The sequence below is a fragment of the Citrobacter sp. Cpo069 genome (assembly GCF_030332785.1).
GTDB lineage: Bacteria > Pseudomonadota > Gammaproteobacteria > Enterobacterales > Enterobacteriaceae > Citrobacter > Citrobacter portucalensis.
The window spans coordinates 55,486-105,634 of record NZ_JAOWHD010000058.1 but is presented as its reverse complement, the minus strand read 5'-3'; the positions used below and the strand labels follow the sequence as shown (position 1 = coordinate 105,634).

General features: G+C 43.9%; 48 protein-coding genes (1 of these 48 cut by a window edge). 30 read left to right on the top strand and 18 right to left on the bottom strand.

The window, feature by feature from the left end:
* Positions 1-1,212: 1,212 nt before the first annotated feature.
* From OGY08_RS15930 to OGY08_RS15880, 11 genes are all read right to left on the bottom strand, one after another.
* Positions 1,213-3,894 carry a TraC family protein gene (locus tag OGY08_RS15930; RefSeq protein ID WP_000387412.1) on the bottom strand — a complete coding sequence of 894 codons (2,682 nt, stop codon included), beginning with the start codon at positions 3,892-3,894 and terminating at the stop codon, positions 1,213-1,215.
* 8 nt (positions 3,895-3,902) lie between these two features.
* Positions 3,903-4,853 carry an IncHI-type conjugal transfer lipoprotein TrhV gene (gene trhV, locus OGY08_RS15925; RefSeq protein WP_001022588.1) on the bottom strand — a complete coding sequence of 317 codons (951 nt, stop codon included), beginning with the start codon at positions 4,851-4,853 and terminating at the stop codon, positions 3,903-3,905.
* Between the two features lie 9 nt (positions 4,854-4,862).
* Complete coding sequence (htdT, locus tag OGY08_RS15920; protein ID WP_182911723.1) at positions 4,863-5,615, bottom strand: protein-disulfide isomerase HtdT; 753 nt, start codon at positions 5,613-5,615, stop codon at positions 4,863-4,865.
* 118 nt (positions 5,616-5,733) lie between these two features.
* Positions 5,734-6,216, bottom strand: a complete 483-nt coding sequence (locus OGY08_RS15915; protein WP_000377632.1) for a hypothetical protein — start codon at positions 6,214-6,216, stop codon at positions 5,734-5,736.
* A 7-nt stretch (positions 6,217-6,223) separates the two neighbouring features.
* A complete protein-coding gene (gene trhB, locus OGY08_RS15910) occupies positions 6,224-7,579 on the bottom strand; it encodes an IncHI-type conjugal transfer protein TrhB (RefSeq protein WP_000351841.1) in 1,356 nt (451 codons plus the stop codon).
* Positions 7,569-8,030 carry a plasmid transfer protein HtdO gene (gene htdO / locus OGY08_RS15905; RefSeq protein ID WP_000521242.1) on the bottom strand — a complete coding sequence of 154 codons (462 nt, stop codon included), beginning with the start codon at positions 8,028-8,030 and terminating at the stop codon, positions 7,569-7,571. Before htdO ends, trhB begins: the two co-directional genes overlap by 11 nt.
* A gap of 1 nt (position 8,031) precedes the next feature.
* Entirely contained in the window at positions 8,032-9,303 is a 1,272-nt protein-coding gene (locus OGY08_RS15900) for a TraK domain-containing protein (protein WP_000592092.1), read from the bottom strand.
* On the bottom strand, positions 9,303-10,091 hold the full coding sequence (locus OGY08_RS15895) for a TraE/TraK family type IV conjugative transfer system protein (protein WP_000783153.1): 789 nt from the start codon (positions 10,089-10,091) through the stop codon (positions 9,303-9,305). Before OGY08_RS15895 ends, OGY08_RS15900 begins: the two co-directional genes overlap by 1 nt.
* A gap of 11 nt (positions 10,092-10,102) precedes the next feature.
* Complete coding sequence (locus OGY08_RS15890) at positions 10,103-10,453, bottom strand: type IV conjugative transfer system protein TraL (RefSeq protein ID WP_001447770.1); 351 nt, start codon at positions 10,451-10,453, stop codon at positions 10,103-10,105.
* A gap of 17 nt (positions 10,454-10,470) precedes the next feature.
* Positions 10,471-10,824 carry a hypothetical protein gene (locus tag OGY08_RS15885; protein WP_000423602.1) on the bottom strand — a complete coding sequence of 118 codons (354 nt, stop codon included), beginning with the start codon at positions 10,822-10,824 and terminating at the stop codon, positions 10,471-10,473.
* 1,148 nt (positions 10,825-11,972) lie between these two features.
* Positions 11,973-12,848 carry a RepB family plasmid replication initiator protein gene (locus tag OGY08_RS15880; RefSeq protein ID WP_000594611.1) on the bottom strand — a complete coding sequence of 292 codons (876 nt, stop codon included), beginning with the start codon at positions 12,846-12,848 and terminating at the stop codon, positions 11,973-11,975.
* Between the two features lie 476 nt (positions 12,849-13,324).
* Here OGY08_RS15880 and OGY08_RS15875 point away from each other — a divergent pair, with 476 nt between their 5' ends.
* The 4 genes from OGY08_RS15875 to OGY08_RS15860 all read left to right on the top strand — a co-directional run bounded on the left by OGY08_RS15875 (position 13,325) and on the right by OGY08_RS15860 (position 16,399).
* Positions 13,325-14,377 carry a ParB-like helix-turn-helix domain-containing protein gene (locus OGY08_RS15875; protein ID WP_001065778.1) on the top strand — a complete coding sequence of 351 codons (1,053 nt, stop codon included), beginning with the start codon at positions 13,325-13,327 and terminating at the stop codon, positions 14,375-14,377.
* 19 nt (positions 14,378-14,396) lie between these two features.
* The gene (locus OGY08_RS15870) at positions 14,397-14,597 is read left to right on the top strand and encodes a hypothetical protein (RefSeq protein ID WP_000594930.1); all 201 of its coding nucleotides are present in this window, start codon (positions 14,397-14,399) and stop codon (positions 14,595-14,597) included.
* Entirely contained in the window at positions 14,594-15,310 is a 717-nt protein-coding gene (locus OGY08_RS15865; protein ID WP_000838219.1) for a DnaJ-like cysteine-rich domain-containing protein, read from the top strand. Before OGY08_RS15870 ends, OGY08_RS15865 begins: the two co-directional genes overlap by 4 nt.
* A gap of 255 nt (positions 15,311-15,565) precedes the next feature.
* Positions 15,566-16,399, top strand: a complete 834-nt coding sequence (locus OGY08_RS15860; protein WP_001805246.1) for a hypothetical protein — start codon at positions 15,566-15,568, stop codon at positions 16,397-16,399.
* Between the two features lie 8 nt (positions 16,400-16,407).
* Here the strand turns inward: OGY08_RS15860 and OGY08_RS15855 are convergent, their stop codons facing one another.
* Complete coding sequence (locus OGY08_RS15855; RefSeq protein WP_001121574.1) at positions 16,408-17,220, bottom strand: DNA adenine methylase; 813 nt, start codon at positions 17,218-17,220, stop codon at positions 16,408-16,410.
* Positions 17,221-17,589: 369 nt separating this feature from the next.
* Here OGY08_RS15855 and OGY08_RS15850 point away from each other — a divergent pair, with 369 nt between their 5' ends.
* The 5 genes from OGY08_RS15850 (at position 17,590) to OGY08_RS15830 (ending at position 21,637) form a co-directional block, all read left to right on the top strand.
* Entirely contained in the window at positions 17,590-18,753 is a 1,164-nt protein-coding gene (locus OGY08_RS15850) for a ParB-like helix-turn-helix domain-containing protein (RefSeq protein ID WP_000114860.1), read from the top strand.
* A gap of 247 nt (positions 18,754-19,000) precedes the next feature.
* A complete protein-coding gene (locus OGY08_RS15845; protein WP_000096325.1) occupies positions 19,001-20,692 on the top strand; it encodes a DUF4942 domain-containing protein in 1,692 nt (563 codons plus the stop codon).
* Positions 20,689-20,865: a hypothetical protein gene (locus OGY08_RS15840; protein WP_000070862.1), complete on the top strand. Its 177-nt coding sequence runs from the start codon at positions 20,689-20,691 to the stop codon at positions 20,863-20,865. Before OGY08_RS15845 ends, OGY08_RS15840 begins: the two co-directional genes overlap by 4 nt.
* 48 nt (positions 20,866-20,913) lie before the next feature.
* Positions 20,914-21,369 carry a hypothetical protein gene (locus OGY08_RS15835; RefSeq protein WP_000502495.1) on the top strand — a complete coding sequence of 152 codons (456 nt, stop codon included), beginning with the start codon at positions 20,914-20,916 and terminating at the stop codon, positions 21,367-21,369.
* On the top strand, positions 21,356-21,637 hold the full coding sequence (locus OGY08_RS15830; RefSeq protein WP_000535423.1) for a hypothetical protein: 282 nt from the start codon (positions 21,356-21,358) through the stop codon (positions 21,635-21,637). Before OGY08_RS15835 ends, OGY08_RS15830 begins: the two co-directional genes overlap by 14 nt.
* A gap of 57 nt (positions 21,638-21,694) precedes the next feature.
* Here OGY08_RS15830 and OGY08_RS15825 read toward each other — a convergent pair whose 3' ends face one another.
* A complete protein-coding gene (locus OGY08_RS15825) occupies positions 21,695-22,321 on the bottom strand; it encodes a hypothetical protein (protein ID WP_000966518.1) in 627 nt (208 codons plus the stop codon).
* A 372-nt stretch (positions 22,322-22,693) separates the two neighbouring features.
* Here OGY08_RS15825 and OGY08_RS15820 point away from each other — a divergent pair, with 372 nt between their 5' ends.
* On the top strand, positions 22,694-25,150 hold the full coding sequence (locus tag OGY08_RS15820; protein WP_001232713.1) for an Ig-like domain-containing protein: 2,457 nt from the start codon (positions 22,694-22,696) through the stop codon (positions 25,148-25,150).
* A 1,107-nt stretch (positions 25,151-26,257) separates the two neighbouring features.
* Positions 26,258-27,346 (top strand): IncHI-type plasmid replication initiator protein RepHI2, encoded by a 1,089-nt coding sequence (gene repHI2, locus OGY08_RS15815; RefSeq protein WP_000159528.1) that lies wholly within the window; start codon positions 26,258-26,260, stop codon positions 27,344-27,346.
* 2,077 nt (positions 27,347-29,423) lie between these two features.
* Here repHI2 and OGY08_RS15810 read toward each other — a convergent pair.
* The 5 genes from OGY08_RS15810 to OGY08_RS15790 all read right to left on the bottom strand — a co-directional run bounded on the left by OGY08_RS15810 (position 29,424) and on the right by OGY08_RS15790 (position 34,903).
* Positions 29,424-31,844 (bottom strand): Ig-like domain-containing protein, encoded by a 2,421-nt coding sequence (locus tag OGY08_RS15810; RefSeq protein WP_000681217.1) that lies wholly within the window; start codon positions 31,842-31,844, stop codon positions 29,424-29,426.
* Between the two features lie 464 nt (positions 31,845-32,308).
* Positions 32,309-32,896 (bottom strand): hypothetical protein, encoded by a 588-nt coding sequence (locus OGY08_RS15805; protein ID WP_000491820.1) that lies wholly within the window; start codon positions 32,894-32,896, stop codon positions 32,309-32,311.
* Between the two features lie 43 nt (positions 32,897-32,939).
* A complete protein-coding gene (locus OGY08_RS15800) occupies positions 32,940-33,203 on the bottom strand; it encodes a hypothetical protein (protein ID WP_000149862.1) in 264 nt (87 codons plus the stop codon).
* Positions 33,204-33,296: 93 nt separating this feature from the next.
* Entirely contained in the window at positions 33,297-34,058 is a 762-nt protein-coding gene (locus tag OGY08_RS15795; protein ID WP_001167418.1) for a methyltransferase, read from the bottom strand.
* Between the two features lie 80 nt (positions 34,059-34,138).
* Positions 34,139-34,903, bottom strand: coding sequence for a hypothetical protein (locus OGY08_RS15790; protein ID WP_000277498.1), 765 nt, complete (start codon positions 34,901-34,903; stop codon positions 34,139-34,141).
* 331 nt (positions 34,904-35,234) lie between these two features.
* Between OGY08_RS15790 and OGY08_RS15785 the strand changes: the two genes are divergently transcribed.
* The 19 genes from OGY08_RS15785 to OGY08_RS15695 all read left to right on the top strand — a co-directional run.
* Complete coding sequence (locus tag OGY08_RS15785; protein ID WP_012695482.1) at positions 35,235-35,750, top strand: hypothetical protein; 516 nt, start codon at positions 35,235-35,237, stop codon at positions 35,748-35,750.
* A gap of 103 nt (positions 35,751-35,853) precedes the next feature.
* On the top strand, positions 35,854-36,285 hold the full coding sequence (locus OGY08_RS15780) for a hypothetical protein (RefSeq protein ID WP_001251242.1): 432 nt from the start codon (positions 35,854-35,856) through the stop codon (positions 36,283-36,285).
* Positions 36,286-36,521: 236 nt separating this feature from the next.
* Entirely contained in the window at positions 36,522-36,710 is a 189-nt protein-coding gene (locus tag OGY08_RS15775) for a hypothetical protein (RefSeq protein WP_001107529.1), read from the top strand.
* 32 nt (positions 36,711-36,742) lie between these two features.
* On the top strand, positions 36,743-36,994 hold the full coding sequence (locus OGY08_RS15770) for a hypothetical protein (RefSeq protein ID WP_000115760.1): 252 nt from the start codon (positions 36,743-36,745) through the stop codon (positions 36,992-36,994).
* A 402-nt stretch (positions 36,995-37,396) separates the two neighbouring features.
* A complete protein-coding gene (locus OGY08_RS15765; RefSeq protein ID WP_202816226.1) occupies positions 37,397-39,787 on the top strand; it encodes an Ig-like domain-containing protein in 2,391 nt (796 codons plus the stop codon).
* Between the two features lie 433 nt (positions 39,788-40,220).
* Positions 40,221-40,691, top strand: coding sequence for a hypothetical protein (locus tag OGY08_RS15760; RefSeq protein WP_000170639.1), 471 nt, complete (start codon positions 40,221-40,223; stop codon positions 40,689-40,691).
* A 49-nt stretch (positions 40,692-40,740) separates the two neighbouring features.
* Entirely contained in the window at positions 40,741-41,037 is a 297-nt protein-coding gene (locus tag OGY08_RS15755) for a type II toxin-antitoxin system RelE/ParE family toxin (protein ID WP_000581857.1), read from the top strand.
* Between the two features lie 44 nt (positions 41,038-41,081).
* A complete protein-coding gene (locus OGY08_RS15750; RefSeq protein WP_000339750.1) occupies positions 41,082-42,227 on the top strand; it encodes a hypothetical protein in 1,146 nt (381 codons plus the stop codon).
* A 405-nt stretch (positions 42,228-42,632) separates the two neighbouring features.
* Positions 42,633-43,010 (top strand): hypothetical protein, encoded by a 378-nt coding sequence (locus OGY08_RS15745; RefSeq protein ID WP_000645320.1) that lies wholly within the window; start codon positions 42,633-42,635, stop codon positions 43,008-43,010.
* A 91-nt stretch (positions 43,011-43,101) separates the two neighbouring features.
* Entirely contained in the window at positions 43,102-43,530 is a 429-nt protein-coding gene (locus OGY08_RS15740) for a hypothetical protein (RefSeq protein WP_000069824.1), read from the top strand.
* 64 nt (positions 43,531-43,594) lie between these two features.
* Positions 43,595-43,852 carry a hypothetical protein gene (locus tag OGY08_RS15735; RefSeq protein WP_001290639.1) on the top strand — a complete coding sequence of 86 codons (258 nt, stop codon included), beginning with the start codon at positions 43,595-43,597 and terminating at the stop codon, positions 43,850-43,852.
* Between the two features lie 155 nt (positions 43,853-44,007).
* On the top strand, positions 44,008-44,616 hold the full coding sequence (locus tag OGY08_RS15730; protein ID WP_000833775.1) for a polyamine aminopropyltransferase: 609 nt from the start codon (positions 44,008-44,010) through the stop codon (positions 44,614-44,616).
* 170 nt (positions 44,617-44,786) lie between these two features.
* Entirely contained in the window at positions 44,787-46,037 is a 1,251-nt protein-coding gene (locus tag OGY08_RS15725; RefSeq protein ID WP_000104393.1) for a site-specific DNA-methyltransferase, read from the top strand.
* Between the two features lie 294 nt (positions 46,038-46,331).
* A complete protein-coding gene (locus OGY08_RS15720; RefSeq protein WP_000834113.1) occupies positions 46,332-46,652 on the top strand; it encodes a hypothetical protein in 321 nt (106 codons plus the stop codon).
* A gap of 242 nt (positions 46,653-46,894) precedes the next feature.
* A complete protein-coding gene (locus tag OGY08_RS15715; protein WP_000556022.1) occupies positions 46,895-47,221 on the top strand; it encodes a hypothetical protein in 327 nt (108 codons plus the stop codon).
* A gap of 65 nt (positions 47,222-47,286) precedes the next feature.
* Positions 47,287-47,544 (top strand): hypothetical protein, encoded by a 258-nt coding sequence (locus OGY08_RS15710; RefSeq protein WP_001052325.1) that lies wholly within the window; start codon positions 47,287-47,289, stop codon positions 47,542-47,544.
* Between the two features lie 229 nt (positions 47,545-47,773).
* A complete protein-coding gene (locus OGY08_RS15705) occupies positions 47,774-48,565 on the top strand; it encodes a hypothetical protein (protein ID WP_000774871.1) in 792 nt (263 codons plus the stop codon).
* Between the two features lie 50 nt (positions 48,566-48,615).
* On the top strand, positions 48,616-49,065 hold the full coding sequence (locus OGY08_RS15700) for a hypothetical protein (protein ID WP_000182312.1): 450 nt from the start codon (positions 48,616-48,618) through the stop codon (positions 49,063-49,065).
* A gap of 165 nt (positions 49,066-49,230) precedes the next feature.
* A protein-coding gene (locus OGY08_RS15695) for a phosphoadenosine phosphosulfate reductase domain-containing protein (RefSeq protein WP_000469469.1) crosses the window boundary here: on the top strand, positions 49,231-50,149 show its beginning. The gene runs 1,466 nt beyond the window's last position; 919 of the gene's 2,385 nt are visible here — the first part of the coding sequence; the start codon lies at positions 49,231-49,233; its stop codon lies beyond the right edge, outside the window.

Here is a 50,149-nt window from a genome sequence, read left to right as displayed (position 1 = left end):
AGTGTTAGCAACCCTGCCCAGGACGGAAGGACACTATCAGGACTGAACGCCAGTTTGGCGATTAAGGGGGTTAAATCTGCAAGCGGATGACAGTGCCCCAGCTGCTGCTCAGTCACACCACGTCCTGATAAAATCTCCTGCCCGGTAATGTGATGACCGAAAAAAGCCCGTGCACTGGTGTCGGCAGACCGGCACGCAGGAATATGACGTTAATCTGTATCAGCAGGTACATCTCGCATTAGGGAGCAAGTGATAGCAACCCCGCCCAGAACTGAAGGCCAGCATGAGGACAGAACCCCAGTTTGGCGATTAAGGGGGTTAAATCCGGCAGCGTGAGTAAGTGCCCGTGCTGTGTTAAAGAAATATTCCCTAAGGACAATCTTCCGCTCGGCCTTTTGTATAAAGTTGTCACCCCGGGAGCGGGGATCACTTTACCTGCTTAGCCTAAATCTTACGTCAATCGCTATCCGGAATTTTAGCTTAATGGTCCTGAGCAAGTTAAAAGGGCTACCCATAATGACGTCCCCAGATGGTGATAAAGGAGTTAATTCCGCCTTCGGCTTACAGTGCCGCAGCTGCTGCTCAGCAACACCACGCCCTGATTAAATCTCCCGCCTGTCCTTGTGATGACCAAAAATAGTCCGTGCACTGGCGTCGTAAGACCGGCATACAGGAATGAGGCGTTAATCTTTATTAGGTGGCAGGATTCGCATCATGGGAGCAAGGGCCCTAGAACTGTAGACTAACATTAGAAAATCACAGTTTGGCGATAAAGGGGGTTAAATAAGTTAAAAGTCTTCGGTGAGCAAATTGGATAAATTTTCAGAAACCAAACCGTTAATAATAAACTTTTAGAAGAATGATTAAAGGATATTAAGTTTTGTATGCAAAATGACACCAGTGATCTGTTTTCACTAATAATGCCGCGCTACTTTGATTACCTTTGGTAAACAAAAATGTAATTTACGTGATTTTCATCTTATAATGTCAGTATTGAAGTTATAAATTTTGTTTACTTAATGCGTACACAACCTAACTGCGATTTGTATTTATGTCACTGTTTTTACACCACATTAATTATAAAACCAAAATTTGCAGCACAGTGATGAACTCATTAAGTCACAACCTCATTTGTTTACTTAAGGCATACAATAAAAAACCAGATTCTTATGAGACATCTGGTTTAATTATTTTTGCTTGAAGATATTTACTCTACGCGGCCAAACCCGCTGCTACTTCTTGAGCATAGAGAATTTCTATTGCCTCGCCATAGCTACAATTCTCGCGGCTTTGAATTTCCCATAATTTACTCCTGTCAGCACTATCCGTAGTAAAACAAAGCTCCATTTTCCGGTCTACGTATAACCGACAGATCTCTTGGAAGTTTTCGAACCTGACTAACATCTCTGAAAACACCTTTTTGACTGTACGAATATTTTTCATACGTTCATATTCTGCATCTGAAGTAGAAAAATATTTATTAGCCTTCATTGCTTCAATGCTTTCTTTTTCTTGTTTCATGATTATCTTCCAAGGCGAGTTAGCAGTCAGGGCCCGGCCAACAGAAGAAGTAAAATAATCTTCAAACGACTGTGTGATACAGATGCCAGCGCAGTTTGTTTTCCTGAACCTACGCCATGCCGCTTCGAGGAAGGAAGAGAAGAATTGGTTTGATTGATTTCCGGCACCTGATGAATTATCAGGACGAATGTACTCCCATGCTTCATCAAGGATGAACAAGCGACGACGCCCATCTTTTTTGATGAACATTGCATGCTGAGCAGCCTGAATGATAGACATTAATACAACTGTCTGAAGGTGGGGGGTGCCTTTTAGCTCCTCCAGTTCCAAAACAATAAATCTGCTGTCGAAGTTGATTGGAGGCAACGTATCGGTAAACCGGTGCCCATAAATTCCACCTTCGCACCATGCTCCGAGTTGCTCCCCAATATCCTTTATACGTTTGTCTTCATGCTTCTTGCAACGCAGAGCAAAGCCGGTTATTGAACCGGTCCGACCTGATTTTCTGGATTCTTGGTACTCTTCTGCAATAAGCTGAAGCATCACTGATTGTTGATAATCATCGATAAGGCCTTTCTCTGAAGCCATAATTTTTAGCTGATTCAAAACCATTATGGTCTGAGCAACTTTGTCTTTTTCTGCATCGTTTGAAGTTGATTCACCGGTAAATTCAGGTGCTTCGTTAAATACATCGTCGTTAACAGTGATGTCAGTTAGGAAGGCAAAGGGATTTAGGGTGAAGTCAGGGGTTTTACCGAAATCAATAAATTGACTGTTTGTATATTGTTCCGCAATCCCCTGGTAAGAACGGCCCACGTCCACAACAAATACTTGAGCACCGTCAGGATCATCATCTGGGTATTCGTTTTCTAAAAAATGCTTAAATGTTGAGCGATAATGAACGAGGTTATTAGATCGCGGTCCAGCTCCAAGATAGTTATTGATTAGATATGCTGTCCAGAATGACTTCCCTGCACCTGACGTTGCACCAATAACCATGTTATAGCTTGCAGAAGTCTTGAAAATATCAAGTCCCATGAGTTGACCTTCACGAGAAACTAAACTCAGTACTGGTCTATCTGTATTACCTTTCCAGGGCCCAAAGATCGGTGTCATATGAGCCGCTCCGGTGTTGCTCACTACTTCGGAACGGTCAAGGTCGAAAATTGTCTTTGGGTCATTGCACATTGGCAGACATGACATAAATGACGGGAAAACGATAAAGGAATCATCTGCTACTTTGACCCGGCTTTCGAGGTAAAAGGATTTGAGATCGTTAGCTGCTGTCTGCACAGAATTGGCATTACTACCCATAACAGTGAAAGTAAGATACCCTCTTAAAAGCTTTGCGCCATCCTCAAGCTCGCGAGTTACGGCCATGTAGTCATTATCCATATCCCGCAGGCGAGGGCAGAATGTGACAACTGAAGGTATACTTGCCTGTTTATTAGTGATTGCTTTGTAGCGGACGTTTTCTTTTGACAACTTGAGCGGATCGGCAAACTGAACAGTCTGAGTGATCATAAATGGGCTGAAAATTGTCTTACGTCCATGCATCCAGTTAACTACTAACTCATACATACAACCGAAATTGACGTATTCAGGAAACTTTACAACGGAAAGTTGTTTGAAGTAACGATGCTCAGATTCGTCGTCACTTTGTGTGACTGATGAGAAATGATTTTCTGTGACTGTATACTTACGGCCGGGAACGTTAACTTGTTCATTAAGCCTTTTCATAGTGTTAACGTCTATGAAACCTTCAGCCCACCGGGAGTTCTTTCCGGGGTTTACGACCTTATCTATACAATAGAGCCAGTTTTCTGCATCGACCTTAAACGGATGCAATCCAATCGTAATTAACTTACTTACAAGTTCAGAGTAAAGTGAATCGATACGCGAATGTTCCAGCTCGGTAGGAAGGGCAGACTGTAAAGGAATCGATAGCGAGATCCATACCTGAAAATCCCTCAACATAAGGTTATCATGATCAGGTTTTAAAGGCTTATGCATACTTCTGTCGTAGTAGTCCAACTGATAACCATTAAGCAGATCTGCTTTAAGCTTATCGTTCCCAGTCATACGCCCACCTCGCACAGCTGACCAAGCACTAAGCTGTAAAGTCAGGTCTGGCAATGCAGTCAGAGATATTTGACAGACAGTATCTGTAGGGAAATCCATTTTGAACATTTCAGCAAGAACATCTTGCTGATTATCAAAAACTCCAGGGGATGGATTACAGATAAACATAAACCCTAATCTGTTGCCATCAATCAAAAAATAGTGAGTCCCTGCTAATTGATCGTAAACAGGGATAAACCCACCTAATTGATGGCGATTTAAACCGCTATTGTAATTATTGATAGCTTCCATATTTGACCTTACAGTTGTCTAACAATGCCGTTCGAAGAGACAGCTTTAGTTGCTTTTTGTTGCTGCTGCATATTTTCCCGGGCCGCATCCTGTACTTCTAAAGGAACTATGCGAGCTGGGTTTGAGGTCGAATTCTTGCCAGCAATCCATGTTTGCGGTTTTACGTTGACATAAACGTAGCCGGGAAGATTAAGCGCATCGTTATCATCGGTATAAGGTGCAAAAGTAATTCTCATTACTTTCCCCTGTTGCAGAACAGCAAGTGGTTCAGGAGCCACTACAGCTTGTTTATAACCTTGCGAACGGTATTGCTGGATCTGCCCAGGGTTGAGAGTCGGGTTAACGGGCTGGCCATTGTAAAGAGAGTACATATCCTTACCAGGGCTGATATCAGAATTAGGTGCAACGTAGCGTGGGGCATTTCCAGCAGAAACCGGATAGCTTGTTTGTTTAACGACTTCCGCAGCCGGATGAACGAAAGGGTTACCAGTTGAAGAGGCAGTGCTATAACTGCTAGTCATCCTTACGTTTGAATTAACCGGTACACCAGAAATAGGCCGTGGTCCAATGGATGAAGTAGGGGCACCCATTTTTAAAGTTTTATCGTACATGACAGGTAACTGACCAACTGGCTTAATTTCGGTTTTTGAATAAGCCACAGGCTGATTTTTAAGGGTAGTAGACTGTGGATATTTGACTTCCCCTGGAGGGCTAATTTCAGTTGGATAACGGCTGTCATTGACAGCCGATTTCTCCTTTCCCGATTCCGACTCTTCCCCCGCCAGTGCAGACAGATCATCTCGATTATTAGTTAACTCCATAACTTCGCGAGGACCTTTACAGATAACGCCCTTTTCAATGCCTGGACATTCGGATTCGGAACTACCGATGGAGCACCCCGTAAGATATGAGGATGTACCTACAACCAGAGCACTGAGTACCAATCTTTTGATGTTCATAAACTAGCCTTAATTTGTCTCAAATGGATTTTTTAAGAGAGGTTCAACGCTTTGGTTCAACCAGTAGTCGAAATCTTTTGGAATGCCATTACCAGCCAAACCATCCTGTCTGACAACTGAAGGTACACCCTGCAATTTATAAATTCCTGCGAGCATCAATGACGCTACCAAAGGTTCCGCCGGACATTCTTCTGCTTCTTTTTGAGAGAGCAATCTTTTTTCAATGTCGGATTTGCTTCCCATTAGCCAACGAAGAATATCGAGGTTGTTTATTTTTCCTTTTTCTTTACTACACCAGAGCCTTCTAAGCTCTTCTTTTGGCTCACCGGGTGAGGGAACTAAAACAATATCTATCCGATACTTGTCCCGATCTGCATAGAATTTCTTAACAAGTTCCATGCAACCGTCACAATCAAGTGTTATGAAAATGGCTGCTTGTCTTTTAAGCTTTGAATTTCCCAGAGGAATGGACGCTACAGTTTCCAGAGGGAAGGGGGCCTCATCAAGACTAATAAAATAGGAATTCCTGATTTCTTCTACAGTCAGAACAGGTTTACGTTTAATTACATCAACAAGGCTTCCCCCAGTAAGGGAGTATCGGCCATCGGTCGTTACTGCCATTAGCTGCGAACGTTCGTCCTGAAAGAGGTATAGCCCACCAGAAGGAATGTATATGGCATCCTTAGGTTTATATCCTTTCATTTTTGATAACACACCCGAGATCTGACTGGGTGAAACGCCACCTTCCTTTGCCTTTGCCATTAACGCAGCAGCATCACTATTAGTTAGGACCTGCTCTGAAGCATAAGTGACCGTATTCGCCATAATGGCGAAAGCCGCCATTAAAGGGAAAAGTAACTTTTTCACTATTGGGTGCCCTCTACTTCTTTGCATTATAAGAACTTGATTGTACCGCTTCAGAGCTATCTTCAAGTTCCATATAAGTGACGATTTCAACACTATCCGGTACAGTAACGGCAAGCGTTGCATCAATAATTAAATAGCCACGGTCACGGTAGATCTTCATTAATGTTCTGAAATATTCTTCGAATTGAGATCTATCATTGTCAGCAGTACGGCCTCCGTGATGCTTGAAAAATTCCTTACGTAATTCAGGCATGTCAAGCACTGCAATCTTGTACGAAGGCTGGGATTGTTTATTGAAGTAATCGTAAACATTCATAAAGCCTTTATAACCATAAATAATGACCAATACGGCAAAGGCGAAGAAAAATAAATACTTCAATATTTTTTCAATATCAATTTCGAAGGTAATTTTTTTTGTTGTCCTTTCTCGCACCATTTTTTTAGTGATTTCAGGTCCAGCTGATTCAGGCGATTCTTTTTTTTCTAAACTATCCATTTAAACCTCAGCGACTGGTCAGATTCGTTGGAATTGTAGTTCCGGTCTGAACGACAAATGTAATAGCTCGGCCAGGGCTAATTTCTACGATTGGCCACTGTTGTTCTGCAATTGCGGTGTAGTAATCGACGAGTCGATTAAGACCACCTTGAGCTGCACCAGCCCCGGCTAATGCCCCAAGTGCACCAAAATTAGGGGACTGATACTGAGCCTGTGAATTAGGGTCGATGTTAAGTGAAGATACCTTACTGGGACTTAAGCTACCGGCAAGTGAAGAAAGTCCACCGGCAAATGCAGCTCCTGCAATTGCGTTACCATTTCGGCTGATAAGCGTGCCTCGGATCCCATTTTTTCCGTCATTTTCACTTACAGCATATGCTTCCAGTTTTACGTCAAAAGCTTTCCCTTTTGAATTAACACAAGAGATAGAAGTGGCACGTATGTAAGCACGCTGTGACGCCAGATCACCAACAGCTGAACCCAGAAGGTTACAGTCACGCAAATCCATGGTGAAATTATTGGGCATGATGACATCTTTTTTAATACGCATCGTTACTGGCATTGGTTCTGATTTGGAAGAAAGGCTTGTAGGCGCTTCAAGCCCGGTAATCAGAACACCAGTGATAATAGATGTTGCCGGAAGAAACATTTCATCTTTTCGGGCAGCATGCCGCGCTTTGCTATCAACTGGCGCAGTACCATCACCTCGTACAGTCCGAGTTGGCGCTTTATCTCCTGCAATGACCTCTCTGCCTTCCTTGATTCTGTTTTCAGACACGGGCATAACCTGAATGACACCATCGGTACCATTAGTCTTAATGGAACTTTGTGTGATTGTTCTCATTGGGCTATTACGCGTAGGTGTGATAGAAGCGTAATTAGGGTTTACGCCATTAATCGGCGCATTAGCATTAAGCTGATAAGGAGCTGCCGGTGCCTGCTCATTAATCGTTTTACGCGAACTACCAGCATCCAAGTTACGATTGCCGTTTCGATTTGTCTGCATATCATTAATTTGCTGAGACAGCTGCTGAAGTTGAGAAGTTAAACTTGCAACTTGGGCTTTAGTTTCCTGTTGGGCTTTTTCTGCTTTTTCGCGGTCCTCTTTCGCCGCATTTTGGTCAAGTCGGTTTTGCTTAACCATTTCTTTATATACTTTCTGGCTTTCTTCATTACTCAATTTGTTCATTTGCGAATCATCTAACAACAAATTGGTCTGCATGTCTTTTTTCTGTGTTTTCTTTTCTTTCTTAACTGGTGTGGAAAAAATAGACTGGCTAATAATATAAACAATCACTACCAGCAGAGCGCCAATAACAGAAAGTCTGACGGTCTTATTTTCCCAGGCCTTTTTAATGTCCATGATTAGCTCCACTTGTAGGTTTCTGGAATCGTTTAATTTTTAGATTTCGTTCGCTGTCAGACATCTGAGGAACGATATAGGGTTCACCTGCTCTGGCCCAGTTTTCACGAACAGATGGATGATTCATTTCAGCTTTATCTATCTGGCTCGTTCTAGATATTTCATGTTTGTAATTAGGTTCCAAAACGTTACTTTTGTGATAGTCAAAAGCATTCTCCTCATTAATATTGCCCTCTCCTACAAATTTATCAATAAGAGTTGGATCGTTCATTATTACTGTCTGAACGGGAAAAGCGTTACTGCCATCTTCGATACTAATGGGTGCGTCCGGAACGATTAATACACTCCTTTTTGGTATATATTCTGACCTGTAGTAAAAGCTGGTTAAAGCAAATACGACAAAACCAATCACGGTGGCCCCAAGCAGAGCAGGCAAAGTAACTTTTCCCATATTATTTTCTGATTAGACTTGGTCTGGTTGTAACCCGGGCCTCGCGTTCCTTGAACAATTTATCCCGGACTATGTAAAGCTCTGTTTCTTCTCCCGGTTGCAGGTATGCTTTATCAAATAAAGCACTTGCAATAACGCCTTCTGCCATACACTGCTGATCAGCAACGATTTGACCGTATGGTTTATCGTTTTTCACAAGAATTACATCAATAAGTTCACGTGAGCCAACCAGTCTCTGACCGAGCTTTGCATACATATTAAAGTTACATGGTGACTGCTCTGGCGCAGGAATACGAGAAAGTCGGTCCTGTTGTAAACTGAATCCTGAAGGGACCTCACCAAGAGCCACAGGAGTCAATAAATCAATGATTCTTTGTTTATGATCGTCTTGTTTTGGATCCGTTGGAGCCAGTTCTTCTGACTGGGAGCGGGCCAACATTTCCTCATAGTTTTGCTTATCCAATGAGGTTTCACGTTTGGCTTGCATAGATGGGCTTAAAGATGTAGTAACTGAAATCATCGCACCGGGAACATCAAGCGGTACCAGGGTCAGGTTATAGGTCGATTCAGGTACCTGATCTTCAGACAACATAATCCCGATTGGTTTATCGGTATTAGTTGAAATAAAGACATCGCCACCATTAACAAATATGCTTGCCTCTTCAGCAGGGGTAGAAGTACTGACAGAAGCATTCTTGAAGCTGGTCGATATTCTGTTTTGAAGTCCTCGTGAAACTGGCAGTACCACATTCCCACCAGGCGGCACATTTACACGCTGAACTTCTTTATATCGGTTACGAGCTTCGACATAAAGTTCATCGGCTTTTGACGTGGCGGTCGCATTGGTTGCATTCTGCTGGGAAGAGGTACCTGTTGGTCTCCCATAGCTATCAATTGCACCAGATCGGGTCTGTGCGTCAAATCCGGGGAGACTAGGATTATTTGATAATGCTCCAGTAATAGCGCTTACCGCAGGCGAAGCATTGCTGGCTGGGGAAAGTTGCACGGTAGGGAGATCAGTTGTAGGTTTTTGTCCCTGCGCATTACCGGCTTCACTAAGGTTTGTTTGTGCACCTGACTGTTCAGAACCAGCTTGACCCGGAATAATGGCTTTTGCAGCTCCATTCTGAAATCCGTCAGCACCAACTGGCATTACAACCGGGTTATTAATTGTTGCTGGCAATTGGTATTCTTCAGCGATTACGCAGTTCGAAGTCGTGAGCATGATCAATGCTGTAATTGCGTTGAAGCCTAAGCCCTTTTTTTTAATCATCACTTGTTACCTGTAGACGGTGGCGGATTATCCAGCGTTGCCAGTTGCTCTTTGCCGTTTATCGTAATTTTTTTAATATTCGGTGTTCCGGAATATTGATTTACATATGCAATTCTTGGGCGACCATTTTTCATCCCGAGAACCCATTCATAAGTCCATTTCGATGATTCAGTTTTGTCCGGAACATTTACAAGTCGAGTCGTTTTGGTACCCCAGACATAGACCATGTCATTTTTTGGATCAAAGTAAATATCATTAGGCTTAAAGGTCTGCTCAACACCACGAGCCTGCATGATATTTATCTGCTCCTGTAAAGACTCACTCGTTTTAGCCTGTAGTTCAGGTGAAAGGGCATCGAGGACATAGGCCGTCACAAAGGAAATATTAGTTGGATTAATATTCCCTAAAAGGGTACTAAAAAAGAGAGCCCATTGTGTTTTATAAGATTCCGATGCTTTGTTACCAACAACCGTGATCTCTTCATTCATGTTTGGAGGGGTAACAATCGTCACTGGGTCAGTGAAAAAAAGAATCTTTGCAACCAATAACCCAATGACGGCTATTGAAACAGTATTAATGCGGATAAGTTTTGTATCACGATTAATCAGGGCGCTGTATGTAATTCCAGCACCTGACGCTTCAGCTTGTGGGCTAAATCGTTTTTTAATGTCCAAAAAACGTCCCTTAGCACTTTCATCTTTCTTTACGTATGACTGTTCAAGATCACCGTTTTCATCCTTTTTAGATTTTTTGAAAAAAGGGATGTTAATGCCACTTAGCATTTTCATTCATAGCTCCATCAAGAATACAAATCTCTGATAAATGGATCGTTGAAATAACGGCTACTAAAAACTGCTTTACCTGGCAAAAAACCGAGCCACCAGAGTTTGTGTTTTAGCAATCCTCTTATTCCTGACTCAGCTGCTTTGTTATACGCAATCCAATACACAACCGCTGCTACAACAGAAAACCCGAAGCATTCGAAGATATTCCCAAATGCAACCAGAATGAATGCAAGCCCTAATTTTTTGGCATCCCAAAACAAAATCAGTAGAGGCATGTTGATCCTGAAAGGGAATCTATAGGTATGCTGAGGAACGTCGTTCTGCTTACTCATTAAAAATCCAGAGAGGGGGATGAACCCCCTCATGCATGATTAACAATAAATTACAGCGGTACGCCAGCATCCATAAAGGTGCTGATAATTTTCTCGCCGTTGGCCATTACCAGCATCATGAATAATGAAACCAGTGCCAGGCCCGGGTTAGGCTTAAGGACAGAGAAATATACGCTTGAGATCAACATCGCGGCTGCCAGAATTTTGCCCGGAGCTCCAGTCATACTTTCACTCATGTATGACCAAATATCTCCCAGTGCCCCATCATCTGAACCCGCATATGCCAGACCGCAAAAAAGCACGGTCAGCAGAACAAACAAAATCACTTTTGCGCTTTTTGTTTTAAAAAGTGCAGCCGTGTTAGATTTCTTTTCACTAAGGCCAATATTTAAAGAAAGTTCCATAATTACTCCGTGTAGATTTGAGTTCACGTAAACGCGAATGAATAATACTTTTTTATTCCGATCCTTCCGTTCGCATAAACCCCCTTTTTTTAACGTTTAGCGATTGGTGAATTTTTAAGCAAAGGGCCTAAAGCATAATCTTTGAAAGGTACCAGTGAACGCTTAGTAAAAGTTTGAAAGAGGGGAGGGGGTAAGATTACGTTAAGCTCAATCCTGAAGCTGATGAGACTCCTCAAGCATAAAAGTCACTTTTGATGGTTTGAAAAGCTCTAACTAGATATCGGGCAGGTAACTAAGCTTCATATCTAATCTTTTTTGTTCCCTTATTATCTATCTCTTGATTCTGAGAAGGCCGCATATCACTGTGCTCCCTGGTTCGGCAACTATCAGTTGGAGAAACTACATACAATCCTCGGGCCGGTGCGTCATTCATCTAAATGCCTTTTACACCTCTGGGCGTGAGTGGGACTTTGTCTTGTCCATACGAACATCATTCATTCGAATGCTTTTGGCCAATGCTATTTAAGCAAATGCTTTCTGGCTGAGTCCTTTTGCGAATGAGTCTTTGATATAACTGCATGAATTTTGGGTTGTTTGGTGTACTAACAAAACAAAGGCATTTCTTTGAATGCCATTGGAGTTGTGATGCTTCTGATATTTTTTTGATCTCATATCAAGCACATAGTCCTTCTGATGCCCAATGTCATAGATGTCTTGGACCATTCTCGCTCTTAACAAAGCTGAACTGTGTGTCATTCGACCTAATGCCATTCACCAAAATGCCTTTTTATACCACTGCATAGCTATGCTCGGGATACAGTGGCAAACAAAAGCATTTCAATGAATGAATTTTTGGGATACCGACATCAAAAGCATTTGTATGAATGTAAGAGGCGTAATCCACAAAAGGCATTCACGTGAATAGAGTGCGCACGAAACCATCTTGCTCAACGGCATTTAATGAATGGGCTAGCATGTACGCTTGAGTCAGAAAGGCATACAGATGAATAGTCAGGAGTTCGTTTGAAAAGTTACTTTTTTGCACATTAAGCCGAGATGTAAGACCAGTAGTAAAAGAAGCACTAAGCATAGCACTGATAAATAACTTATTTTTCAGCAGGTTATAACCAGTGCATACCAGATAGCTTTCAACCTTGTTTGGCAAGGGCCAGCTTAGGGCTTCTTTTGAAGATCTGAAATTGTATGTCGCGACCTTTCTTAACTTCTTGATAATCGAGATATCCGATAGATTCAAGTTCCCGCATTGCTTTACGAATTATCTGGTTTTGCGTACGAATAGGGGTTGTAAGAAGCAACCTTTCCCTCAACCGTTTCATATTAACGAACAACGTACCAGCTGGCATTGCTTCAAAATAAATATAGAGAGATTGCGCAGCTTCTTTTTTAGCCAAAATGTATAGAACCTGAAGGCTTAACAATGTCTTATGGTCGTAACGATACAGTTCCCACATAGAAGGATCCCCAACCAGCTCAACAGTATCGCTTTTTGGATCAATCATAGCCTTCTGCACCAGATGCGTTACTGTGAACCGACCACTACGAGAGTCTGAGAAGGCAAGCACTACCGATGCAAGGTTCATTAATGACTCTTTAAAGCGCGCACGAGTTCGTTTGTTGATGTTTGTTGAACTGATACCACACATCTTCGCAAACTCGTTAAAAGTCAGGCTAATCTTCTCGGAAGTAAAACCATATTTACTGAAAGCCATGATGATCCCGAGCCAGCACTTAAAGTCGGTAGACATAGATAGTTTGACACCAGTTATCTTGATGTCGTCATAACCCTCCGATCTTGCAATTTCCATACACGAAAGCTCATCAGAGGCATCAACTTCAAAGTTTCGGTCGCGGTTTTCTTTTGTGCCGACAGGGGTAAATACACTCAATCTCAGCAGGGCCACGGGCTGAACCGACTTGGACGAGTTAGGCGTCAGTTGATAAGTCTTACCTGATTCATTACTGGTTACGTCAAAAGGATGGATTAACTCGTTGTTTTTAATCATTAACTTAACTCGTCGGTGATAAGATTTTCATTTGGCAAACTGTTTATAACATATTCTTGCAAATGCTTTTTACGCATTTACCTAAATGCCATAAGCATTCCAGTAAATGCCTTCCTTATTCATTCAAATGCTTTTCGCATGCATCCGAATGCCGGATCCTTTCATAAAGTTACTATAATCAATGAGTTAAAGATGCCGTGATCTTTACTTGAACTCTATTGATCTTTAGTGATCTAAAGAATTGATCTAACCTGTTGAAAACAATGATAAGTCCATATAAAACAAGGAATAGCGCTCCTTTATCAATATCTACAGATCGCAAACGGAAATGAAAGTGGGTTTACTATCATTGTTTTATTCAAGACAGTTTTTATTTTAATTTTATTAAGCAAATTTTTTGAGTTTACCTTTTAGATGTATCAGCCCTATTTGGCAAATTTGAGGTTCATGTATCATGTAGTAAACAGGAGGAAGATATGAACAACAGCAAACATACAGTCATTGAAGTGGATACTAATCTAGTTGAAATTGAAAAGGGATTTAATCCCCGAGAGGCGGTAATCGGAGATTTGTGTTACGAACAAGAACCTGTCAAATCGATGATTGTGTCAATCAAACAAGCCTTTAAGGAAGGAAGGCAGGTTGATATGATCAAGGTCGTAAAAAGAAAAGGTAAATATTTAGTTCGTCAAGGTCATACTCGTTTTCATGGCTTAAAATTAGCAATTTCTGAAGGTGCTAATATTCCAAAATTATCTGTTATCTTAATCGATTATAAAAACGAAATTGAAGAATACCTTGAGAACCTCGATGGTAACAGAAGCAATGGGCTAAATCCGGTTGGGCAAGCTCATGCATTAGCTCATGCTGTTAGTCTCGGGTATTCGGTTGAAGAACTAGCAATGCGATATCAACGATCAACTACCGCAATTCGTAATATGCTAAAAATCCTTGATATGCCATTAGAGCTTCAACGTTTGATTAGCCTAAATCTAATCAAAAAAACGCTCGCCATTGAAATAATGTTAAAATATTCCAACGATCACAAAATGGTTTTAAAACATATAGAAGGTTTCTTACCTGGCGTTAAGAATATTGAGACTACAACGAGCAAAATTGTAGGCATACCTGAACACAATGCAGCTGGAGCAGGACCAGACACCTTAAATAAAGGCGGACCAGAAAAGAAAAATTCGGCAGTCACACGTAAGACTTTGGGTATTAAGCGCCTCTCGCATAAGAAAACAGAACGGCTAAAATCTGAATTTCTTGAGCTTGTGGAAAGTACACATACGGAATCTATAACGAATACTCAAACAGAACTAAAATTTGGTAGAGATAGTGCACACTTGTTCAAAAATGTTGATAGTAAAAATGTAATATTTTCTGATGATGGTGTTCAAATAATCTTGAATGATGAAAAGCTAAATATTTTATTGTCTTTACTTAACGACGAAAATACAGCAATCATTCTTTCTAAACCAAAATTAGAAGAGCTTCTGGAAATTCGAGATCTCCTTAAGGAATAAAAACCCGAGGATTAGTTGAGTGATTAAACCTATAAAGCTGACTCTTATCGATAATTATAATGATTTGCTTCTAACTCATGAAGTCCTTAAACGCAACATGGAAGAGTTAGAACACGGTAAACGTTTTGACCAATTTCCTGAAGGGCATGACCACTATGAAAAAACTGTGAAAGAAGCTGTAGCAATCGTAGAGGCACGTTTGGAGGTGTTTCGAAAATGAAATCTCTTTTCTTTACTCTTGATGGTCATATGGTACCAGCCTCAGTGAATGTATCCCTTAACGGAGATGGAAATTATTATGCACCTATCGAAAGAGAATGTAACGAATGTGCGGGCACAGGCCACAAAGGGGCTGATGTATGTGAAAAGTGTCATGGGGTGCAAACAGTTGGACCCATTATTGAAAAATTAGTGGTACTAGAGCCAATTACCTTTCTCGATAACATTCCGGAACTGCGTGTTAACCCAACACTCGAAGCATGGAAATCCAGAAACCACGTACTTATTGAGAAAGCAAAAAAGGCTAACACTAAGTTTTCTAATAGTATATTGGCGCAACTAGACAATAACCGTTTTTTGACAGAACGCCAGCTGGATTGTTTCTTTACAACCTTTGATGTGATGTTGTCTGAAACTCCGGAAAATGAACAAGAAATTTTAAAACATAGCTACAATATCGGCCAGGTCATAAGCATTGAACTAACATTTACTGAAGTCAGGGCCGCGTACGCAAAAAGTAAAGGGAGTTATTTTTTTACATTTACTGGTAAAGTTAGAAATGACGGGATCGCTTTAACGGCCGATAAACAGGATCACATTTTATTGGGTGAACGTTATCATTTGACTGGAAAAGTCAGAAAATTCTATGATTTTGATTCGAAAAATTATGCTGCAATAACAGTTTTTAAGTTAAGTAAACTCCAAGACAGTTAAATGTTTTACTGCTTAAATATAGAGCCAAGACTTAAACTGTCGTTAGGACTCACTCACGTAATATTGTTGCTTACGCAATGGGTTTTATCCCTCATAAAGATCTGCGAGTATAAATCTTTTACATTTAAATTCCCCTCTATCACAACCTTTTCAATAGTAAAAAAATGATAATCTTATTAATTATAATTTTTAATTTTTTGTATACCAATACCATACAGTTAAGGCTAAAAGGTGATGATGGAGATGGACTTTAAAATGCACAATGATCTGGGTCTCGGTTTCATTTGTAAAAATGCAAGAACATCGTCAAAGCCAACGTTAAGAAAAGTTACTTTTCCGGTAAGCGCATATGAAACGTCTAAGCTTTCTTTAACCGGTTTTCAATGCCCCACAGCCTGCCGATTTCCTTTTTTTGTGCTATGCATGATAATCCATAACCATCTTTCGTCTGCATGCCCTATCAACCAAAATGAATGTTCAAATCATATATCGCAATTTTCTATCGACATTAAAGTACAAGATTGGCTTAGCCGTTCAAGAGTAGCGTTTATTGATTTCCATAATCTAAGAAATACAGATAAAACCACATTAATAACAGTGGAACATCTTGAAGCTTTACTTACTGTTATGTCAACTACTCTTGTCGCTTACGCTCCATATTCAAAAAAGAGACTTAACTTTAGCTTTCTAAATTCATTTACTTTGTCTAAAACTTCTCAAAGTTACACATTAACTTTCCCGGTAGTTCTCAGTCCGCTTTTAGATGCTCTTGGCGGTTTCATTCAGGAATGCATAACCGAAAAATTGTTAAAACGACGAAATTCGAATTTCATGGTTTACGAGTATCTTAAACGTTCAGGCCAGAGCTCTCATAAAGTGGAGGACATTAATAACGACTTACAGCTTAAAACTCTAAATATAAGACTTATGAGCGTCCTTACTGGGCTTTCTCAGCAAGGACTCATTTCATTTATTTGCGAAGGAAAGAGGGGCGACCGGAGAATAGAAGAGCTTCAGTTTATACCTTATGTTCAACGAACTCACCCTGAGGTATTAACTTTTCAGGAATGGATTAGCCCCGTTGATTAGAATTAACTCTATTTCAGCACGGCCAGTATTTCTGTTTCCGTTTTCCGTGTATTTGGCTTACTTCCTACGGATCGGTAAGCGCTGAGTCTGTGTATGACGAATCCACGCTCTTCATAGAGGCCCAAAGTGAATGGTGTCAGGCTATTTGATATCGCAACAGCAGCGCCTTTTCTGTGAGCGTCAACGAGCATATTTGCTAACAGCACGTGGTCGCTTTGGCTGAACGGTTTACCATCGTAACTGACAAAACTAGTTTTGCTTGTTTTGTCATATGGCGGATCACAATAAATCTGATCTCCTTCGCCGGTTGCGGCCAGAGTCTCCTCAAAACCAGCGGTGATCAGTTCAATACCTGAAAGACGAAATGAAAGGTAGTCTATTTTATTGAAGTCAAGCTTCAGTTCTGTATGTTTCCCCCAGGGCACTGAATAGATTCTTTCTGAGTTATAGCGGCACATACCGTTATAGCCCAGGCGATTCAGGGAGTAAAACAAAGCCGCTCTTTGAAGCGGTTGACCAGAAATACAGGTTTTGTTGAAACGGTCCCTCATCTCATAGTAGTCCTTTTCGACAAAGGTTTTATCCGCTAGGTTTTGGACCTGATTTATAAAGTTAGTTTTCTGTCTTTGAATAGTCCTGTATAGGTTGATCAAGTCTGGATTGCTATCTGCAAGCAATGCATTTTGTGCAAACATGTTCAGAAAAACGGCACCACCGCCTATAAAGGGTTCTACCCACCGGCAACTATGATCGTGTGGGTAGTGATGGCTGATGAAAGGCATCAGTTTCGTTTTTCCACCAGCCCATTTGATTATCGGCATGTGTCTGAGATGTCGAGTCAAAGTGTCTATACCTGAGAGAGAAATTTAGGTGCTGGTATCGTACCTAACCACGGGCTTTAACTAATAACTTAGGGAGCAAAAAAAAGTTGTTTAAGACGCACAGTTTTGACTTTCAGCATTGCGGATTTATAAGATTTTTCCTCACTGATACCTGAACTTTATGTTTTGGATTTATGTCTTTGTTTATGAAGCGATTTTGATGCCATCACAAGAAATGGGGAGCCCTCTTTTTTTGTGAAAAATCAGAATAGGCTCAAAAAGTACCTTTTTTGCGAAAAATTATGGATTTTTTTTTCGGTAGTATCCCCGCTACGCAGAAAGTAAGCAGAAAAATGTAACGGAGCCCCTATGAGTGTTTTACTGACAGAACCTACACAGCAAGCTAATGACAAGGTCTTTAAAACGGCCCATGTTGCCTTTTCAGTAGTTACTGGCACAGGTCGTTACGTCACTGGGCTTAAACAGTTCCGTGATGCAAACCCTGAACTTTGTACTGAAGTAAGTGACCAGAAAGCATGGGCTATCCACCCTTCAGTAATTCAGGTCACGCCAGGCTTCAACTCCCGCGAAATGGGAATGGGTGACGATTACTATAAGCTCCCTGAGGTTGAAGAACACATCTACAACATCAAGAATGCCTACATTCGAGGTGACTATGTAGACCCTATCCGAGTACGTGTCATTGATGGGGTACCTTTTGTTCGCCAGGGGCACTGCCGTTTAAAAGCCGCAATGATGGCATGTGATGAAGATCATGACATCACAATCCTTTGCGTTGAGATTAAAGAAGATGAAATTGGCTGTGAGCTCGCGACCATTGATGGTAACCGTGGTCTTGCGCTTTCTCCTGTTGCGCTTGGCGAGTCCTATCGTCGCCTACATTCTCTTGCTGGCTGGTCACTCGAACGAATTGCTCAACGTGAAAATAAAAGCCCGACGACCATCAGTTCTCTTATCCGCCTGACAACCTGTTCTGTTGTTATCAAGAAATGGATTCATGCTGACGCTATTTCGTATGTTAACGTGCTTTCACTGATCGATGAGCTCGGTGAAACAGAAGCAATTTCACGTATCAAGAAGATGATCGCGGAACTTGAGCAGGCCGATGCGAATGGCATCACGGTGAAAAAAACCCAACATGGTCAGGTACGAGTCAGACCTTCAGACTTCAAGCCAGCACGGATTCCGCCGGTTATTGCCACAAAAGCCGTAGAAGGCGTCAAACTCATCACCACCAGCTTATTACAGAAACTGGGGGATATTGAATTGCCGGAGATGACAGATTCAAGTGCTGACGAAGAAATCAACATTACGTTGAACCGCAGTACTCTGGAGATGCTGAGAAATCTTTCAAAAGAGATCACAGAATCAGAGAACAAGCAGCTTCGCCGTGCGGAGAATCGTCAGGCAAAACTTAATGGTGAGAAGCCAAAATACCCACGTAAAAAAAATGCTAAGAAGGCAGGGGAAGAGACCGATCAGGATACTGACCCACAGCCGGACGCAGAATAATTTACTTTTGGCAAAGTGTTGGTTTTGTCAGAGTCATTAAGGATTCAGGCTTTTTGCCCGCCTTTTTTAAACCTCCATGTATCGTTCTTGCCCCGTTTATGCGGGGCTTTTTTTTTGCTTCTTTCTATGAGTTGACATCTTTAAGTTTTATTCAGAGACATAAAAAACTTTTTCGTGTCACTGAACCTATTAGGTTACAGAGCGACGTTGCTATCCTGGTAAAAGTTTTTTCTAAAGGACCGGTAAAATGTCATCTCTTGATTCTGAAGCTAAACCCGATAATGCAGGTCACAGCGTACTGGCTTTAACAACCTCTCATAGCCTGGTGGTTAGCTCTTCTGAAACATTTCTTCCAGATATGCGCAAAGAACTCGGCATTATCGCGGATCTTGTTGAGTCCTATAATGATGAACTCTGCTTGTTGAAACACATGGCTGTCCAGTTCAAAACCCACAATCACCAGAAACTTTATTCTTATCTCTCAGGCTACAACCACAGTATCTCTGAAGCGGATGCCTTGTTCGCGGAAAACGCTCTGAGATCTGAATACTGGAAACGCGTTATGGCACTCACTGATGTTTTGCCTATCATGTCGGATGCCAAACGTAACGAATGGGATAAGCAGTTTACGGCCGACCGCTATATTATGCCGCCTCAGGTGATCCCTGATTTCACAGCTGACGCTGTAGTAGGCACAGTCGTTGCTTTGCTTAATGACCGCAATCAATTTATTAAAGAAAGGGTTTACGACGTCTTCCAGTCTCTGAGCCGCAGTCATAAGACAAACAAAGCTTTTGGGTTCTCCACCCGCATGATCACTACCGGAGTTTGCGAGCCGTCTAAATACCCCTGGCAGAAATTAAGGGTGGATTTTAAAGAGTCTGGCATTTCACCACTGAGCGAGCTCCGCGTTATATGCGCATTCTTCCGTGGCGAACAGGTGAAGGCGATCCATAACACCAAATCATTGGTTGAGGCGTTGGTCGAACATGAGGGGTTCAGAAAATGGATCTGCATCGATGGCAACAGTATTCGTTTCAGGGTTTACAAAAATGGATCAATGCATATTGACGTCCACCCTGATATCGCCGAGCGGCTTAACAATATTTTATCAGCTATCGTACCGCTGGCATTACCTGCCGACCGCATGGCTCATAGCAAGAAATCTTTGGAGGCATTCCCTGTACTTAAGCAGTGCATCGACTTTGATACCCGGATGCAGCTTTCTGAACTAATGTTTAAAAATGACGGGGACAATAAATGGAGTTGCTGGACATCTTTAGGGTCTCTCGCCGAACGCAAATCTTCGAGTGTTGCCGCTGACACCCTTCGGTTCTTAGGGGCAACAGTAACAAAATACGATGTGACATTTTCCTATGATCCGTGTGAGGTTATTCGTTACATCGGCCAGATAGGGGAGATGCCTGATATTGTATCGCATCAGTTTTACCCTTCATCTTGCCGAATCAGCGAATATGTATATTCCCTGCTCGGTGCAGGGGAAGGGGATACCCTCCTGGAGCCTAATATTGGCCATGCGGATTTGCTTAAATCATTCCCTGCCGGTGTGATCGTTACTGGCATCGAGCTTGATACTTTGAATTGCCTTATCTCCCGGGCTAAGGGATACGATACGACAGAAGCTGACTTCCTCACATGGTCTAAGTCTAATCAACAGAAGAAGTTTGATTATGTCGTGATGAACCCACCTTTTGCCGATAACCGGGCCAGGCTGCATCTCCAGGCAGCTGCATCTCATCTCGCAGCCGGGGGATCTCTAGCAGCCGTTCTTCCATTATCTCTTCAGGGGCTCGATAACCTTCTGGGGGAAGAATTCCGGACGGAATGGATGGACGTTTTTGAGAACGAGTTTGAAAACACGACCGTTTCGGTTCGCATCCTGTACGCCGAACGTATTCAACAAGAGGAAGTCCTATGAGCAACCAACCCACCAGCCTGCCAGAAGAAGATATTGAGTTTGTTATGGATACCTTTCAGAGGAGCATGGGTAAATCCAAACCTGTCAGGGATACTCAAATAGAGGGCGAGAAACCGCAAAGTAAAGAGTCCGCAAACTCAACTGAAAACCCCGGTTATGAAGAATTCTTTTAATTACGCTCATGATATCCTGGTGCAGTTATTTAGAATGATATTTGAGGGATGGGGGACATTGTGATTAAAAGGCGTAACATTCGACGATCAGTTTATGGATTGCTTATTGTTCTTATCGCCGGAAATGTGTGGTTAGGCCTTAGAGCTGATAAAATTCATAAAGTGCGTTATCAGGATTTCTGGTCACCGGCAACTGTGATTAAAGTAACTGTAATGCCTTCAACGAATGAAATCCAGCTCAGTGGTAAAATCCCTAAATCGGTAAGAGTTTCAAACAATTATGTTGAGTACTCGTTACCGGGCACACTCTCGGACAAGACCATTTACCGAAGCGTGTTAGAAGATGAGATGCTCACTTTGCTTAATGCTGGAGGTCAACTTGAAGTTAAATACACTCTGGACAAGCAGACAAATCGAACTAAGGTATGCACTAAGTGCTTACGGGTGATTAAAGATATTAACCATCAATATTCAGCCACTGAGGTAAAGCATGGGCAGTCCTAAATTTGAAATTGCTGAGCAAATTAAAATGTGGATCGTTGTTTATCTAGTTTGCTTTTTAGCACTTTACTGTGTGTTAAGCGCTCTACATGCGCTTTATGATCCGCTAAATTTACCTGCCCTGACGTGGCCTATCAGCTGGTTCGTGGTGCCTGAAATGACAAGTTTTGGCAGTGCATTATTAGCTTTTGTCCTAACGCCAGGCCTTTGCTCTATAATTGCTGTTTTATTCGGTAAGTCTACCTTTAAAAAAGCTAAAACAAAAATATAGAGTTAATTAGATTGGTGGCTCAGGTTTATAAAACCTCTCACTAGAGAGGTTTATTTATTATTTTTGACTGAGATTAACAGCGTTTTCCATAAATGTATCAATAACAACCGTAAGAGACTGGCTGGTACCATGGCTATACTCAGGCCAAGGTAAAAAAGGATATGAAGAATACGCCATCAACATGATACTGGTTGGGCAACGCCAGTCCGTTGGAACACCTTTACTGTAATGGACAATCATAGCCGGGCGACTACAATCAATATCTCCAGCGTTTTTATCGAGTACGAAAGTAGCCAGAACGCCGGTGTCCTTCTGGGATACGAAAACAAGGCTGTCAGTAAAAATAAAGGCCATTAAGGAAGAGGCCAGGAAAGCGCCAGTAAATAAGGACTTCTTCTCTTTCCAAACGCGTCGAGCATATAACCCCATTAGCGCTACCGCTGAAACCATTCCGGACCACTGAGCACCCAAAGAAAAATCTGTTACTGTTTTAGATGTCATACTTTCATTAATAGTAATCATTGCGACAATGAATGGTGATGCAATTCCAAGTGTTGCTAGGACTATCAGCGATATTTCAGACCGGTTTTCTTTAGCGGATCCTTTACTTATTGCAGACATTGCTCTGAACATAACGAATGTACTGTTGAGCATCAGAAAACAGCATAAGAGCATGTATAACATTGGGTTTCCTCAACCTAGAAGTGATGGTTACCCTGTTATTTTACATAAATTTGACTCAACAGATGCTTTTAAAATCTCGCTTCCTTGAATTTAAAAACATATCAGCACAATTGGCAAACATAAAGGAGCAGCGTCTATCAAAAGTTACTTTTATGATTGGTTGAATACTCATTTTGAAGGCTAAAATCCAAAAAAGTGGGTACAAAAAGTTACTTTTGCGTCATCCAGATGCACTGCCGCCATTTTGCATTCTGTACGTTGGTTGCTTTCTCACTTGATGTCTCTTTTAACAGGCAAATTATCACTTTATCCGACCGGACCTTGTAGGCTGAATCCGTAGAATAAGGCTATAACCTATTCCCGGAGCATCATATGCGTAAAACTCTAATTGGCTGCATGGTTGCAACTGCCCTTGCTACTGTATCTTCGGCACATGCTCAGGTATTTAGCTACTCATTTACAGATACCAATAAGGCTGTTCGGAATATTAAGCCTGCAACACAAACATATCTTAATCCCGCTGGTGTTTTGACTCTGAACTTGATATCGGGTCTTGATCGGTACGAGCGAGTGACGGTCACACGAGACAGCGATAAAAAGGTTATGTATTCCTCCGTCTCGACCAAAACGAGCGTTGCAGATCGTATCGTTGCTGCCGATGGAACAGAATACTATGGAAAGGATATGGTTCTACCGGCGCTCGGAGAAGGGACCTTTACTGTAGTCAATGAAACTCTGGATATTCGCCAGACTGTAGTGAGCACATCTACTTATCATTTCATCGTTGATACAACTCCTCCACGCTATAAGAGTATTTATCCGAGTCAAAACGCAGGTTACGACATGGTACTTTCTGGGCCACTTTGGGAGTTGGGCCGAGGCGGTAGTGGCCAGTTTTCTATATTTGCAGACGGTATTGAGGATGCTAGTGGAATTGCCAAGATCCGTCTTGTCATTAAACGAAGTAATGGTTCTGTGGTCTCCGACAATAACCTGAGTTATGACACAGCCAATAAACGTGCGTTCTATCCGTGGATTAAAGATATGAACACCCAGGCTGGCATGCCCTCAAGTGATCTTGATGAAGAATTCACCTTCAATTTCATCGTTACGGACCTGGCAGGAAATACGCTTAACATTCCTCCCCAGCGGTTTTTATATGACGATCAAATGGGAGAATTTACGCCATTTGCAGTTCATGACTCACGTGTAAGCACCAGTGTTGTACCCGGCATTTCTTCGGGATACGTCCCGTTTAAACGAGGCCTTACAGTGCTGGAAAACCCCTACAAGTTGGTTATACGTATCCCAAGAACTAACTGGAAGCCATATCGAAATGGTGGCATGAGCATTACCAATAACTATGGCGGAGTACAGGTCCTTTCCGAAGATGCCACCTATGTCTACGTGGAAGTTAAGCTGCCACAGGGTGCCTTAGATGGAAACTACTATAGACCTGTGAATACATATCAATGGTCTGGAGGAGATCTTGGTCAGTATGCCAGCTGGCTCAACTGGGATCCTGCCTCTGTAAAGAGTCCGGCTTGGGGAAGTTCACCCATAGAACGACAAAAGGCTGATGGAACATGGTTCAACAGCGTAAACTGGAACCTGTTCAAGGCATCTGATATGCCTATAAAACTTACTAATATCCGGTTCAATGTACAGGCTAGGCCATATGATCAAAAAATCACTGGCGGAGCAACATGCAGTATTCCAGCTGGCTCAACAACCTGTACCGTCTCTTTGCCCCAGGATATTATAAATGGCACTACCGGCTATCTTCATAGTGGCTATGAAGTAAGGTCAACCACCGAAGCAACCTTCTTTGCCCCTATATGGGAGAATATAGCCTGGCATACACTGGGTCCCTCCGTCACTGGATTTGATTACATTGAAACCACCAACATTCTCCAGGTTTACGTGAATCAACCTGGAGATGGTTCATATTTCGACCATGTTTATGTAAATCGAGTTTGGTTGTCAGATAAAAACCGTAACAACGCAGAAATAAGCGTAACCGGCAAACAAACAGGTAGAAATATGGCGTCTGGGAACTACACGTATGAGTTCAACATGAAAGAGGTACCAGAAGGCAGTTATAACGTGGTAATTAATGCCCAAGATACATTCAACAATACCGGTAACCTCCCTTATCAAACTGTTGTCGTTGATAATACAGCACCATCTGTAAGTATTAGCTACGAAGGAAAACCGATCAGCAAAAACGTAACAGTATATGGGCTGGAGAACGTCCGTATACAGCTCACCGATGCTCTAACTAAACCATCCTTAAGCCGTATGACTCTTCGCGGTGGCCCTGTTTCTGATGCGGTGGAATTGTCTTGGGTGAATCTGGGAAACAACCTGTATGCACCTAATTATCCCAAGATCTTTCCGTCTCTTAATGAAGGCGAAACATACACTCTCACAGTTCAGGCCAAAGATGAGATGAACAACGTTAAAGAAAGCTCAGTCGAATTTAACTACCTTCCAAACAATCTCGTCAGGCTAGAGAATCTGAAAACCTTAGCTGTCAATGCTTCTCTCAAAACATCTGACAATACTCCTCTGGCTGTTCTGTATGCCAGCCAGCTGCGTAAAAAGGATGGTTCAATCGCTACAGGGCTTCAGGACGCAGTGCTTACTGTCCGTAAGGACGCTGCATTCGGCGTGACTGTAAATGGTGTTTCTGCGATGCCAGGTGAAAGCAAAGAGCTTCAACTGGATTTGGGGCTCGGGGACAGCCGTAGCTTTCCTATTTTCCCTGCTGTATCCGGCCTTACAGGCAGATCTGAGTTCATGATTAACATTGAAGAATTAAAATAAAGCAGGGCTGTTTTGCTGAAGCACAACGGCCGTCTTCTGATGCGCCGTAGCCCATGTTGTTGCAAATCAGTCCGACGTTCATTGCGTAAGTAACGCTTACTGCGGACCATGGTAGTGATTAGACTCACTACCATGGTCATTTCACCACATATCTTCTCTGCATTGCTCTTGTTGGGCAGACTAGTAACTCGTCACTAAATTGCAGCTTTTGTCTTGCTAAGTCGCTGGTATAACTGCACTACGAAATCGTCAAAAGATTTTATCCCTCATGTAGATCCAATAAATGATCCCAAAGGTGCCAGAGAGTACAAAGAAGATCCCGGTACGCTGTAGGCCGCATGGTTACTGGGCTGGAGCATTGTCACTGACAACAGTAGCGACATAAGTGACAACGGGAGTGACTTAAAAGACAATGGTAGAGACTATTTCGACGTTGGTAATGATTTTAAGTGACAATGGTAGTGAGGTTAGACTTAAACTTCCACTGTAAGGTAAGGTGACTCGCATTATTTAAATAAATTATTACTTTCAATTACTTGCGACACGAGTCTGCATGTATGCTTCTATTTCTCAAAAATTTATCCACCGAAAATGCCTGTGGCTGTGATTTAGCTTTGACGACAGTTTTTATCAGGGAGGCAAGTTGAGACCTGTATAAGAACTAAGCATTTATTTATCCCCATTTTCCACAAGGTAGTTCCAATAATTAGTACCTTAGTGTTCCTGATAGATCAAAAGAGATCCCCGCTGCCTCCAGGCCAGACGGCACAAGGCCTGAGACGTGATCAGTGACAACAGTAGTGATTATTTTGACATTGGTAGTGATTATTATAACGTTGGTAATGAGTTTTTTGACATCAGTAGTGATCAGAGCGACAATAGTAGTGACTTTTCATTAGATCTTTTTAACTTGATCTGATCCGTTGTTGATAAGAGTTGCAGGTCATTGTATGCAAAGAGTTTTTGCCAAGTTTTAATGAGTGGAGTCGTTTTTTTAGGTAGAACTTATGCACAGATATGGATCATCACAATGATCCATCCAGTGACATAGAGTTCGCTGGGGCTTACTATTCACCAATCTGTTTACACATTCAGTGATAACTTATTATGACTAAAGAGAAAGATACTGAGCAGCAGGACCTGGTCACCAGGGCTTTCTCTGTTAGAGAGAAAGAATCAGGTAAAGACATCATTTTGCGTCCTAACAGCAACCGTACGGTGCAGTCTATTGCTTTGATGCGGCTCGGGCTGTTCGTCCCATCACCAAAGAGTGTGGGGCGTCAAAATCGGGAATATAAAACGGTTGGCTTTGACGCAACGAAAGAGTTACAGACGCTCTCTTTAATGGAGAGCGAGGGGTTCACCAATATTTCAATTGTCGGTGAGCGTCTTGATATGTCAGTAGATTTTAAGACGTGGATGGGCATCATTCGAACCTATGCCAATCATCCGATTAACAATGACACGATAAGCTTAAAATTCACTGAATTCCTCAAGCTATGTACGCCTGAAAATTATCGCTCATCTACAGCGTCCAGAAAACGTATAGACGCCTCCTTACGCAGGTTAGCATCCGTTACCTTGTCGTTCACCAGTAATAACTCGTCCAAAGTCTATACAACGCATCTGGTACAGTCTGCCCTGTTAGACCCGGAATCAGATCAGGTTGTCCTTCAGGTTGATCCTAAGATTTTCGAGCTCTATCAATACGATCATAAGGTTTTGATGCAGCTGAAGGCAATTAAGGAGTTGGCCAAGAAGGAAAGCGCCCAGGCTCTCTATACGTTCATAGAGTCATTACCGCCAAATCCTATACCGATATCCCTTACTCGGCTGAAAAATCGTCTGAACCTCAAAACACGAGCAAATAGTCAGAATGCTACCGTGAGAAAGGCTCTTGAAGAGTTGGCATCGATAGGATACCTCCAGTACACCGAAATTAAGAAAGACGGAAAAGTATACTTCCAGATTCATAAGCGGGATCCCGATCTGAATTTGAACAATACTCAGCCTCCTTTAGAAGTGGTTGAAGATGAAGAAGAGAACTCAGGGTCTTCTGTTTTAGAAGGTGAGTTATGCCCACCAGCTGACCCGATAGACGGCGATGATGTTCTTACCGTCCATGATTTAACCGCTGAAGAACTGCGCTATATTCGTAGTCTTCGAAGCCAGAAAAAGAACAGCAACGCCAGCTAAAGTTAACCCGGCGGTTCAGGCTCCGGGTGCTAAATTACTTCTTCGATTTTCGTTAGTCCCAGCCCGCTCTTTCACGTCAACGGTAATGAGTCAAAAGTCATTACCGTTGTCATTGTTCTCTACCACCCTATGTAGATCGAGATTGCGAATTCAACGCTTTCTCCTGAGTCACCTGTTAACACCCGGTTTCTACGCTTTACTTCATTGGCCAGTACATCCAACGGAAAATATCGTAACGGGGTGACAATGGCAGTGAGTTGACCCACTCACTACCATCGACATTCAAATCCCGGCTTCTCTGGTAGCTATAGTGACAATGGTAATGATGTGTACCTTACTGGCATTGTCATTGTCCTCCGAGTGTGCGTTCAGCTTTGGGAGGACACCGGAACTTAATGCGGCGAGTCACGGCCATTGTGAATCTCGATTGGATTGGCGAATACGGCTTCCGGTTGGGCCAGATGTCAATGGTTATGCTTCATCCAGCTCATTACTGTAGTCATTGCCGTTCAGCTGAGCTGATGCTCCTCTCATTCTATGTGGCGACAACGGTAGTGAGCCCAGAAAGTGACTACCGTTGTCATGGCCGTCCAGTAGAGCGGGTCAACCTCTTAAATCACAGGGTGACAACGGTATTGAGCCCAGAAAGTCACTACCGTTGTCATGGACGTCTGGTTAAGCGGATCTACCTCTCAATTCACAGGGTGACAATGGTAGTGAGCCCAGCAAGTCACTACCGTTGTCATAGTCGTCCCGTTGAGCAGATCAACCTCTTAACTTACAGGATGACAACGGTAGTGAGCCTATTAAGTCATTACCGTTGTCATTGCCATCCAGAAGAGCGGATGATCCTCTCAATTCATACGGCGACAATGGCACTGAGCCCAGCAAGTCACTTCCGTTGTCATAGCCTTCCAGAAGAGCAGATGAGCCTCTTAATTAACAGGGTGACAACGGTAGTGAGCTCATTAAGTCATTACTATTGTCATGGCCGTACAGCTGAGCTGATCATCCTCTCAATTCACACGCCGACAATGGTAGTGAGCTATTAAAGTCACTACCATTGTCATAGACGTCCAGTTAAGTGGACCATCCTCTCAATACACACGGTGACAACGGTAGTGAGCCATTAGAATCACTACCGTTGTCATTGCTTTTCAGGTGCACTGATAAGGCTCTCAATAGACACGACGACAATGGCAGTGAGCAATTAGAGTCACTTCCGTTGTCATTGCTTTCAGCTGAGCTGATAAGGTACGTCATTTACACGATGACAATGGCAGTGAGCCAATCGAGTCACTACCGTTGTTAATGCCGACCAACCGAGGGAAGGGTCCGCTCAAAGAACTGAGTGACAACAGTAGTGAGATCATCCAATCACTACCATTGTCAGCTTAAACCTGTAGGACGAAGAGGCTTGTCCGATAAAATGACGACAATGGAAATGAGCCTATCCATCACTACCACTGTCATTAAAGTCCAGCGGTTCAACGTTAATCAGTAGCTCCGGATGACAATGGTTGTGAGTCAGGCAATTCCCAAGCATTAAGTGACAGCAGCGTAACACCTCTAAGCTCACTCCTGTTGTCAGGGGTTAGGGTATTGAGTCTCTACCGTCGTCAGTGTTTCTGAGACACCAGTATTGCAGATCACTACAATTGTCACTTAAGTATCGACGGGGGAATAGATGCAAGTGACTGGCTAACCAGTACCAGTTTAGATTCAAAACGATCCCATCTTTGTGGATGCACTTGAGTAAGCTCGTATGACGATATGTCAGAGAAGTGACAACGGGAGTGAGTTGCCGGACTCACTACCGTTGTCATCCCCGGTTGAAGGAAGAGGATCCCCGGGGCTGTATATTTACCGGGTATCCTTACTCAAGGGTTTCGACACTCACTCCCATTGTCGTAATCAACGAGTGTGCATTGTCTTTTAAAAGCATCGCTGGAAACGTACGATTAAAGTAACTTTTCTTTCGGTTCTTCCTTGCGAATCTCTGAAGACGTACTGGCTGATCGGAGTCAAGGAGGGCAGTAAAATTGAAGCCGTCAGTTTTACTGTCGGCTCCGGGTAGTTACTTCAACTCGTCGATCTGAATCATGAATTCTGAGGTGCCAACTTTCCCATTTTCGGAAGGATAAACGGGTAACAGAAGATTATCCCCCTGGCCCATATCTATTTGCACCTCAACTGACTCACCTGGAGCCGCCTGTGCCCCGTTAAATTTAATACCGAAGGCTGCATCCTTCCGCACAGTCAGCGTTGCGTTCTGGACCCCTTTAGCAATTTCTCCATTTGTCTTACGCAGAACGTTAGTGGACAGGTACGCAAGGGGTACGCCATCTGTCGTTTTGAGAGGCGAACTGACCGATAATGTGCGTAGATTATGTAACTGCACAAGGTTATTCGGTAGATAACTGAACTTCTGAGTATAGGTTTTGGTATTCGACTGACTATCGGCAACTGTTACGCTAATTGAATAATTTTCAGATGGTTCGAAATTTGGGAACAGCCTCGGATACTCAGGCATGTATGTATCTTTGCCTGCCGGTGACCACGTAAGCTCAACGTTATCAGCTGTGGGGCCACCTACGAGCTGAAGACGGGTTATCCTCGGGGTTGTCAGATTATCTGCCAGAGCGATCCTGAGGTTCTCCAGGCCGTACACTACCGTATCGTCTTTTACCGGCTTTCCGTCGAATGTTATGGCCACTGTCGGAGGAGTGTTATCCAGAGCAATTTCTCCGAAAGTTTTATTGGTCTGGTTCTGGAAGAAGTCCCTGATGTTGACCTCAACGTTGTATTTTCCTTCAGACTGACGGGATAAATCATAAGCAATCGTGTAGTTACCTGAGATACGAGATTTGATTACGCCTGTGGGTGACATCCGGGTACCGGTGTTCTTATCGGAAAGATAAAATTCCCTCAATGAGACCGAGTCGAACCAGTTACCATCGCCTTCAAGTGACGCCAGTACATCCAGCTGCTTGTTAGTCTCGTCATATGATATCGAGTTTATTACCGGCAGTTGTTTATTGTTCCAGCGTGTCATAATCCATTGCTCAGACCGCAAAATGGGATTGCTGATGCTGCGAACGAAGTAAAGGATCCTATTGTAGCCCTGGGTACCCAAGGCCATATCAAACGTCTCAGGCGCTTCACACGAGGTTTTTCCTGCCGGAATGGTGCAGGTCGCCTTACCGCCGATCTCTTGTGCAAAGGGCCGGGCTTCAACGTTAAAACGAAGTCGGGAAATTTTAATTGGCAGTCGTGATGAAGCCACACTCTCAAAATCCTTCCACTTAACCCAGTTCCCCTTATCATCGAGGAAATCTACCCAGGTACCCGCAAATGCAGGCGTTTGGTTTGCAGATGGGTTTAGAACGAGGCTGTATGACGGATAATACCCTCCCCACTGGCCAAAGTTCGCCATACGAGCCATATCCCCATTAATTGAGCCATAGGGAAGAGTCATTTCAACATAAGCATAAGTGCTGTCTACAGCTATCTCTTTGGGGGCGGAATATTGATTGATGAACTGAAGCCCACCTTCTGAATAAGCACGGTAGTTAGATTTTGGGATCCGGTAGACTAATCGAATAGGGTTTTCGTTAACGACCATACCGGCTTTGTAAGCCGGATAATTAGAAACCCCGGGTACGACGCTGGAAGACGTATTTGGATCATGAACGGCCCACAGTGTCATCTCACCCAGCGTGTTGTCGTAGCGAAATTTTTGAGTTGGCAGCGTTCGGCTATTACCTGCGTTATCGAAGATAACAACTTTTGCAGTAAAGTCTTCATCCAGGTTGCTGTCTGGTATTCCGGTTCCCTTAACTGAATTCTTAGAGTAAGTGTGGTACATCTTTTGGCCGGATACGTCATACTGCATCTGTGTAGTGCTGTAGAGGCTACCGTCCTGCCTGTAAATATATATTAGGCCCTTATCAATACCATTTGCATCACTTACGCCCGAAGAGGTGAAGTCATACTGCCCCGTTGCCTCTAATCCAAGCTTCCACACGTCACCAGCGGTAGAGCCAGAACCAGTATTAGCGGTAAGAGCATTTGCCGCTGGAGGGGTGACATCAATTAGCCAGTTATAGTTATAGGTCGCTACAGGCTTCTGATTGAGATCTAACACGTTTATCTGAACGACAAATTTGCCTTCACCCAAAGCAGGCAAAGTTACTTTTTTGCCGTAGAACTCACTACCGTCAGCAGCTGTTAGTCGGTCTGATACACCCGTCCGTGTAGTCGTAGTATTAAGAATGACAGTTCCAGTGTCTTTCGTGACTTTGACATTAACGAAACGATCAAGACCTGAAATAAGTGTCAAAGTTACCGGTGATGCCGGATTAAGCATAAGACGAGAAGACGGGGCGTGGATCTCAATACCGTTCGTGTCTTTAAAGGCCGATTCATATATCTGAGCTGGGGCCTGAACAGACATACCGAGTCCGGCTACAGCAGTAATAAAAGCGAGATGTTTCATTCTTATTCCCCTTTAGGTTTGGTGTTATTTTAAGCTTTTCCTAAAGGTCACTATGTTCGTAAAAGTATAAAAAACTTCTCCATATGGTGCTCGAAATTACAAATCTATAATTTGCCTTTCGACAAACCTTATTGTGCGTTCAGGACGGAAATCTTTCTTTTTGGAATTACATCTGACATTTCTGTGGTGTCCAAACTGGCAACGATTGCAAAACTTATAACATTAGCCTGAAACTATCGGCATCCACATATCGCATTAAGTGATGCTTTTACTTTGTGTAAAAAAGAATCAGGATAAATTAGGTATGTCAGATATAAATGCGTTAACGGACGGCATATATGAATCAAAACCTGGCGGCATTACGCCACCAGTCGAGAGGGGAGTGAACCTCAGTCAGTACGTCTACCTTCGTTCCGCAAGGCGCTTCTTGTTGTGAATTACAAACTGCCCTGGCGAGAACTGCATCATTTCACCCCTAGCAACACACGTGCCTCTTCAACGGTTTGCCAAGAAGGCATTGCTACGCCAGATTGAGTGCCGTTGCCCCTGCGCTCACCTGTGTCACATTCTACATAAAGACGCATCAGCATCGCTTCTGTTTCAGCGGCCCGGCTATTATCCATTACCAGTTCTGCTGCGCGTCGTAGCTGTTCTGGAATGTCATTCCACATTCCCGCACCACTTCTGTCTTTGTTAGTGAGCAAGTCTTCAATAGCAGATGAAGCCATGTTAAGCAGGTCAGCCGAAACTAAAGGCATCGGCGGGGCGGTATAGAGGATTCGACGTCTTCCGCGTCTGTCTGGATCGTATTTATCATAAAAAGCTTTGTTCACATCTTCCCAGTGCCACTGAAGTTGCCCGGTTGCGTCATGGTGGCAAAACTCGCACTGATAAACAGGCGCAATCGACATAACTGCCTTTCCAATACGTGCCAGTACAGCAACTTCGTCAGCTCTGAGACTCATTGCTTCGCTTGGGTTACTACCCTCGGCAAATTCCAAAATTTGTTCAATACGTTCTGGTGTGAAAGTGGTCATAGGCTTTGAAAACATATTTTTCCAGTTGTGCTTACCATATCATCAGGCATTAGGAGCGTTAGCGAATAATTAACAGGTCAGGACCAAAACTAAATCCTTCCCCCATACGGTCTTCATGACGGGAGACATATGCCTTACCGTATTTCTCCAGATCCTGTAAGCGATCTTTTGCCAGATTCCACGAGTATTCCTGGCCCCACACGGGTCCGTCACGCCCGTCAAAGCGGTCAGGTTTACAATTTGCTTTCAGAAGAGCGTAGACATGCTCCACCGTGGGTAGCTGCAAAGCACTATTAGCCTGAGAAACGGCAGTATGCGTCATTTCTGTTCACTCTTTATTGATTTAGTCAGTTAAGCCGGTCAGGTAACTTTAACCGGCTACTCGTATTAAGATTTCTTTCCGGTTGCTTGTCAGTTAGCGGCGAAGATCAATTTCAAGGCGGGCTGTTTTGACCTTTGTTCCGGACTCCCTAAATGTATCATCCGGAAGAGGCGAAATTTGTCCGCCAAGTTGTTTGACTCGCTCCCTGAGCGCTTTTGTCAGTGTGTCTTCCCGGAACAATACCCCAGCTGACAGAATGGCCTGTAAGCGACCTCGCTTAGCGAGCATTGCGATGGCATGCATGACTTGTTTAACGTCAGAGCGTTTAAGGAATGGTGGATTCATAACGATAACATCAAAAGTTTCATCGGGCTGGTACCCAAGAAAGTCGGTATGCACCAGCTCGACTCCTGTGCTAAGGACACTATCGTTCTTCACTGCAAGGAATCGCTCATCGTTCAATTCGATCCCGGTAATCAATGCATCCGGAGCCGCCAGTTTTAAGGCTTTCAGAATGCGGCCATCACCAAACTCTGGCTCCAGTACACGCTCCCCGGCAGCTGGTTCAGCGCGTAGAACCATATCTGTGACTAAATTCTCAGGTGTAGGGAAGAAATTGAACAGATCTCGTGGGATGTCAACCGAACCTGTCAGAATGATTTGCTCGATACGCTCAGCTGCATCCGCCGTAAAAATATGTGCCTGCTCTTTTCGGTTCCATTTGCCACCGGCGGCTTCGAGCACTTTGTTTGTCTTAACATAAATGCTGCGGTCGAGCTGGTCGGCCAGGAAAAGAAAGTTCCCTTCAGCACGGCAGCGAGATAAGACGTTCAGAACTTCAGTTGAGATTTGCATTAAAACTCCATTAAGAGGATTTACCCGCCTGGCGGCAGCGGGTTGGTTACTTAAACGGGACAATTCAGATTTGGCCTTGGTTAGTCGGCAGACAACAGCAGGGATGGGCTGTTATAAGAGAAGCGGTCAACGGGAGCCTTATCAAATCGCTGACCGCTTGCATCAGGGGTCAGAACGAGTCCGTTATGGGCGCAATGAATGTGGAGCAACATATCCCCGCCGGTGTTGATGTGTAAGGCAGGCACACCCTGATCGATTTCGAACATGACACCAAAACAGGGGTTACCTTCCTTGTTAACAACTTCACAGTGGATGTTATGTTGGCCGGTAACGCTGACCTGATAGGCCTGACTGTCCTCTTCTGGCAGTGTTTCCTCCTCCAGGCGCCAGTCCTGAAGTGTGAGGCTAATTTCAGGGGTGTCATGCTCTTTCTGAAGAGCCTGGATACCTTTACGGAACAGCTGCATCATTTCAGGAGTAAGGCAGTCTTCCTCAGCTCCAAAATGTTCTTTCCAGCCTTCAGGATCTGCATACATCCAGACGTTTTTAGCGAGCGAAGGTAAGGAAGCATCAGGCTCTACAAGGAGGTGAGGGATGTTCTCTTTGATTCCGAGATAACGTACCGGCTGGCCATTAAGCGGTAACCCATCCGACACTGTAACTTCTGTTCCTGGCAAGACGACGCTGTTTACCAGACCTCCACAATGTTCGGCCACCACGCGGCCTAAATCTGCCATAAACATCCGATGCTTTTCTGGTGAGTCCAGCTCACCAAGGAGTTCAGGTTTAAGCAGTAAACCGGTAATAATCTCAGTCAGTTCACGAGGAGATACTAATTTATACATTTTGTTTTCCTTTTCTGTGTTGGCTTTATATTACCAATCCAGATGCACGAGCTAATAACCTCCAGACAACTTTTTCAAAAATTATTTACTTAAAGCAGGGTGCTAATATGCGCAAGAAATGAATTTAGGAAGGACGGCTTCAAATTTAACTTTTTGGTTTTTTATTTTAGACGGACTTTAAAATAGCATCGTTGATAAAATAATAAACATGGTTTGTTTTTTTGTTTGTATTGACAATCAAATGGGTATAAATTAATTTACTTACATGGCGTATATTTAACGCCACCGCCCCGGCGGCACCGGGCATAAAAGGAAAACCATTTTGAAACCGATGCTCAAAAAAGATTTTTTTTCAGCTATTGAAAACCTTCTCAAAGCTGGCTTTCAACCTCGCTTTTACACTGTTAACAGTGGCCGAATCGGTCTCATTACATTCACTGATAAAAATGGAACAAAACAGGTCGAACAGGTTTATTCCTGCACTTCTTTAGCCGCCAATACTTTTGGAAAGCGCTTCACCACTTGGTTAGAAGAAATTTTTCAAAAGCATAATGAAGAAAAAGTAGCTGATTCCGGGTTCGAGGTTGGTAGCCGTGTCTGGGATAAATTGATGTATACGTTGCGCACCATTTCAGAAATTCGTGCCGGGGGGGTGCTGGTGCTGGATAACGGTGCACAGCGTACACTGGATGAAGTGCAAAAAACGGCACCTGAAACAAACCAGGTGGAGCCAAAGGAAATCTCTTCACTTCAGGAGCTGCTGAACGCTTCCAAAAATCTGGAGCCGACTTCGCCTGAGCTAATTGCGGCTCTTAATGAGGCTCTGTCAACCGCCATAAAACGGTGAATGCAACGGCAGTCTGGCACATCAGGCCTTGTCAGAGATTAGGCCTGAAAAGCACTTACGTACCGATATAACACCTAATTCCCCTCTAAGGAGATTGCCCTAAATGGCGATGAATAAAAAAGAACAAGCCGCGTATGATGAGCTGGTGGCACAGGCCAGAATAAACCGCGCTTTACGCTGGTCTGACTATGGCGTTGAACGCGATATGCCCGTACCAGAGGTCTCGGGGGAATACCAAAACGGCTGGAGCTTCAACACCGCCACTGGCACTGTTTATCCGACATGGAGCGGAACTACGGTTCACGGCACACGGGAAGAGGGAGAGGTTGTCGATGCAACCTCCCGCCGCATGCGAGGCATGAATGGTAGCCAGAACGGCATACCACAATACAGCACCAAAGAACGCGCCCTGAAGGCATTACGCTGTTCGCTTGAAATCAAGTTTGCCATGCAGCTGGATGCCATAGATAAAGCTATCGCAAAAGAAATAGAGCTGTCCACCGCTCGCCGGGAGAGCGATACATCAGATGCCTAGCGGTAAACCATCAATTCAGGCCCGTGATCAGAGGGGCCTTAACGCCCTGAAAGAGGCGGTTCCAGCGACGGCACAACTACAGATGCGGGTTACCCCTGAACGTAAACTGCGTTACGTCAATCAGGCAAAGGCCGAAGGTCTGGGTCTAACAGACTGGGTCCAAAAGCATATGGATAACGTGTGTGATCTGGCAGGCCAGCCTGAAATAACCATGTACAAAGATGATGGAGAAACAAGTGGCCAAAAATAACAACAGTCTCAAACAGCATGTCTTCAATATGCTGTCGGCTGGCAGCGAACTTAAAGAAGTGAAGCGTTTTCTCACCAGCAAGCGAGTTAAAGCCCGCCTGGCAGTGTCAATGATCCACGAGCAGGCGATTGCTGTGCAGAACACTGAATACCAGAATTATCCGGCTTATAGCTAACTGGTAACAACAATTACAGAGAGATACTTAAAATGAGCGTAAACCCAGAATACACCAGGGTTCAGCATGTCCAGATTATTCGCGAGCGAGATGGGCAGAAGGAAGTTGTTCGAGTCTATGATGAAGATGGCGACGTGGTTCTGTGTTTACCTGCCTACATTCAGGATGAGGAAATAAATCTTATTCTGCGCCGGTTGAATGACGTATATTCAGTCGGATATCGTGTAGGTGATGCAGCCCGCCGCCGCGCCATCAAAAAAGCGCTGGGGGATGATGAGGAGTAAGGCCATTTTTACTGGCAAGATATCTGTATACCGGAGTCTTTAGAGTACGTTCTAATGGCTCCGGATTATTAATACTGTTTTACTCATGCAATAAAAAGCAAACCAAAATTCTTTCGCTAATTCATTTTTAAATGCTCAAATCATTAAATGTAAGGAGCGTTATTTATCAATAGGTATGGCGTTCTTAATGGCTATTAAGCTAGTTCTGCTTTCGCTTGCTTCTGGAAATTAGGGAAACCTAATTTTACCCTATCAAAAAGTAACTTTTCTGGTTTTGTTGCATTCACGTAAACAAAAAAAGTCCCGCCGGGCAGAAAAGAAAAACATCAAAAATAGCTATTTTCCCGAAAAGATCACGAACACTGAAAAAGTATCATGGGGAACCTGATCAGGAGACAACCCATGAAAATCAAACTAGCCCTGCTTATTGCATTTGCAGGTTTCAGCGCAGGAGCTTCCGCTGAAATCGCAGAATTCAGCTTTAAAGATACCCTGAACGTTAAAAAGACCGTATCGCCTGCATCCGTATGGATTAATCCGGTAACGAGCTTTGACGTTGCCGTTATTTCCGGTCTGGACCGTTATATTACGCTCAGTCTGCTGAAAAGTGACGGGAGCCTCATCTGGAGCACGAAAAGCAGCCTGGTTACCGTTGATGACCGTACCACATCTTCGACAGGCTTTGATTATTACGGCAAGACTCTGACCGTACCAGCGATGGGAGAAGATAGCTTCACCCTCAGAGAGGTGATTACCGACTTGCAAGGGAAGGAGGTCTCCCGGCAGGATTACCCGCTTGCAATTGACCGAACGCCTCCGGCAACGGGTACCATAAGTTATACGAGAAATGGGTGGAACTTTGGCAGCGAAGCGATCTTCACTTCAGTACCAGCCGGTATGCAGTACGCCAGCGTCCAGGCACTGGTCTTTAATGGACTGAGTGATAAAGGTTCCGGGCTTGCTAATGCTGAATATTTCATAACCGATGCCGCTGGAGTGGAGCGTAAAAAGCCAGCGGAAATTAATACAGTGGAAGGTAGCGTAACCGTTCAAGTCGCCGACGCAAGCAGCAATGCCCTGGCACCGGAAAACCGCTCTGAATATAAAGTGGGGATCTACCTTTATGACAAAGCGGGAAACAGGAGCGAACTAAGCCGCCGAAGCGTAATTGATCGGGTTAAGCCTGACGATATCATCCAGGTGCAGGACGCCACTACCGGATCATGGGTCTCCTATCAGTCTGGCATGACCGTCTTCCAGAACCCTATTTCCGTACGGGTATTAAGGAAGAAAAGTGACTTTACTGCTGTTAACGGTTCCAAATATGGCTGGGCGGACTCGAATTTCCAGACGTCCGATAGCACTTATAATATCTATACTTTCAAATACATATATCCAAATGTGGGGGATACTTATCATGAATTTCAGACTCTGGCGGGAGGAGTAAGACGAATTCATCATAACTCCCTCAACTTCACTCCAGCCCCGGCGATGGAAATAGCCCCGAAGATAGTGGCTAAAGAGATGTACCGGAGTGATACCAGTGAGTGGTTAACTCAGGCCTCAATCAGCGTTAAAACCGCCACCATTAGCCGCATAAAGGTAACCGCAGAACCCCGACCATACGTGCAAAAGTTCAGAACGGTAAAAAATGCAGCCTGGTTCTGCACTATTCCTGTCGGACAAAGTTCATGCGAGATGACGGTTAACTTCAACTACACCAGTGACAAAGGATTTGAGTATCTGCATCTTTACTCGGGAAAAGATGGTGACAGCATATTCGATGCGCTTGCTGGTAATTTTACGGTTATCTGGGATAACAACCCACCGGTGGTTAATGTCGCTCAGGTAAACAAGGCCTCCAAGACAATCACTATGACGGCCACCGATAATGATCGCGTCAACGCCTGGAACATCAGCTACTGGGATACCAAAGTTTTCGAAGCCACCCTTAAAAATGCCCGGGGGGAAACTTTCACCCTGAAGCCTGTGACTGTCAGTGAAAGCGATTATAAAACCAAAAACGCCACTTTCTCATACGCTGGTCTACCGGACGGGGATTATACGGTTGTTAGCGTGTCTGCCACGGATCTTGTTGGAAACACAGGAACCAAAACGCTTAATGCACCGCTGAAAATTGACTCAACGCTTCCGGTTATTGCGTTCAGCTTTAATGGCGCAGACGCAGAAGGAAAACTGGTTAAAGGGCTTGAGAACCTACGCATAAGCGTTACTGATGCCTCTGGGGATGCTTCCCTGATATCGCTTCTGCTCGCTGGTGGACCTAACTCTGAAAAGGTCACCCTTGCATTCACGCCGCTATCCAAGGATGTCTTTATTCCTGAATACCCCAGAATCTTCCCCAATACTGACGAATCGGGACAGATGTATCATCTGGAGGCTCTGGCTATTGACGAATCAGGTAACCGGACCACTAAAACGCTTAATTTTACCTACCAGCCAGCTAACCTGATTATGCTGGATAATCTCAAGACGCTGGCCACAGCCGTAGCACTGAAAGCAACGGACAACACGCCGCTGGCCATCATCCGAACCAGTGTGTTGCGTCGTCAGGACGGTTCTATCATTACCGGACAGTTAAACGGAACCCTGACTGTTCAGAAAAACGCCCAGTTCGGCGTTACGGTTGCCGGAGTTACGGTCCAGCCTGGTGAAACTAAATCGCTGTCACTGGATCTTGGTAATGGTGAAGAGCGCACATATCCCGTTACTCCCGCTGTAAGTGGTCAATCTGGCACGGCCACATTTGCTATAGAATTCCCTCAAACATAAACCCTACACAAGGGTACGGTAGTATGCCGTACCCTGTTACGCCATCCTCAATGTAAAATGTAGAGTTGAGCATGACTTAATTATTACTTTCTCATTAAGTGTCTCTTAAACTGCAAACGGGAAAGTAATATTCCCGAGACGGGAAGGACTCCTTCCTTTTGGTTATAATCTATGATGCTAAACTGTGTAATTACACCGGAACAATGTCCTCGTTTAAATCGCTGGCACCAGTACATGATTTATCCATGAATGCTTTTTGATGCAATTTTACTTCAGAATGCTCTTAATTTTTTAAACAAATTATATTTGAATCCTTCGTGTATAAATTTGCAGACCCTCTCTCAATGTTTTTTTAAAATATTTACTCTCAGGTTATTAGCCAGTAGATTCATTCTGTCATGATTACTCCAGAACTAACCGGAGGAATCACATTATGACCAAATATTATGATCGCAGTGGAATTGAAATCTCCAGCGCAAAAATCCGCTGTGTTGATTCTGTAAAAGGTACTGCGGAATATACTTTTCGTATTGTTTGCGATAAATGCAATGGGCGGGGAGAGCGTAAGCATTTTTATAGAAGTCGCTGTATGGCTTGTAAAGCCACGGGTTACAGCCTCGAAACGACCCGTACTGCTTACACGCTGAATGCGCTGTACCGCATTAATGCGCAAGCTGCCCGCAAAGTGTCAGCATCCCTGCAAGACGAGCGTTTAAGGACTGAAAGCGCCCACAGTTCTGCGTTCACAGCATGGTGCAGGTCTCATCAAAAAATGGTTGATGCAATCACCCAACAATCCAGTAGTAATAATTTTCTGGAAAGCCTTAAGTCTTCTTTAACCCACCAGCGTCAGTTAAGTGATAAGCAGCTGGCAGTTGCCGCCCGCATTTTAGGTATTCATTAATTCAAAGCCCTTTTAATTTAATTTTAAGGTCAATTATTACGGAGGAACTATGATCCATTCATTTAAAGACAGACGGCTTGAAAAGTTCTTCCGTAATGGAAAAACAACGGCAGGTATTCCTTCTGAAATTATTAACGCAATTCTGTGTCGACTTGAAACGCTGGATAATGTCCAGAGTGAGCGGGAGTTATTATCCAACAGCTTGCGTTATGAACGCTTAAGAATGACGTCAAACCGTTATTCCTCCATTCGAGTAAACTCTAAGTATCGATTATTCTTTGAATGGAATGATGGCGCACATAATGTTCATTTGTCTGCACATGACTATAAATCGCTCATCCATTAAGGTTAAAAATGAAGCTATTTTCAATTTCATCCCGGGATACAAGCATGGACGCGATGTTTTATATCCAGGCCAGTACTAAACAACAGGCAAGTTACATATTTAGTACCCTTTCCCCGAAGCCTACTGCGAACTGCCAGCTTACAGATTTGCAGAATGAGACGGTCGTCCCTTCCATAAGCCCTATTTCGCTTTCACTTAACCCCTGGTCGATCAATTCCCAGTCCCGAACCCGGGAACTGCGTATGGCCACGCATGGTCTTAACCTGATCTGTGCAGTCACGGATGAGCATACCCGTCAGATAGTTGACTTTTGCGATAACCTTGGACAGCAGCTTAAGGATCCGGACGACAAAAGCGCCTGGGTTAAGCTCATTAATTCTGAATGCGCTTTGCTTAATTCTCCGCGTCTCTATCCCGTTCTGCTTGAGCCGGATACACCGGCACAATTTGAAATCTTTGTGCCAGCTCCGGAAGATGGAGAACACGACACGGTCATAGCCAGCGTTGTTAAAGAATGTTTCGGAGATGAATGCCGGTACAGAGTAACGGACAAAGCTTTTGCAATGTCGGAAAAGCCAGTCATCAGGCTGGAAGCTCATTTCAATGACAAACGCGAAAAGGTTTTAGAACTGACCTTTTCCTGTTTCAATCTTTCACTCTCAGCGTCCGTGCATGAAAACCAGCTACGTCAGATTTTGTTACTTTGCGAAGACTTTGGCGTAAGGCTTCAGGGTAGAGCAGGGGCATCCTGCCACGTTAATATGCGCAGTGCTTACCGTCGTCTTGCTCATGTTGGCACCGGCTCTCGCCCAGGTGATGACAGTGATGTGCGGGTCTATACCTCGTTAAAAGAAGAAAAAGATGTTAAGAGGCTGCTTGATAAGTCAACCAGGGGAAGTGAGCTTGTACCGGCGAGGCACGGGCAGCAGTTTAACGGGGTCTTAGTGAATGCCACACCCGCATCGGCCACTACTGGTTTCATTTACCTTTCGCATGATTTTCCGGAAGGCCAGTTTATGATGACAGCCGAGGTGTTGCATGTTGGAATTACACCAGGCGGTATTTACTACATTGAAACACTGGACGGTTACCGGTTTATCGTGACAGCGTTTGAGAAGGGATTAATGAACGGTTTGAGGGAGTTTATAGCTGCAAATGAGGAATATTTTAAGTATTACCGCTGGTCTTAGTATCTGAGCTGAAACCGGTAGGCCAGGGAAGGCAACCGGGAAAATGCAATTTAACCTGATCCTATACCTACGACTATCTTTATCCACTTATAATAGCCTCACCAAATTATAATGCCCGATCACCGCATTTGCTTAAACCTCACATATTCTTCTTATGCTTCCCCTGATAATCTACGACCGAAAGACAAAGGAAAGTGAATACGAAATAAGATTTATGAGCACATAAAAGTTACTTTTCCTTGGTGGCACATCACAAACATTGTGGGTTTCATAATCCTTTTTGTTATTTAAAAAGGATGTGTTCAATTCTAATTAAAGGTGGTATTTTTTTTGAAAGTTTGCTGGGAGGTTATTAGCTGGGGGGATGGGTAACAGTATAATAAGTACAGATGAAAAGGAGGTTTTATGAAAGCGTTAGACGTGGTTTCAACTCAACTCAACTTTATTAATCTGTTGGATCAGGCAGGATATGCTCTTTCAGAAATTGTTGTAAAACGCTTCAGTGCTGCACCAGCCTTTAACGAAGGGCACTGGTTGTTCATTGCAGAGCAGGATAACCGCTACATTGAAGTGGTCTGTATTCTCTCTTTAGCTTCAGAAAGCGGAGAGCAGCATATTGATGTTTTTATTAATATGTTCGAAGACCCGATTGATGATGTTATTTCACGAAACATTGAAACCAAAACCTTTGCGACGCTTTATAAATACATTGAACGTATACCTTTTACTCCGGGTGTAAAGAAAGAATTCTTGAGCAGTATTGAGAACATCAATTTTAGTTAATCAAAAACCACAACTTTTTGCCACCAAGTTATTAGGTAATGCTATCAACCTGATATAATTACCTTAACATGAATATGAGCGGAGCCGGGTTATGTCTAATAATACTGAAGTCATTAGCTGTGATTTATTTTCAACTCTATCTTCACTTAATTTTAGCACCGAGGATATTACAGGTTTGACTCCGGCCAACTTTCGAAAGGGAGCTTTCTTACATGCAAAAATTTCTGCTAGCCAGGCCACGCGAGCGACTGATATTTCCATTCAATTACTCACGGATCGTGTTTCAGGTGAAATGAACTACGTAATAGTAATTGGCAGGCACGAAGGACTCCTGCAAAGCGAAGCAATTGACCCAAACGCTGATAAGCAATACCGGGAAAACCGTTATTCTCGCCATTTTATCTCAGTAACCGATGCCAATACCAAAGCCCTGAAAAAAACCTGCAAGGTAATGAAAACATATATCAAAGAGCAGGCATTTAAGCCTAACACCTGGGGGCACAGTTTCATTAAGGGTTGATTTATTCTTGCCCCGGTGAGCCGGGGCAACGCTAAATTAACCTCAAACTGTGCTGGAGGCACAAATGTCTGAAAAACACTTTATCGTTAAAATCCAGAACCGAAACGGCGACCATGAGAATAGCTATGTTCGGTTACTCGTCAGCGATTGTGAGAAAAATGCTTGCCAGACGGCACTCATTTCAGAGTGCCATGGCGAGCTTGAACAGCTGAGTTTTGAAGACGGTGGGGTTTACGACTACAACGGCGAAAATCACTACAGTGTCAGGAGCTGCGTGGAGGTTGCTCCAGAAGACGTTGCAACTTTGCAACGCTTCCTTTAACACCTGCGACATTTGATTAAATATCGGGCGTCCGCTACAGGATGCCCGTGATTTAAACGATTCCTCAAAGATCGCTGTCACTCCTGATAACTGTATTAAGAGCAGGTTTGTGATAGGTTCAGCGTAACAACATTACTGGAATTTTGGTTGCCTTGATGAAGAGCTGCTTTTCTGATTTACCCGTTAAAGACGGCACGTCCGGAACCTGGAAACTGGACACATTCGAAATTACCGCAGATAAGGCGATGAGCCTCGCCCTTCGTGCCGAGTATACAGGTAATACAGACGAGTTTATCCCGCCCGGTAGATATCGGCGTTTGTCCAACGGCTGGGATGTGGTGATGTCCAATACCCCGATGGAGATCAGAACCTGCCAGGATTTTTTAGAGCGAGCCACCGGGCGCGTGCTCATTAATGGTCTTGGTCTGGGGATGGTGCTTCACGCCATTCTTCAAAAAGAAGATGTAACCCATGTAACAGTAATTGAAAAAGAACAGGACGTTATTAACCTCGTTGCGGCCTCGTTTGCAAACGATCCTCGCGTTGAAATTATCCATGCTGATGCAATGATGTATTGCCCACCAGCAGGCGTCACGTACAACGCATGCTGGCACGACATATGGCCAGACTTCGCAACAGCTAACCTCTCACAGATGGATAAGCTGGAAATTAAGTACCGGGACATCTGTGAATGGCAGGGCTCGTGGGGCAGGGAGGAGTGTGAGCAAAAGCACATTGAGTTTCAAAATCTTGGGGCTGATTGAGTACAACTTTTGAAGGTGTCTCCGCTAAAGAAGACTGGGTCTCTTTGCGCATGCCCAGCTGTGCTGCATGACCTGACAAAGCCTATAAATAAACAGATCGGTTTGATTTAGTAATCCCCCTTCCAACCATCAGGCCGATATTTAAACTGCATCTCCATTAAGGATGGCTGATGAGCACGATTTCTACGGATTTAATTGCACGGATCTACGCAGCCTCCGAATTGCCGTTGAGCAACGACGAGCTTTATCGCGAAGTGCAGCGTGAAACTGGCATGTCGGATGCCGAATTGCACGAACTGAAAGAATTTGGGTCAGATAAAACCAGAACCAGCGGCGTCAAACACAAAGTACGCTGGTTTCAGCAGACTCTTCGGCAGGCCGGAGTCATCGAACGCGTTCCAGAAAAACGGGGCGTCTGGAGATACTCCTCTAAGACGAAAACAAACCTACACGAGTCATGGGAAAAGCTCTGTGTTGTCGGTTTCTCAACTTCTCTTGGGGCATCGGTTTTTGGAAACGCCTATGCCTTCTTCAGCAATATCACAGAGCAAATTCATCTTTGCCTGACCTCGCCGCCTTACCTCCTTCGAAATTCAAGAGACTACGGGCATGGCGGGGGGCGTGGCGAGCAGGTTTATATTGACTGGCTTCTGCGTATCCTCGAACCGATCGTGAAACAGCTTGTACCCGGCGCAAGTGTGGCATTGAATATCACTCAAGATAGCTTTAATAGGGGCAGGCCTTCACGTTCTCTGTATCTGGAGCGTCTGACACTGGCATTATGTGACAAGCTGGGGCTTGAGCTCATGGACAGGCTTCAGTGGGTGAATCGCAGTAAGCCCCCATCGCCAACGCACTGGGCATGTAAGCAACGAGTGCAGCTCTGCTCATCGTATGAGCCTGTGCTGTGGTTTACCAATGATGCGAGTAAGGTTCGTTCAAACAACTTACGTGTACTGCAACCGCATTCAGAGCAGCATCTTAAATTGCAGGCAGCAGGCGGTGAAAATCGCACGACCTTTTATGGTGATGGGGCGTACCAGCTTAAAAGCGGATCCTTTGGAAATAAAACAGAAGGAACGATCCCCAAAAATACTTTGTTTTACGGCAATAGCTGCGCTGATACGAGATTTTGCCATTCCATTGCCCGCGAGCTAGGTTTTCCGCTGCATGGTGCAACGTCTCCTACCAGGCTTGCAGCGTTTCTGATTGAGTTTTTGACAGAGCCGGGAGATCTTGTTGTAGATCCCTTCGCTGGCCTGCATAAAGTTCCCATCGCAGCCGAGCGACTTGGCAGACGTTGGCTGGCGACGGACAAAATCATGGAATGGCTGGCGATTTCCCGAAACCTTTTTACGGCCGCACCGGGATATAAGAGTAACCCCATGCTGGACGAGCTCGCCGAACTGTATCGGGCTTAATGCAAGTTAACGGTTTTGATAAAGTGGTTTGAAGCGACAAGCGGTTTATTCATTTTGCATTGTTTCTACCATAAAATGACAATATTAACGGCTTAGCATACGCCGCAGAGATAATTAGGGTGCCATTCATTTCCGGTTGTCTGTATTAACGAGTGTATTCAATATTCACTTGTTTCTCCGATATAGACCCAACAAAAAAAACTGATGGTTGTGATACAGAACTTGTTGAATTAACATCCGGTACATTAACTATATTGGTAATTTAGACGGTTTCTAAATTAAAGGTGGACAGATATGAAGTCAGATACAGAAATGGTTTCTCCTATCGAGTTGCACATTGGCGATCATGTCCAGCGGCATGGTGCTTTATTTGAGGTTATGCATATTGTTGAATCCGAATGCGATATTCCCGGCGGCATCCGGGTAGCAGCATGCATTTCACGGGTTATCGGTGACGTTACGGGCAATATTCCTCGTGGTTGGCTGGAAACACCGAAGCGTATGGCTGAGCGAGGAGTTAAGTGGGCGACGAGTCTGCCTGAGGGGCTTTACTTTAACATCCAGGGGAACGCACATGCGAAAGTAAGCCGGGTTATTCGTAATGTGACTAATTGAAACTTTTTTCTGAATTGCGGTGTAAAAGTTACTTTTCACCGCATCGTTTTCCCTAACTACTAAATCAGAGCTTCTCTGAAATAAGCGGATTTAACCGCTAGCGATTTATTCAGGCCATTTTATTCTAATCATTATCCTACACTTCAAAAATATTCATTATTTTTTCTTCTGACCTATTAGCCAGAATTCTCGATTCGGTATCATTTACTTACGGTAAATCTTTTGAAAACGAGGTAAATGGCATGCATTCTCAGGATCCTATCACGAAATTAACCCAGACGTTGCAACGCGACGATGGTTCTCAGGTTCGTATTGTAGCGCAGCGGGGATATGGAAGTGGGCTTACAGCCTCGCTTGATGTGTACGTTCTCCGTCGTGATTCCTCTGAAAGCAACTGGTCACTGTGCGGAAAAGATCCTCACCCAGAGTGGAGAAAGATGTCAGTAGATGAGTATCAGAAATTTGGACGCTCTGAAATGCTGCGTTATGCCACACCAGGTGAAATTCTCAGGGTGGCATCCGCTATTGGCCAGCCAATGAGCTTCCTCGATGGCAACCCTGCGTTTTAGCCCGAACCCTGGCGACGCCTTTTAAACCGGCGTCATTCTTTTTACGAGCAACAGACGGAGAAAAAATGAATCTGAACGAACGAAGCACGAGCGCAGCAACGCCAGATTTGAGCCGACTTTATCTCATTTCCGGGCGCATTATGTTTGATGATGATGATCAGGCCTACCTGGTCGAAGCCGACTCCCCTGGTGATGCAGAGGAGGCTTTCCGGCATCATATTGCTGACAGTGCCGACGACTTAGAAAAGGTGATTATAGTTTCCTCTACAAGTTTCGCTTCAGCTCACAGCAGTCGCGTAATTTGTCGGCCTGCCGTGAAGTAATTTCAACTTCCAATGATATTTCCCTCTTTATAAAAGCCGCCGTCTGGCGGTTTTTATTTGCAAAAATGAATATTAATCCTGAATGATATTAATTTAAGATGAGGTAGTGTTCATATTCTTCTTCTTAATATTTTTTCTAAAAAAACGCCTTCAGGTTATTAGTTGGTATTAGTGTATTTGTTATGATCTTCTCATCAAATACATTAATTAAATAATCAAGGAGTCAACTGTGGCAGATAATTATACTCAGGCGTCGTTTATTATTCCCTGCACTCAGGAGCAGGCAAAAATGGCACAAGAAGCAATCACATTCGTTACCGAAGCAGAAATTGCAGAAGGTGAGCGTTTGCTTGATAAGCCACTGACAGATTGTTCTCTGACTGAGAAGCTGATCCTCAGTATTATCGAGAACCACCCTGAGTATGACCCTTCTGAGCCGAGCTTTGGGCAACCATCCTGCCCAGACTGCAATTATGAACTGTTGTTCGCAACAGAAGTTACCAGCAGTGGGCTGGCAGTTTTTCATGGAGAGACCATTGATCTTGACCATGCAATTTGCCTCACAACTGCCGTGCTGTCGGTATTCGACCTCTCGGAAATGGTAACAATTACTGCTGCATTTACATGCAGTAAAAGCCGGACAGATGAATTTGGGGGTATGACTATTCTGGTCACAAAGGATACCCACTATTACCAGGATGGCTGTCAGTTTTCTCGTCTCATGAATGAGGCTCACAAAGCCGGTATCCAGTATGCTCTGTGTAAAGTGACGCATTACCACGGTGAGAGCAGCTATGTGGCAAGCTATGTCCTGAGCTGCGACGTAGCGGATTCAGCCCAGGAGGTCGTTAACAAACGACTGAAGGCATGTGCCGGAAAAGAGCCAGAAGACGGAATCTATATTCTGTGTGAAGAAGACAACACTAGTCTTTCGGTCGAACTCGTTACAGAACTGTCTCCGCTCGATTACGACAAGCTGAGCAAGCTTCTCCCTTCCCTTGACACCCTTTGCGGCGCTTAAGCCTGCCAATTACCGTAGCCACCGGTTTCCCCGGTGGCCTGGAGCCTGCCATGACCAATAAATTCATAGTTTCTACCGTTGATTGTATCAATGAATTTGCAAGTGACGTTCCGCAGAGTGTTTCCTTACGGATAGATACAATGCTTGAACAGCGTATCCGCAAATTGGCGGCATACGTGAAAGAAAACGATCTTCATTTAACTGAGTTTTACTTCTATGACGCTAACTGGTCATTTTGTGGTGAAGATGAAATTCAAGAAATAAAAGACATGGATGAATATAAGCATAGCGACAGCATAAAGCAGGAAGCGATGCTGCGGGAAGTAATGCCATCAGCACGTACGGAATGCCCGGTTATTAGGGTGATGAAAGATTCATTTCAGCTTTCAGCTCTACCACGCCATTGTGGTGATGACATGACTCTTAACACTCCTTTTATTCCGCTGTCTGAGTTGAAAACAAATAATACGGCATTTATTACGCCGCCAACCTATAACTAATAGCTGTGCCGGGTGATTAAATTACAATGGATTATTTTTATATATATTGACATTAAATCCGCGTGATTTTGATTTAATATAATTTCGCTAAATGGTTGCGCTGTAGTTATTTTAAAGTTCTAATAATATCAGTGATGCAGCATATACCGTGGTTCAGGAAAATATATGTTTATTGAAAAAAGCGACTCATTCCTTGAATTATCCTCAGAAGTTATTTTTCCTGAGGCGGCTAATGCTGCCATTTTGAAACATGATAAATGGGCGGATGTTTGGGAGACCCTGACAACCGATGCCGATCTGAACTATACCGATGAAAAGGAGACTGTGAGTCTTTCTTCTCTGGTCATGTCAGCCACATCTGCTATTTATCAGGCTATTACGGACGGCTGGACAATGTGCGTGGGATACAGTGGCGGCAAAGACTCCCATTCTCTTCTGCACCTGTTTCTGATGGCATTGATCAGGGCAGTACGTAACGGCACAAATATCAGCGAACATCATTTCATTCAGATGTCCGATACGCTGATCGAAAACCCTGAGATGCACTATCAGGCTTCACAGGTTCTCAACCAGCTCAGAATGTTCATTGCTGAACACCAGCTACCGGTCACAGTCCTTGTCGCCCGACCGTCTCTTACGCAGAGCTGGGTCGGCCGCATTCTGACTGGGCGCGGACTTCCGACCTGGACTAATTCTTCTACCCGACAGTGCTCAACCGACTACAAAATCGCGCCCCTGCGCCAGGCCAAAGCTCGTTACCTGAAAAACGCCCCGGCATCCGTTCGAAGCAGGGTATGCCTGATGCTGGGCTCCAGGGATGATGAAAGTGCCCGAAGGGCCGGAAATATCCTCAAAATGGGAGGGCAGGCGAGGAAAGTAACCCTGACTGAGCACGGTGGTGAACTCTATCCGGTAAAGGAGTGGCGCACTCAGGACATCTGGTCTTTTCTGATGGCCTGTGGTTCCGAATCACGCTTCCCTTTACCAAGCTTTATGCCGGATAACTTCAGCCTGGCAACGCTTTATAAAGACGCCACCGGGGAGTGTATCTGGTCGCCGGAGAAACCCACTCGAACATCAGCTT

Bases quoted from the DNA above. Each gene is read 5' to 3' on its own strand.
- OGY08_RS15930 (WP_000387412.1), bottom strand. From the start codon at position 3,894: ATGGAAGCTATCAATAATTACAATAGCGGTTTAAATCGCCATCAATTA.
- trhV (WP_001022588.1), bottom strand. From the start codon at position 4,853: ATGAACATCAAAAGATTGGTACTCAGTGCTCTGGTTGTAGGTACATCC.
- htdT (WP_182911723.1), bottom strand. From the start codon at position 5,615: ATGGCAAAGGCAAAGGAAGGTGGCGTTTCACCCAGTCAGATCTCGGGT.
- OGY08_RS15915 (WP_000377632.1), bottom strand. From the start codon at position 6,216: ATGGATAGTTTAGAAAAAAAAGAATCGCCTGAATCAGCTGGACCTGAA.
- trhB (WP_000351841.1), bottom strand. From the start codon at position 7,579: ATGGACATTAAAAAGGCCTGGGAAAATAAGACCGTCAGACTTTCTGTT.
- htdO (WP_000521242.1), bottom strand. From the start codon at position 8,030: ATGGGAAAAGTTACTTTGCCTGCTCTGCTTGGGGCCACCGTGATTGGT.
- OGY08_RS15900 (WP_000592092.1), bottom strand. From the start codon at position 9,303: ATGATTAAAAAAAAGGGCTTAGGCTTCAACGCAATTACAGCATTGATC.
- OGY08_RS15895 (WP_000783153.1), bottom strand. From the start codon at position 10,091: ATGAAAATGCTAAGTGGCATTAACATCCCTTTTTTCAAAAAATCTAAA.
- OGY08_RS15890 (WP_001447770.1), bottom strand. From the start codon at position 10,453: ATGAGGGGGTTCATCCCCCTCTCTGGATTTTTAATGAGTAAGCAGAAC.
- OGY08_RS15885 (WP_000423602.1), bottom strand. From the start codon at position 10,824: ATGGAACTTTCTTTAAATATTGGCCTTAGTGAAAAGAAATCTAACACG.
- OGY08_RS15880 (WP_000594611.1), bottom strand. From the start codon at position 12,848: ATGATTAAAAACAACGAGTTAATCCATCCTTTTGACGTAACCAGTAAT.
- OGY08_RS15875 (WP_001065778.1), top strand. From the start codon at position 13,325: ATGAACAACAGCAAACATACAGTCATTGAAGTGGATACTAATCTAGTT.
- OGY08_RS15865 (WP_000838219.1), top strand. From the start codon at position 14,594: ATGAAATCTCTTTTCTTTACTCTTGATGGTCATATGGTACCAGCCTCA.
- OGY08_RS15860 (WP_001805246.1), top strand. From the start codon at position 15,566: ATGCACAATGATCTGGGTCTCGGTTTCATTTGTAAAAATGCAAGAACA.
- OGY08_RS15855 (WP_001121574.1), bottom strand. From the start codon at position 17,220: ATGCCGATAATCAAATGGGCTGGTGGAAAAACGAAACTGATGCCTTTC.
- OGY08_RS15850 (WP_000114860.1), top strand. From the start codon at position 17,590: ATGAGTGTTTTACTGACAGAACCTACACAGCAAGCTAATGACAAGGTC.
- OGY08_RS15845 (WP_000096325.1), top strand. From the start codon at position 19,001: ATGTCATCTCTTGATTCTGAAGCTAAACCCGATAATGCAGGTCACAGC.
- OGY08_RS15840 (WP_000070862.1), top strand. From the start codon at position 20,689: ATGAGCAACCAACCCACCAGCCTGCCAGAAGAAGATATTGAGTTTGTT.
- OGY08_RS15835 (WP_000502495.1), top strand. From the start codon at position 20,914: ATGGGGGACATTGTGATTAAAAGGCGTAACATTCGACGATCAGTTTAT.
- OGY08_RS15830 (WP_000535423.1), top strand. From the start codon at position 21,356: ATGGGCAGTCCTAAATTTGAAATTGCTGAGCAAATTAAAATGTGGATC.
- OGY08_RS15825 (WP_000966518.1), bottom strand. From the start codon at position 22,321: ATGTTATACATGCTCTTATGCTGTTTTCTGATGCTCAACAGTACATTC.
- OGY08_RS15820 (WP_001232713.1), top strand. From the start codon at position 22,694: ATGCGTAAAACTCTAATTGGCTGCATGGTTGCAACTGCCCTTGCTACT.
- repHI2 (WP_000159528.1), top strand. From the start codon at position 26,258: ATGACTAAAGAGAAAGATACTGAGCAGCAGGACCTGGTCACCAGGGCT.
- OGY08_RS15810 (WP_000681217.1), bottom strand. From the start codon at position 31,844: ATGAAACATCTCGCTTTTATTACTGCTGTAGCCGGACTCGGTATGTCT.
- OGY08_RS15805 (WP_000491820.1), bottom strand. From the start codon at position 32,896: ATGTTTTCAAAGCCTATGACCACTTTCACACCAGAACGTATTGAACAA.
- OGY08_RS15800 (WP_000149862.1), bottom strand. From the start codon at position 33,203: ATGACGCATACTGCCGTTTCTCAGGCTAATAGTGCTTTGCAGCTACCC.
- OGY08_RS15795 (WP_001167418.1), bottom strand. From the start codon at position 34,058: ATGCAAATCTCAACTGAAGTTCTGAACGTCTTATCTCGCTGCCGTGCT.
- OGY08_RS15790 (WP_000277498.1), bottom strand. From the start codon at position 34,903: ATGTATAAATTAGTATCTCCTCGTGAACTGACTGAGATTATTACCGGT.
- OGY08_RS15785 (WP_012695482.1), top strand. From the start codon at position 35,235: ATGCTCAAAAAAGATTTTTTTTCAGCTATTGAAAACCTTCTCAAAGCT.
- OGY08_RS15780 (WP_001251242.1), top strand. From the start codon at position 35,854: ATGGCGATGAATAAAAAAGAACAAGCCGCGTATGATGAGCTGGTGGCA.
- OGY08_RS15770 (WP_000115760.1), top strand. From the start codon at position 36,743: ATGAGCGTAAACCCAGAATACACCAGGGTTCAGCATGTCCAGATTATT.
- OGY08_RS15765 (WP_202816226.1), top strand. From the start codon at position 37,397: ATGAAAATCAAACTAGCCCTGCTTATTGCATTTGCAGGTTTCAGCGCA.
- OGY08_RS15760 (WP_000170639.1), top strand. From the start codon at position 40,221: ATGACCAAATATTATGATCGCAGTGGAATTGAAATCTCCAGCGCAAAA.
- OGY08_RS15755 (WP_000581857.1), top strand. From the start codon at position 40,741: ATGATCCATTCATTTAAAGACAGACGGCTTGAAAAGTTCTTCCGTAAT.
- OGY08_RS15750 (WP_000339750.1), top strand. From the start codon at position 41,082: ATGGACGCGATGTTTTATATCCAGGCCAGTACTAAACAACAGGCAAGT.
- OGY08_RS15745 (WP_000645320.1), top strand. From the start codon at position 42,633: ATGAAAGCGTTAGACGTGGTTTCAACTCAACTCAACTTTATTAATCTG.
- OGY08_RS15740 (WP_000069824.1), top strand. From the start codon at position 43,102: ATGTCTAATAATACTGAAGTCATTAGCTGTGATTTATTTTCAACTCTA.
- OGY08_RS15735 (WP_001290639.1), top strand. From the start codon at position 43,595: ATGTCTGAAAAACACTTTATCGTTAAAATCCAGAACCGAAACGGCGAC.
- OGY08_RS15730 (WP_000833775.1), top strand. From the start codon at position 44,008: ATGAAGAGCTGCTTTTCTGATTTACCCGTTAAAGACGGCACGTCCGGA.
- OGY08_RS15725 (WP_000104393.1), top strand. From the start codon at position 44,787: ATGAGCACGATTTCTACGGATTTAATTGCACGGATCTACGCAGCCTCC.
- OGY08_RS15720 (WP_000834113.1), top strand. From the start codon at position 46,332: ATGAAGTCAGATACAGAAATGGTTTCTCCTATCGAGTTGCACATTGGC.
- OGY08_RS15715 (WP_000556022.1), top strand. From the start codon at position 46,895: ATGCATTCTCAGGATCCTATCACGAAATTAACCCAGACGTTGCAACGC.
- OGY08_RS15710 (WP_001052325.1), top strand. From the start codon at position 47,287: ATGAATCTGAACGAACGAAGCACGAGCGCAGCAACGCCAGATTTGAGC.
- OGY08_RS15700 (WP_000182312.1), top strand. From the start codon at position 48,616: ATGACCAATAAATTCATAGTTTCTACCGTTGATTGTATCAATGAATTT.